56 protein-coding genes and 1 tRNA gene (1 of these 57 only partly in view) are annotated in these 54657 nt (G+C 68.5%); 20 read left to right on the forward strand and 37 right to left on the reverse strand.

Annotated elements, in window-relative coordinates:
• Positions 1-49 precede the first annotated feature (49 nt).
• Genes ACNJ7E_RS37050 through ACNJ7E_RS37075 form a run of 6 tightly spaced genes read right to left on the reverse strand, consistent with a single transcriptional unit; the run spans position 50 to position 5681 of the window.
• Entirely contained in the window at positions 50-862 is an 813-nt protein-coding gene (locus ACNJ7E_RS37050) for a MaoC/PaaZ C-terminal domain-containing protein (protein WP_418342182.1), read from the reverse strand.
• A 2-nt stretch (positions 863-864) separates the two neighbouring features.
• On the reverse strand, positions 865-2043 hold the full coding sequence (locus tag ACNJ7E_RS37055) for a lipid-transfer protein (RefSeq protein ID WP_418342183.1): 1179 nt from the start codon (positions 2041-2043) through the stop codon (positions 865-867).
• Positions 2040-2471 (reverse strand): MaoC family dehydratase, encoded by a 432-nt coding sequence (locus tag ACNJ7E_RS37060; protein WP_418342184.1) that lies wholly within the window; start codon positions 2469-2471, stop codon positions 2040-2042. The genes ACNJ7E_RS37055 and ACNJ7E_RS37060 overlap by 4 nt, the downstream gene beginning before the upstream one ends.
• Positions 2468-3580: an acyl-CoA dehydrogenase family protein gene (locus ACNJ7E_RS37065; RefSeq protein ID WP_418342185.1), complete on the reverse strand. Its 1113-nt coding sequence runs from the start codon at positions 3578-3580 to the stop codon at positions 2468-2470. Before ACNJ7E_RS37065 ends, ACNJ7E_RS37060 begins: the two co-directional genes overlap by 4 nt.
• Entirely contained in the window at positions 3580-4518 is a 939-nt protein-coding gene (locus ACNJ7E_RS37070) for a bifunctional MaoC family dehydratase N-terminal/OB-fold nucleic acid binding domain-containing protein (RefSeq protein ID WP_418342186.1), read from the reverse strand. The genes ACNJ7E_RS37065 and ACNJ7E_RS37070 overlap by 1 nt, the downstream gene beginning before the upstream one ends.
• Complete coding sequence (locus tag ACNJ7E_RS37075; RefSeq protein WP_418342187.1) at positions 4515-5681, reverse strand: acyl-CoA dehydrogenase family protein; 1167 nt, start codon at positions 5679-5681, stop codon at positions 4515-4517. Before ACNJ7E_RS37075 ends, ACNJ7E_RS37070 begins: the two co-directional genes overlap by 4 nt.
• A 139-nt stretch (positions 5682-5820) precedes the next feature.
• On the opposite strand from ACNJ7E_RS37075, the gene ACNJ7E_RS37080 reads away from it, so the two are divergent.
• Positions 5821-6261: a nuclear transport factor 2 family protein gene (locus ACNJ7E_RS37080; protein ID WP_280781509.1), complete on the forward strand. Its 441-nt coding sequence runs from the start codon at positions 5821-5823 to the stop codon at positions 6259-6261.
• On the opposite strand, the gene ACNJ7E_RS37085 is transcribed toward ACNJ7E_RS37080, so the two are convergent.
• The 3 genes from ACNJ7E_RS37085 to ACNJ7E_RS37095 are packed head-to-tail and all read right to left on the reverse strand — an operon-like array spanning position 6245 to position 10033.
• Positions 6245-7132: an LLM class F420-dependent oxidoreductase gene (locus ACNJ7E_RS37085; protein ID WP_280781508.1), complete on the reverse strand. Its 888-nt coding sequence runs from the start codon at positions 7130-7132 to the stop codon at positions 6245-6247. The two genes, ACNJ7E_RS37080 and ACNJ7E_RS37085, sit on opposite strands and share 17 nt — an antisense overlap.
• A 7-nt stretch (positions 7133-7139) precedes the next feature.
• A complete protein-coding gene (gene casI / locus ACNJ7E_RS37090; protein ID WP_418342254.1) occupies positions 7140-8813 on the reverse strand; it encodes a steroid-22-oyl-CoA synthetase in 1674 nt (557 codons plus the stop codon).
• Between the two features lie 26 nt (positions 8814-8839).
• A complete protein-coding gene (locus ACNJ7E_RS37095; RefSeq protein ID WP_418342188.1) occupies positions 8840-10033 on the reverse strand; it encodes an NADH:flavin oxidoreductase in 1194 nt (397 codons plus the stop codon).
• Between the two features lie 154 nt (positions 10034-10187).
• On the opposite strand from ACNJ7E_RS37095, the gene casG reads away from it, so the two are divergent.
• Positions 10188-11849 carry a steroid-24-oyl-CoA synthetase gene (gene casG / locus ACNJ7E_RS37100; protein ID WP_418342189.1) on the forward strand — a complete coding sequence of 554 codons (1662 nt, stop codon included), beginning with the start codon at positions 10188-10190 and terminating at the stop codon, positions 11847-11849.
• An 82-nt stretch (positions 11850-11931) separates the two neighbouring features.
• Here the strand turns inward: casG and ACNJ7E_RS37105 are convergent, their stop codons facing one another.
• From ACNJ7E_RS37105 to ACNJ7E_RS37130, 6 genes are all read right to left on the reverse strand, one after another.
• Positions 11932-12747: a mycofactocin-coupled SDR family oxidoreductase gene (locus ACNJ7E_RS37105; protein ID WP_418342190.1), complete on the reverse strand. Its 816-nt coding sequence runs from the start codon at positions 12745-12747 to the stop codon at positions 11932-11934.
• Positions 12748-12766: 19 nt separating this feature from the next.
• On the reverse strand, positions 12767-13417 hold the full coding sequence (locus tag ACNJ7E_RS37110; protein ID WP_283352465.1) for a PaaI family thioesterase: 651 nt from the start codon (positions 13415-13417) through the stop codon (positions 12767-12769).
• The gene (locus ACNJ7E_RS37115; RefSeq protein WP_418342191.1) at positions 13414-14286 is read right to left on the reverse strand and encodes a MaoC/PaaZ C-terminal domain-containing protein; all 873 of its coding nucleotides are present in this window, start codon (positions 14284-14286) and stop codon (positions 13414-13416) included. Before ACNJ7E_RS37115 ends, ACNJ7E_RS37110 begins: the two co-directional genes overlap by 4 nt.
• Positions 14287-14292: 6 nt before the next feature.
• A complete protein-coding gene (locus ACNJ7E_RS37120; protein WP_418342192.1) occupies positions 14293-16521 on the reverse strand; it encodes an acyl-CoA dehydrogenase family protein in 2229 nt (742 codons plus the stop codon).
• A 24-nt stretch (positions 16522-16545) separates the two neighbouring features.
• Complete coding sequence (locus ACNJ7E_RS37125; protein WP_283331383.1) at positions 16546-17709, reverse strand: steroid 3-ketoacyl-CoA thiolase; 1164 nt, start codon at positions 17707-17709, stop codon at positions 16546-16548.
• Positions 17710-17891: 182 nt separating this feature from the next.
• Positions 17892-18503: a TetR/AcrR family transcriptional regulator gene (locus ACNJ7E_RS37130; RefSeq protein WP_011597920.1), complete on the reverse strand. Its 612-nt coding sequence runs from the start codon at positions 18501-18503 to the stop codon at positions 17892-17894.
• Between the two features lie 184 nt (positions 18504-18687).
• Between ACNJ7E_RS37130 and ACNJ7E_RS37135 the strand changes: the two genes are divergently transcribed.
• Positions 18688-20226 carry an FAD-dependent oxidoreductase gene (locus ACNJ7E_RS37135; RefSeq protein ID WP_418342193.1) on the forward strand — a complete coding sequence of 513 codons (1539 nt, stop codon included), beginning with the start codon at positions 18688-18690 and terminating at the stop codon, positions 20224-20226.
• Here ACNJ7E_RS37135 and hsaA read toward each other — a convergent pair whose 3' ends face one another.
• Positions 20227-21393 carry a 3-hydroxy-9,10-secoandrosta-1,3,5(10)-triene-9,17-dione monooxygenase oxygenase subunit gene (gene hsaA, locus ACNJ7E_RS37140; protein WP_280781500.1) on the reverse strand — a complete coding sequence of 389 codons (1167 nt, stop codon included), beginning with the start codon at positions 21391-21393 and terminating at the stop codon, positions 20227-20229.
• A gap of 167 nt (positions 21394-21560) precedes the next feature.
• Here hsaA and ACNJ7E_RS37145 point away from each other — a divergent pair, with 167 nt between their 5' ends.
• Genes ACNJ7E_RS37145 through ACNJ7E_RS37155 form a run of 3 tightly spaced genes read left to right on the forward strand, consistent with a single transcriptional unit; the run spans position 21561 to position 23770 of the window.
• Complete coding sequence (locus ACNJ7E_RS37145) at positions 21561-22724, forward strand: 3-ketosteroid-9-alpha-monooxygenase, oxygenase component (RefSeq protein ID WP_418342194.1); 1164 nt, start codon at positions 21561-21563, stop codon at positions 22722-22724.
• Positions 22702-22956, forward strand: coding sequence for a hypothetical protein (locus ACNJ7E_RS37150; RefSeq protein WP_280781498.1), 255 nt, complete (start codon positions 22702-22704; stop codon positions 22954-22956). Before ACNJ7E_RS37145 ends, ACNJ7E_RS37150 begins: the two co-directional genes overlap by 23 nt.
• Before the next feature lie 22 nt (positions 22957-22978).
• Complete coding sequence (locus ACNJ7E_RS37155) at positions 22979-23770, forward strand: SDR family NAD(P)-dependent oxidoreductase (protein ID WP_280781497.1); 792 nt, start codon at positions 22979-22981, stop codon at positions 23768-23770.
• A 9-nt stretch (positions 23771-23779) separates the two neighbouring features.
• Here the strand turns inward: ACNJ7E_RS37155 and ACNJ7E_RS37160 are convergent, their stop codons facing one another.
• Positions 23780-24565 (reverse strand): SDR family NAD(P)-dependent oxidoreductase, encoded by a 786-nt coding sequence (locus tag ACNJ7E_RS37160; protein WP_280781496.1) that lies wholly within the window; start codon positions 24563-24565, stop codon positions 23780-23782.
• A gap of 230 nt (positions 24566-24795) precedes the next feature.
• Between ACNJ7E_RS37160 and ACNJ7E_RS37165 the strand changes: the two genes are divergently transcribed.
• Together ACNJ7E_RS37165 and ACNJ7E_RS37170 are read left to right on the forward strand one after the other, a co-directional pair.
• Positions 24796-25611, forward strand: coding sequence for an alpha/beta hydrolase (locus ACNJ7E_RS37165; RefSeq protein WP_280781495.1), 816 nt, complete (start codon positions 24796-24798; stop codon positions 25609-25611).
• 69 nt (positions 25612-25680) lie between these two features.
• Positions 25681-26916 carry a low temperature requirement protein A gene (locus tag ACNJ7E_RS37170; RefSeq protein ID WP_418342255.1) on the forward strand — a complete coding sequence of 412 codons (1236 nt, stop codon included), beginning with the start codon at positions 25681-25683 and terminating at the stop codon, positions 26914-26916.
• Here the strand turns inward: ACNJ7E_RS37170 and ACNJ7E_RS37175 are convergent.
• The 12 genes from ACNJ7E_RS37175 to ACNJ7E_RS37230 form a co-directional block, all read right to left on the reverse strand.
• Entirely contained in the window at positions 26913-27755 is an 843-nt protein-coding gene (locus ACNJ7E_RS37175) for a DUF427 domain-containing protein (RefSeq protein WP_418342195.1), read from the reverse strand. The genes ACNJ7E_RS37170 and ACNJ7E_RS37175 overlap by 4 nt on opposite strands.
• Positions 27756-27773: 18 nt before the next feature.
• Positions 27774-28373, reverse strand: coding sequence for a hypothetical protein (locus ACNJ7E_RS37180; RefSeq protein WP_418342196.1), 600 nt, complete (start codon positions 28371-28373; stop codon positions 27774-27776).
• Complete coding sequence (locus ACNJ7E_RS37185; RefSeq protein ID WP_418342197.1) at positions 28373-29461, reverse strand: PEP/pyruvate-binding domain-containing protein; 1089 nt, start codon at positions 29459-29461, stop codon at positions 28373-28375. The genes ACNJ7E_RS37180 and ACNJ7E_RS37185 overlap by 1 nt, the downstream gene beginning before the upstream one ends.
• Positions 29462-29463: 2 nt before the next feature.
• A complete protein-coding gene (locus ACNJ7E_RS37190; RefSeq protein WP_280781491.1) occupies positions 29464-29850 on the reverse strand; it encodes a hypothetical protein in 387 nt (128 codons plus the stop codon).
• Positions 29851-29928: 78 nt separating this feature from the next.
• Positions 29929-31083, reverse strand: a complete 1155-nt coding sequence (locus ACNJ7E_RS37195) for an alpha/beta hydrolase family protein (protein ID WP_280781490.1) — start codon at positions 31081-31083, stop codon at positions 29929-29931.
• A complete protein-coding gene (bphC, locus tag ACNJ7E_RS37200) occupies positions 31080-31991 on the reverse strand; it encodes a biphenyl-2,3-diol 1,2-dioxygenase (RefSeq protein WP_280781489.1) in 912 nt (303 codons plus the stop codon). Before bphC ends, ACNJ7E_RS37195 begins: the two co-directional genes overlap by 4 nt.
• A gap of 76 nt (positions 31992-32067) precedes the next feature.
• A complete protein-coding gene (locus ACNJ7E_RS37205; RefSeq protein WP_280781488.1) occupies positions 32068-33246 on the reverse strand; it encodes an acyl-CoA dehydrogenase family protein in 1179 nt (392 codons plus the stop codon).
• A gap of 40 nt (positions 33247-33286) precedes the next feature.
• Positions 33287-34345 carry a 4-hydroxy-2-oxovalerate aldolase gene (dmpG, locus tag ACNJ7E_RS37210; RefSeq protein ID WP_280781487.1) on the reverse strand — a complete coding sequence of 353 codons (1059 nt, stop codon included), beginning with the start codon at positions 34343-34345 and terminating at the stop codon, positions 33287-33289.
• Between the two features lie 35 nt (positions 34346-34380).
• On the reverse strand, positions 34381-35283 hold the full coding sequence (locus ACNJ7E_RS37215) for an acetaldehyde dehydrogenase (acetylating) (protein ID WP_283331397.1): 903 nt from the start codon (positions 35281-35283) through the stop codon (positions 34381-34383).
• Positions 35284-35294: 11 nt separating this feature from the next.
• Entirely contained in the window at positions 35295-36080 is a 786-nt protein-coding gene (locus ACNJ7E_RS37220) for a 2-keto-4-pentenoate hydratase (protein ID WP_283352481.1), read from the reverse strand.
• Positions 36080-37792 (reverse strand): FAD-binding protein, encoded by a 1713-nt coding sequence (locus tag ACNJ7E_RS37225; protein WP_418342198.1) that lies wholly within the window; start codon positions 37790-37792, stop codon positions 36080-36082. The genes ACNJ7E_RS37220 and ACNJ7E_RS37225 overlap by 1 nt, the downstream gene beginning before the upstream one ends.
• Positions 37789-38664 carry an alpha/beta fold hydrolase gene (locus tag ACNJ7E_RS37230; protein WP_105413209.1) on the reverse strand — a complete coding sequence of 292 codons (876 nt, stop codon included), beginning with the start codon at positions 38662-38664 and terminating at the stop codon, positions 37789-37791. The genes ACNJ7E_RS37225 and ACNJ7E_RS37230 overlap by 4 nt, the downstream gene beginning before the upstream one ends.
• A 197-nt stretch (positions 38665-38861) precedes the next feature.
• Between ACNJ7E_RS37230 and ACNJ7E_RS37235 the strand changes: the two genes are divergently transcribed.
• The gene (locus tag ACNJ7E_RS37235; protein WP_280781482.1) at positions 38862-39398 is read left to right on the forward strand and encodes a flavin reductase family protein; all 537 of its coding nucleotides are present in this window, start codon (positions 38862-38864) and stop codon (positions 39396-39398) included.
• Positions 39399-39431: 33 nt separating this feature from the next.
• Here ACNJ7E_RS37235 and ACNJ7E_RS37240 read toward each other — a convergent pair whose 3' ends face one another.
• Entirely contained in the window at positions 39432-40325 is an 894-nt protein-coding gene (locus ACNJ7E_RS37240; protein ID WP_280781481.1) for an IclR family transcriptional regulator, read from the reverse strand.
• Positions 40326-40527: 202 nt separating this feature from the next.
• On the opposite strand from ACNJ7E_RS37240, the gene ACNJ7E_RS37245 reads away from it, so the two are divergent.
• Positions 40528-41424 (forward strand): TIGR03619 family F420-dependent LLM class oxidoreductase, encoded by an 897-nt coding sequence (locus ACNJ7E_RS37245; RefSeq protein ID WP_009479039.1) that lies wholly within the window; start codon positions 40528-40530, stop codon positions 41422-41424.
• On the forward strand, positions 41421-41903 hold the full coding sequence (locus ACNJ7E_RS37250; RefSeq protein ID WP_128639302.1) for a nuclear transport factor 2 family protein: 483 nt from the start codon (positions 41421-41423) through the stop codon (positions 41901-41903). Before ACNJ7E_RS37245 ends, ACNJ7E_RS37250 begins: the two co-directional genes overlap by 4 nt.
• Positions 41904-41972: 69 nt before the next feature.
• Here ACNJ7E_RS37250 and ACNJ7E_RS37255 read toward each other — a convergent pair whose 3' ends face one another.
• Positions 41973-43436: an MFS transporter gene (locus ACNJ7E_RS37255; protein WP_280781480.1), complete on the reverse strand. Its 1464-nt coding sequence runs from the start codon at positions 43434-43436 to the stop codon at positions 41973-41975.
• 244 nt (positions 43437-43680) lie between these two features.
• Here ACNJ7E_RS37255 and ACNJ7E_RS37260 point away from each other — a divergent pair, with 244 nt between their 5' ends.
• The 5 genes from ACNJ7E_RS37260 to ACNJ7E_RS37280 all read left to right on the forward strand — a co-directional run bounded on the left by ACNJ7E_RS37260 (position 43681) and on the right by ACNJ7E_RS37280 (position 47867).
• Complete coding sequence (locus tag ACNJ7E_RS37260; protein ID WP_280781479.1) at positions 43681-44616, forward strand: 3-oxoacyl-ACP reductase; 936 nt, start codon at positions 43681-43683, stop codon at positions 44614-44616.
• Positions 44617-44641: 25 nt separating this feature from the next.
• On the forward strand, positions 44642-45385 hold the full coding sequence (locus ACNJ7E_RS37265; RefSeq protein WP_280781478.1) for an SDR family NAD(P)-dependent oxidoreductase: 744 nt from the start codon (positions 44642-44644) through the stop codon (positions 45383-45385).
• 23 nt (positions 45386-45408) lie between these two features.
• Complete coding sequence (locus ACNJ7E_RS37270) at positions 45409-46242, forward strand: mycofactocin-coupled SDR family oxidoreductase (protein WP_317568106.1); 834 nt, start codon at positions 45409-45411, stop codon at positions 46240-46242.
• 90 nt (positions 46243-46332) lie between these two features.
• The gene (locus ACNJ7E_RS37275; protein ID WP_280781476.1) at positions 46333-46872 is read left to right on the forward strand and encodes a MarR family winged helix-turn-helix transcriptional regulator; all 540 of its coding nucleotides are present in this window, start codon (positions 46333-46335) and stop codon (positions 46870-46872) included.
• 8 nt (positions 46873-46880) lie between these two features.
• Complete coding sequence (locus tag ACNJ7E_RS37280; RefSeq protein ID WP_418342199.1) at positions 46881-47867, forward strand: AraC-like ligand-binding domain-containing protein; 987 nt, start codon at positions 46881-46883, stop codon at positions 47865-47867.
• On the opposite strand, the gene ACNJ7E_RS37285 is transcribed toward ACNJ7E_RS37280, so the two are convergent.
• The gene (locus ACNJ7E_RS37285; RefSeq protein WP_317568108.1) at positions 47839-48441 is read right to left on the reverse strand and encodes a metallophosphoesterase; all 603 of its coding nucleotides are present in this window, start codon (positions 48439-48441) and stop codon (positions 47839-47841) included. The genes ACNJ7E_RS37280 and ACNJ7E_RS37285 overlap by 29 nt on opposite strands.
• On the reverse strand, positions 48438-48872 hold the full coding sequence (locus tag ACNJ7E_RS37290; protein WP_418342200.1) for a hypothetical protein: 435 nt from the start codon (positions 48870-48872) through the stop codon (positions 48438-48440). The genes ACNJ7E_RS37285 and ACNJ7E_RS37290 overlap by 4 nt, the downstream gene beginning before the upstream one ends.
• A gap of 167 nt (positions 48873-49039) precedes the next feature.
• On the opposite strand from ACNJ7E_RS37290, the gene ACNJ7E_RS37295 reads away from it, so the two are divergent.
• The 3 genes from ACNJ7E_RS37295 to ACNJ7E_RS37305 all read left to right on the forward strand — a co-directional run bounded on the left by ACNJ7E_RS37295 (position 49040) and on the right by ACNJ7E_RS37305 (position 50807).
• On the forward strand, positions 49040-49483 hold the full coding sequence (locus ACNJ7E_RS37295; protein ID WP_280781471.1) for a hypothetical protein: 444 nt from the start codon (positions 49040-49042) through the stop codon (positions 49481-49483).
• Between the two features lie 154 nt (positions 49484-49637).
• Positions 49638-50009, forward strand: a complete 372-nt coding sequence (locus ACNJ7E_RS37300) for a hypothetical protein (RefSeq protein ID WP_105413395.1) — start codon at positions 49638-49640, stop codon at positions 50007-50009.
• 21 nt (positions 50010-50030) lie between these two features.
• Complete coding sequence (locus tag ACNJ7E_RS37305; protein ID WP_418342201.1) at positions 50031-50807, forward strand: class I SAM-dependent methyltransferase; 777 nt, start codon at positions 50031-50033, stop codon at positions 50805-50807.
• A 34-nt stretch (positions 50808-50841) separates the two neighbouring features.
• Here ACNJ7E_RS37305 and ACNJ7E_RS37310 read toward each other — a convergent pair whose 3' ends face one another.
• On the reverse strand, positions 50842-51708 hold the full coding sequence (locus tag ACNJ7E_RS37310) for a pentapeptide repeat-containing protein (RefSeq protein WP_418342202.1): 867 nt from the start codon (positions 51706-51708) through the stop codon (positions 50842-50844).
• Positions 51709-52064: 356 nt separating this feature from the next.
• Here ACNJ7E_RS37310 and ACNJ7E_RS37315 point away from each other — a divergent pair, with 356 nt between their 5' ends.
• Positions 52065-53063 carry an HNH endonuclease gene (locus ACNJ7E_RS37315; RefSeq protein ID WP_418342203.1) on the forward strand — a complete coding sequence of 333 codons (999 nt, stop codon included), beginning with the start codon at positions 52065-52067 and terminating at the stop codon, positions 53061-53063.
• Positions 53064-53295: 232 nt separating this feature from the next.
• Here the strand turns inward: ACNJ7E_RS37315 and ACNJ7E_RS37320 are convergent.
• From ACNJ7E_RS37320 to ACNJ7E_RS37330, 3 genes are all read right to left on the reverse strand, one after another.
• A tRNA-Leu gene (locus tag ACNJ7E_RS37320) sits at positions 53296-53372 on the reverse strand.
• A gap of 50 nt (positions 53373-53422) precedes the next feature.
• Positions 53423-54367 (reverse strand): Ppx/GppA phosphatase family protein, encoded by a 945-nt coding sequence (locus ACNJ7E_RS37325; RefSeq protein WP_418342204.1) that lies wholly within the window; start codon positions 54365-54367, stop codon positions 53423-53425.
• Positions 54364-54657, reverse strand: the 3' portion of a protein-coding gene (locus ACNJ7E_RS37330; RefSeq protein ID WP_280781467.1) for a DUF501 domain-containing protein. The gene runs 261 nt beyond the window's last position; only the last 294 of its 555 coding nucleotides appear in the window; its start codon lies off the right edge, out of view — the gene reads right to left on this strand; its stop codon occupies positions 54364-54366. Before ACNJ7E_RS37330 ends, ACNJ7E_RS37325 begins: the two co-directional genes overlap by 4 nt.

A 54657-nucleotide genomic window follows, 5' to 3' on the forward strand; every position in this document is an offset into this window, starting at 1 on the left:
GTTGAACTGCGCCGATGTGACATTCGGCGACGAAGGGACGAACGTGCGGTCAGCCGAATGCGGCGCGAGCGCCGGCGATGAGCGGCCGGTCGTCCCGGACGAGTTCGAACGACGCATCACCCGCCTCACCCCACGCCCGCAACGACGGCGCGTCGCCCGGGTAGACCGGTGCGGCGAACCGTCCCTCCAGCCGGACGAGGTCGGCCGGGTGGACGTCCAGCGCCCGCGCGAGTTCCAGCGTGCTCGCGGCGAGGGTGCACAGCCCGTGCATGATCGGCCGGGGCTGCCCGATCCGCTCGGCCGCCGCCGGGTCGATGTGGATGTGGTGCCGGTCGCCGGTCAGCCGGTACAGCGCCGCCTGGTTCGCCGCGGTCTGCAGCACAGTCGTCGAGACCGGTTCCCCCTCGGGCCGAGCCGGTTTCGCGGGACCGCGATCGCCACCGAAACCGCCGGCACCGGGCGCGAACAGCGACCAGGTGGCGACGAAGAACTCGGACTCGACGCGCACCTCGAACACGGCCGCCGAACCCTTGTCCCACACCTCGCCGACCGACGCCGACAACGCGATCTCACCGCGACGCGGAAGCGGCGCGAGCACCGCCAGTTCCTGCGATCCGTGCAGCGCCGTCTTCGTGTCGAAGGCGCCCCGCGACCCCAGTTCGTCCGGCGCCCACTGTGCCAGGGTGAGAGCGAACGTCGGCAGCACCCGCAGACGCTCCTCGAAGACGAGGTCCAGTTCGGTGGCCCGCGCACCCACCGACAGTGCGTACAGGATGGCGTCGCGCTCGTCGTACCTCACGGTGCGGGTGCCGAGGTCGGTCCCTCGCCACGCTCCTGCCGTCGTGCGCTCGGTTGTCGTCATGATCAGTCCTCTCTGCCCAGGATCAGGCCGCTGGTGGGCACGGCGGTGCCCGCGGTCACCAGCACGTTGCCGATGCCGTCCGGTTGGGTGGTCGACGTTCCCCGGATCAGGCGAACCGCCTCGGCGATCCCGTTGACGCCGTGCAGATAGGCCTCGCCGATCTGGCCGCCGTGGGTGTTCGCCGGGAGTCGGCCGCCGACCTCGAGGTTGCCGTCCCGGATGAAGTCCTTCGCCTCGCCCGGGTCGCAGAACCCGAGTTCCTCGAGTTGCGGGAGGACGAGCGGAGTGAAGTGGTCGTAGAGGATCGCCGCGGAGACGTCGTCGGGCGTGAGACCGCTCTGCCGGTAGAGTTGCCTGCCCACGAGGCCCATTTCGGGTATTCCGGTGATGTCGGGCCGGTAGTAACTGGCCATCATGTGCTGGTCCTTGCCCGAGCCCTGCGCGGCGGCCTTGACGATCGCCGGGATGGTGCGGAGGTCCTTGGCGCGTTCGGCAGAGACGACGACGAGGGCCTGACCGCCGTCGGTTTCCTGGCAGCAGTCCAGTAGGTGCAGCGGTTCGGCGATCCACCGCGACTTCTGGTGGTCGTCGAGGGTGATGGGCCGCCCGCGGAACCAGGCGGCGGGGTTGTCGGCGGCGTGCTTGCGTGCGACGACCGCGACCCGGCCGAAGTCCTCACTCGTGGCGCCGTACCGATGCATGTACCGGCGGGCGAACATCGCCACCCACTGGGCGGGCGTCGACAGTCCCTGCGGGGTCAGCCAGGCGTACGCCGCCCGGTCCGCGGTGCTGTCCATCGGGCGGTCGTGCTGCCCGAGTCCGTAACGCACACCGGACCGTTCGTTGAACGCGCGGTAGCAGACGACGACGTCCGCGATGCCGGTGGCGACGGCCATCGCCGCCTGCTGAACGGTGGCGCACGCGGCGCCGCCGCCGTAACCGATGCGGGAGAAGAACTTCAGTTCACCGATGCCCGTGTTGCGGGCGACGAGCACCTCCCCGTTCGTCTCCGCGGTGTACGTGGACAGTCCGTCGACCTCGGACGGGTCGATACCCGCGTCGGCGAGTGCGGCGACGATCGCCTCGCACGCCAGTTGCAGTTCGCTTCGTCCCGAGTGCTTGGAGAATTCGGTGGCGCCGATGCCGACGATGGCGGCGGCGCCCGACAGGGGGCTGGTCACAGGTCTCCTCGTCCAGGCCAGGCGACGACGACGGTGCCGGTGGCGTGGTCACCGAGGCTGTTCGCGCCGCGGATCTTCACGGTCACGAGGCCGTCGTCCTTCGCGACCACCTCACCGGTCAGGGTCATCGCGTCGCCGGGGTAGTTGGGGGCACCGAGCTTCACCGCGATCCGGCGCAGCGACGCGTGCGCGCCCGCCCAGTCGGTGACGAACCGCCCCACCAGCCCGTTGGTGGTGAGGATGTTCATGAACACGTCCTTCGACCCCCGCTCCACCGCCAGCGCCGGGTCGTGGTGGACGTCCTGGAAGTCGCGGGTGGCGAGGGCGGTGGCGACGATCAGGGTGCGGGTCAGCGGAATCACCAGCTCCGGCAGCCGGTCGCCGATCGTGACGGCGTCGTAGGTCGTGGCGCCGACGGTCGCGGTCATGCGACCACCTCGACCCCGGCCGCCAGCTGCGCGCCCAGACGTGCCAGGTCAGAGCCGGCTCCGCCGAGGGTGGCGGCGAGCTGTTTGCCCCACAGCAGGTGCCGGTGCACCGGGTAGTCGGTGTCGACGCCGATTCCGCCGTGCAGGTGCTGGGTGCGGTGGACGACCCGCTGCCCGCCGTCGGTCGCCCACCATTTCGCAACCAGCACAGCGGTTCCCGGATCTTCCCCGCTCGCGAGGAGCCACACGGCCTGCCACAGCGTCACCCGCATGGCCTCGAGGTCGATGTAGCAGTCCGCGAGCTGATGGGTGACGGCCTGGAACGTCGCAAGCGGGCGGCCGAACTGGGTGCGCCCGTTGAGGTACGTGACGGCCTGACGCACCGCGCCCTCCCCGACGCCCAGTTGCAGGGCGGCGACCGCCAGTTCCGCCCGTTCGATCAGCCACCGCACCGCGCTACCGTCCGCGGGGCCGACCGGTTCCGCGGGCGCCGCGTCGAACGTGATGTTCGCGCAGATCTCGTGGGTGGTCGACTCCGCCTGCTGCGCCGTCACGCCCGCGGCCCCCGGGCGCACCAGGAACAGCGCCGGACCACTGTCGGTGGCCGCGGAGACGAGGAGGCGTTCGGCCAGGTGCGCCACGGGTACCGCGGCCTTGGCGCCATGCACCTGCCACCGGCCGTCCACCTCGCGTGCCGTCGTCGCCGGATCGCCCGCGACGTACGGTCCGAACTCCTCGAGCCCGACCGTGAGGATCAGGCCGCCGTCGGCCGCCGCGGGGACCAGCGCGGCGCGTTGGTCCGGCGTCCCGAACTCGGCGATCGCGAGCGCGCCCAGCGCGTGTGGCCACAACGGAACTGGCGCCACGGTCCGGCCCTGCTCCTCGAGCAGGACGTACAGTTCGGCGAGTCCCATGCCGCCGCCGCCGAGGTTCTCGGGCAGGGCGATGCCGAGCAGCCCGGTGGTGGCCAGTTCGCGCCACAGTTCCCGGTCGATCCGGTCGGCGCTCGATTCGACGTCCTTGATCCGCTCGGGTCGCGACGTGGCAGCGAACACGTCCGCGGCCAGTCCGCGCACCGCTTCCTGCTCCTCGCCGAATATGAAATCCATCAGTGGTCCTCCGATGCAGCGGGCCGGAACGCGGGAAGTGTGAGTTCCGGGTCGGCGTCGATCCAGTCCAGTTCCACGGGCATTCCGATGTGCACGTGACCGGGTTCGACGCCTGTCATGTTGGCGATCAGGCGGGTGCCTTCCTCGAGTTCGATCACCGCGACGATCAGTGGGTAGTCGAAGGCATCGATCTTCGGGTGGTGATTGACGACGAACGTGTAGACGGTGCCCCGCCCCGACGCGTCGACGGTGTCCCACTCGGTGGAGCGGCACTCCCCGCACATCGGCCCGGTCGGGTGCCGCAGCACACCGCAGCTCGTGCACCGCTGAATGACGAGGCGGTGCTCGCGTGCGGCCGCGAACCAGAAGGCGTTGTCGTCGTTGAGAGCGGGCCGCGGGCGAAGCGGGCGCGGGGCCGGACGTTCGGCAGGCCGGAATCGGAGTGTCCGCCACCGCTGGGTTCCGACGATCTCGCCGTCGCCGTTGCGGTACGTCTTGAGGGTGGTGACGAAATGTCCGGCGCCGAGACCGGTCTGCTTCTCCGCGGAGACGGACTCGACCACCTCGGTCGTGCTCACCCGGTCGCCGGGGCGCAGTTCGGCGAAGTATTCCTGGTCGGAATCGGTGGCGACGACGGACGTGAATCCCGCCTCGTCGAGTGTGGCGATCAGTTCCGTCCAGACCGGTGACGGGTCGGCGCCGGACATCTTGTCGGCGAATGTGCGCATCGTCCACACCTGCAGCATCTGGGCGGGTGCGACGGCGCCGCCGCGGCCGGTGGCGCGCGCGGCGTCGTCGTCGAGGTAGACCGGGCTCGTGTCGCCCATCGCCTCGGCCCAGTGCCGGATCATGGGCGTGTTCACCGGGTCGGGACCCCAGGTGGCCGGGACGATCGTCCGTCCCTCGAAGGCGCGGAGCCGGGTGAGGAGTTCGCTCATTTCACCCTCGTCTCGCGGGCGAGTCCGAGGCCGAGGGTGCCGACCATGTCGCGGAGCACCTCGTTGACGCCGCCGCCAAACGTGTTCACCACGCTTTGACGCGAGATCTGTTCGATCTGGCCGGCGAGGATCGCGCCCGGCGAACCCGGACGCAGCCGTCCGGCGGCACCGAGGATCCCGAGCAGCGTGCGATAGACGTCGACGTGGGTTTCGGTGCCGTAGGTCTTGGTGGCGCCGGCGTCGGCCCCCGACAACGCATCCCGCGCTACCGCGGCGGTCATCTTCCAGTTCAGTAGTCGCATCGCCTCGAGCTTCGCGTGCGTGCGCGCGAAGTCCATCTGCACCCACGGAATGTCGAGTGCCCCGTTCTGCCCGGCCCAGTCGAGGACCTGGTGCCACAGGCCGAGCGTGCGGCCGCCGAGCGCGGCGAGCCCGATGCGTTCGTGATTGAGCTGCGCGGTGATCAGCTGCCAGCCACCGTCGACGTCGCCCACGACGTCCTGATCGCCGACCCGGATCCCGCTGTAGTAGGTCGACGTGACCGTCAGCCCGCCCACGGTGTGGATCGGTGACCAGCTGAAGCCGGGATCGTCGGTGGGAACGATGAGGATCGAGATGCCCTTGTGCTTGGGGGCATTCGCATCGGTGCGGCACGCCAGCCACACGTAGTCGGCCGTGTTGGCGCCACTGGTGAAGATCTTGTTGCCGTCGACCACCCACGTGTCCCCGTCGCGCACGGCCCGGGTCTGCAGCGAGGCGAGGTCGGTGCCGGCCTCCGGTTCGGTGTACCCGATGGCGAAGACGATGTCGCCGGCCAGGATGCCGGGAAGGAACCGCGCCTTCTGCTCCTCGGTGCCGTACTTCATCAGGGTGGGGCCGACCGTGTTGACGGTGACGAACGGGAACGGCAGTCCGACGCGTTGCACCTCGTCGAAGAACACGAACTGGTCTTCGATCGACCGTCCCTGCCCGCCGTACTCCACCGGCCAGCCGACACCCAGCCAGCCGTCCTTGCCCAGCAGCCGCACGATGTCGCGGAAGTGTTCTCCGCCCACACCCTCCTCACCCGCGATCCGCCGCGTCTCCTCCGGCAGCAGCGCCGCGAAGTAGGCGCGCAACTCCCGCCGGAGTTCCCGTTGCCCGGGCGATTCCCTCACATCCATCGGCGTTCTCCTCAAACCTGTGCGTGGCTGTCGCCACGGGTGTTCTGGACGCTAACCAGCACTCCCACGCCTCGGTGCCGATGTCTCGGTCAGCGGGAGGCGGCTGTCGCCGATGCCGCACGTCCGCTGGAATGGTGGAATGGCCACCGGATTCGCTCTCACCGAACTCACCGCCCGCTATGCGCGGGCCGTCGACCGGCGCGAGGCGGCAACGCTCGCGGCGTTGTTCGACTCCGACGCGACGTTCGTCCTCCCGCCCGCGTTGACGGGCACCGGCGCGGCAACGGAACTCCGCGGCAGCGGCGTGCTCGCGTCCGCCGTCGTGGACGCGGTCTCGCATCTGCAGTCCACCCGGCACGTCGTGCACCAGCAGGTGATCGACGTGGACGGGTCGACGGCGTCGGGCGAGACGTACTGCACGGCGCACCACGTCTATGCCGGCCGAAACGGATTCCGCGACAACCGGATCGCGTTGCGCTACCACGATCGGTACGTGCTCGGCGACACCGGCTGGCAGTTCTCCCGGCGCGAACTGATCGTCGACTTCAGCGAGGACCTGCCGGTCACCGTGCCGGACTGAGGCCCAACCGGGCCGAGCAGGCGGCCATCTCGTCGATGACCTGGCCGAGGGACTGCGCGTGCCGGGACGCCGACAGCACGAGCCGATTCGCGCCCAGGTCCCGGGACCGGTCGAGTGTGGCCTCGTCGAGCCGCGGCAGCGTGGCACCCAGCACGAGGTCGACGTCGGCGGGATCGCGGCCGGCGTCCGCTGCCGCCGCCCGCATCCGGGAAATCGCGCGGTCCAGGTCGTCGCCGGCCAGGCCGAGCGGCTGGAACCCGTCGCCGAGCCGCCCTGCCCGCCGTGCGGCCGCCGGGCTGTGTCCGCCGATGAAGAGCGGCACTCCCGAATCCCGGTGGGGTTTGGGCCAGCTCTGGGCGCCGCGGAAGGAGAAGTGTTCACCCGCGAAGTCGACCGCGCCGGTACCCGACCACAGCGCCCGCATCACCGCGATCGCCTCGTCGGCGACCGCGCCGCGCCGGTCGAAGTCGCCGCCGCAGGCCTCGATCTCCTCGCGCATCCAGCCGAGACCGAGGCAGATGCGGAGACGCCCCGCGGACAGCCGGTCCAGGGTGGCGAGACGCTTCGCCAGCACCACCGGGTGGTGGTTGGGCAGCACCAGCACTCCCGTCGCGAGTCCCAGGGTCGTCGTGGCGCCGGCGACGAACGACAGCAGTTCCAGCGGGTCCGGCAGGCTGCAGTCGTCGGGCAGGTGCGACTTGCCGGTGGGCGAGTACGGATATTCGCTCGCCGTGTCCGCGATGACGACCGAATGCTCGACGGCGGAGATCTCGTCGAATCCGAGTGATTCGGCGGCCCTCGCGAATTCGAGTATCCATTCGGGCTCGCCCGCCCGTCCCAGCTCTACGGGAACCACCACACCCAGTTTCATGTCACCCTCACCGTCGCACGTGCAGGAATCGTTGCCGGCCGTGCGTGTGGAACTCCTGCTCCAGCGCGGCCTTCTCACTGTCGGTCATCTCGTGGTACTCGGGAACACCGCGTCCCACCCACCGGAAGACCGGATCGTCGCACCGCCAGCGCTGTTCCTGCAGCGTTCGTTTGAGCACCTTGTTCGATCCCGTCACCGGCAGGTCCGTCGACACCCGGACGAAGCGCGGTGCAGCCTTCGTACCGAGGTCGTCCTGGCTGGAAAGGAACGCGGCGAACTCCGCCGGATCGAAATCGGTCGGATCCGACACCTCGACGGCGGCCATCACCTGATCGCCCGACCGCGGGTCGGGGACGGCGAACACGCCGGTGGCGACCACTTTCGGGTGGCGGCGCAGAATCCGTTCCACCATCAACGCCGAGGTGTTCTCCCCGTCCACGCGGATCCAGTCGCCCTTGCGGCCGGCGAAGTAGATGAAGCCGGCCTCGTCGACGTACCCGAGGTCGCCCGTCCAGTACCAGCCGTGCCGGATGCGGTCCGCGATCGCGTCCTCGTTCTTGTAGTAGCCCTCGAATCGCGCCGCGCCGGCCTTGTCGACCATTTCGCCGATCGCCTCGTCCGGGTTGAGTACGCGACCGTGCTCGTCGAGCCGCGCCCGGGCCTTTTCCGCGCGGGTGTCGGGGTCGACGATGACGATGTTCTCGTTCGCGGGTCTGCCGAGCGCGCCCTCGGGGGCGTCGGGGTCGAGCGTCACCGAACCGGCGCCTTCGCTCGAGCCGTACCCTTCGTACAGTTCGGCGCCGAACCGGCGGACGAATTCGGTCTTGTCCTCCGGGGACGCCTCGGTCCCGAAACCGCGGACGAGCGTGTTGTCACGGTCGTCGGGTTGCTCGGGTGTGGCCATCAGGTACGCCAGCGCCTTGCCGACGTAGGTGAAGAACGTGGCGCCGAAGAACCGGACGTCGGGCAGGAATCCGGACGCGGAGAACTTGCGCGGCAGGCAGACGGTGGCGCCGTTGGCGAGTGCGGGCGCCCACAGCGCCATCAGCGCGTTGCCGTGGAACAGCGGCATGCAGCAGTAGTCGACGTCCTCGCGCACGTGCCCGTACTTGACGGTGTTGGCGTACGCCAGCCGGGCGAGCCGGCCCTGACTGCACCGCACCGCTTTCGACGTGCCGGTGGTGCCGGACGTGAACAGCAGAAGGAACAGCGTCGACGCGTCGATCCCGGGATCCCAGGCCGGACTCTCGACAGCGTGGGACGCGACGCGTTCGGTGTAGGCCGGATCGTCGACCAGCAGAAACCGGTCGTCGGACAGCCCGAGGTCGAGACCGGCGAGCTGCGCCTTCCCCGCGGTGTCCGTGACGATCAGCTGGCAGTCGACGTACCGGATCTCGGCCTCGAGTTCCGCGCCGCGGCGGGTCGGATTGATGCCGACGATCGTGGCGCCGGCGAGCGCGGCGCCGCCCAGCCAGAACAGGAACTCGGGGGTGTTCTCGAGCAGGACTCCGACGTGGAACGGTCCGTCGCGCCGCAACGAGGACGCGACGGCCCCGCGGGCCGCACTCTCGCGCACCACCTCGTCCCAGGTCCAATCCTGTTCCCTGGTTCGGACTCCCAGCCTGTCGTCACCCAGCCGGTCGAGCAGCATCTCGGCGATCGTGGTGCGTTCCAACTCCATCTCTCCTGTCGACACGGTATGCACGCTCACGGCACGCGGAGCACGCAGTGGGTGCCACCGTAGATCGCCGTCATGCACTTGTTGCAGTGAATGCACAGACCGGGGTTGTGGGTCTCGTCCGTGATCCGGTTGACGAGGTCGGGTTCCCGCAGGAGTGCCCGTGCGACGGCCACGAACTGGAATCCTTCCGCCATCGCGAGGTCCATGGTCGCCTTGCCGGTGATGCCGCCGAGCAGGACGAGCGGCATCGTCACGGCGGCTCTGATCTGGCGGGCGTCCTCGAGGAGGTAGGCGTCGCGGTAGGGGTATTCCTTCAGGAAGTGCCTGCCGACCAACCGGATTCCCAGTTTCGTCGGCTGCGGCATGACGGCGGCGAACTCACGGAGCGGCGCGTCGCCCTTGAACAGGTACATCGGATTCAGCAGCGAACTGCCCGCGGTGAGCTCGAGCGCGTCCAGCGAACCGTCCCGTTCGAGCCACCGCGCCACCTGGATGGCCTCGTCCACCCAGAAGCCCCCGGGCACACCGTCGTCCATGTTCAGCTTGGCGAGGATCGCGATCCTGTCCCCCACCGCGTCGCGTACGGCGCGGGCGGTCTCGAGCGCGAACCGGGCACGGTTCGCCAAGGATCCGCCGTACTCGTCCGTGCGCTTGTTGACCTTCGGGCTGAGAAACGAGCTGATCAGGTAGTTGTGGCCGAAATGGATCTCCACGGCGTCGAACCCCGCCTCCACCGCGCGGCGAGCCGCGTTGGCGTGTGCCTCGACGATCCGGGCGATATCCGCCGTGGAGGCCGGCTTGGAGAAGTTCTGGGTCGTCATCCGGAACGCGCGGGACGGGCCCAACGCCGGGGATCCGATGTACTTCGCGGCCGCGACCGGTCCCGCGTGGCCGATCTGCGCCGACACTGCGGCACCCTCCGCGTGGATGGCGTCGGTCAGCTTCCGCAGACCCGGCATCGTCTCGTCGGTCCATTGGATCTGGCCGGGCGACGTGCGACCGTCCGCGGCGACCGCGCAGTACGCGACGGTCGTCATGCCCACGCCTCCGGCGGCGGGCTGCCGATGGAATTCGATGAGCTCGTCGGTGACCAGACCCTTCGGGGTCAGGCCCTCGTACGTCGCTGCCTTGATCACACGATTGCGCAGGGTGATCGGCCCGAGTGTGGCCGGGGCGAGCGGATCGACCTTCACTGTGGGCGGGTCGAGATCTATCGTCATATGAGTTCCTCCAGCTGCGATTCGCTGTCGAACGTAACGGCGCCGGGATGTCACGGATCGCGGCAGTCTCGCTGAGTGGTAACCACGTCCGGGCGCCCGTCACGGCGTGCCATCTTGTGTCGGTACGAGTGCCCGAGGACGAAAGGTCGCCCCGATGACTGCCCCTACAGATCCACAGTTGCACCTGGATCAGGTGATGTCCCGTCTCACCGGACCCGGTGGCCGGTTCGAACTCGTCGAGGAGCCGGTGCTCGGCACCCGGATGCCGGTGATGAAGAACCGTGGGCGGTCGGTGGGCGAACTCCTCATCACGTCGCTCCGGTGGGGCGACCGCGACTACCTCGTGACCGCCGACCGCCGCATGTCCTACACCGAGCACGCCGCCGCGGTCGCGTCCCTGGCGACGGCGCTGCGCGAGGACTACGGCGTCCGGAAGGGTGACCGCGTCGCGATCCTGGCCGCGAACACCCCCGAGTGGGTGGTCGCGTTCTGGGCCACGCAGGTGCTCGGCGCCATCAGCGTCGGGTTGAACGGCTGGTGGGTTCCGCGGGAGGTCGAGTACGGACTGACGCACAGTCGCCCCACTGTGGTGGTCGCCGACGCGAAGCGCGCCGAGACGCTCGCCGCGGTCGGCACCGACCTCCCGGTCCTCACGATGGAGGAGGATCTGCCCGCGCTCTTCGCGCGGTACGCAGGGTCCCCGATGCCGCACACCGACGTCGACGAGGACGATCCCGCCGCCATCCTCTACACCAGCGGCACGAGCGGCAGACCCAAGGGAGCGTTGCACTCTCAGCGCAACATTCTGGCCGTCGTCGACTACCACCGGTTCAGCGATGCCGTGGTCGGCGAGTTCAGTGGACGCCCTGTCGATCCGGCGGTGCCGAGTCCGCTTCGCTACCTCCTGACCTCTCCCCTGTTCCATGTCGCGAGCCTGCACAATCTGGTGGTTCCGCGGCTCGCGACGGGCGGCGCGGTCGTCATGCACCAGGGTGGATTCGACGTGGACGCCGTGCTCCGACTCGTCGAGCGGGAACGGGTCACCAATTGGGGAGCGGTGCCCACGATGGCGTCCCGCCTGGTCGAGCACGACGACCTCGACAAGTACGACCTGTCGTCGCTCACGTCGTTCTCGCTGGCGTCCGCGCCGTCGTCGGTAGCGTTCAAGGAACGGCTGCGCCAGAAGGTGCCGTTCGCGCGCAACGCCCTCGTGGACAGTTACGGACTCACCGAGTGCAGTACCGCGATCGCCGTCGCCACCGCCCCCGAACTCGAACAGTTCCCGGGCACCCTGGGCCGTCCGATCATCACGGTGAGCATGGAGATCCGCGATCCGTACGGGGAGTGGCTGCCCGACGGCGTGGAGGGTGAAGTGTGTGTGCGCAGCCCGTTCGTGATGCTCGGCTACTGGGAGGACGAGGCCGCCACCGCTGCAGCGATCGCCCCGGGCCGATGGCTCCGGACCGGCGACTACGGACTCGTCGAGAACGGTCGCCTCCGGCTGACCGGACGTCGCTCGGATCTGATCCTGCGCGGCGGGGAGAACGTGTATCCCACCGAGATCGAGCAGTGCCTCGACGAACACCCCGATGTGCTCGAGTGCGCGGTGATCGGGACGCCCCACGAGGATCTGGGTCAGGAGGTGGCGGCCGTCGTGGTGTTGCGACCGGGTGCCGCGGCCACCGAGGCGGAACTGCGCGAGTACGCCGCGGATCGCCTGTCGTATTTCAAGGTCCCGACCCGCTGGCGGATCACCACGGACCTGTTGCCCCGCAACGCGACCGGCAAGATGGTCCGCCGGGACATCACCGTCTGACACCGGCAGCTGAGCGCCGAATGTCACAGTGGTGCAGTCGAACTGCACCACTGTGACATTCGGCGAACACAAACCGCGAACCTCAGCGAATGAGGTTGCCGAGGTCGACGGGAATCTGCGCCCCGGTGATGTATTTCGCCTCGTCGGAACACACCCACGCGACGACGGCAGCGACGTCCTCCGGCTGGGTGATGCGGTAGGGCAGCGAATTCTGGTAGATGGAGCCGAGCGTCGACGCGTACCGGGCGATGAGCGGGTGCAGGTCGCGCACCTTCATGCCGGTGTCCACGCCCGCCGGGTGCACCGTGTTGACGCGGATGCGGTGCTCCCCGAGTTCGTTCGCCATCGTCTTGGCGAGCCCGGTGATGCCGTGCTTGGTGGCAACGTAGTGGCCGGTGAACGGCGTGCCCTTCAACCCGGACACCGAACTGGTGAAGACGACGGCGCCGCCCTCCCCCTGTTCGATCAGATACGGAACCGCCGCCTTCGCGGTGTGGAACGTCCCCGTGAGGTTGACGTCGACCGTCTCCTGCCACTGCTCGGCGGTGATCTCCCACGACAACGCCCCCGAACAGATGCCCGCGTTCGCGATCACGACGTCGAGGCGGCCCAACTGCTCGATGCCGTCCGCGAGGGCCCGCGAGAGATCGTCGAAGTCGCGCACGTCCGCGGTGGCGGAGACGATCCGCCGCCCGGTGGACTCGACGAGCCGGACCGTCTCGGCCAGGTCGTCCTGGGTCGCGCCGGGATAGGCGGTGGACGCGAATTCGGTGCAGGCATCGATCGCGATGACGTCGGCGCCCTCGGACGCGAACCGGACGGCCTCGGCGCGGCCCTGCCCGCGCGCCGCGCCGGTGACGAAGACGACCTTGTTCTCGAAACGGCCGGGTGACGTCATTCTCTGCTCCTGATCGGGGTCATCGTGGGCGGGGCACGGTCTTGTCGACGAACAGTCCCTCGACCGAGACGCACACCTGGCCGTCCGCGGTCCGAATGTCACCGACGGTGGTGATCTTGCGGCCGTCGACCGACATCAGCTTCCCGGTCAGGGTGAGCGGTTCGAACAGCGGCGTCGGGCGGTGGTAGCGGGTGCTCAACTGCGCTGTCATGCCGGCTTTTCCACCCCAGGCGTTGGCGACGCCGAGGACGTGGTCGAGCAGGAGCGCGGACACGCCGCCGTGGACGTGCCCGGGCGGCCCCTGGTACGGGATGGTCAGTGTGACGGTGCCCCGGACCGATCCGTCGGACAGCCCCTCGAGGACCACGGGCGGTGCAAGCGCGTTCTCGGGTCCGGTGACGGGATCGTGCCGGGTGACGCCCTCCCCGTTCCACATGTCGATCAGCCGCTCGGCGACGGCGGGCGCGTGTTCCTCGAGGTGCCCGGCGATGCTGTTCAGCTCTTCCGCGACGCGGTCGAGGTTGGCGTTGCCGCGATCGGTCCGCAGCAGCGCGTCGACCACGCGCCGGGCGGCCTCGGTCGCCCGGTCGACGGCGGAACCGTCAGGCGGTGACGTCAGCACCGTCCCCGACGGGCTGTTCTCGAACGTGGGGTGCGTACCGACGCTCATCCGCTCACCTCCATCGTCGCCTGGGTCAGCACCGGTTGCCCGGCACGGTCGGGGCACGTCGCGCGCAGGGTCAGCCGGTCGCCGTCGTGCCAGACCGCGGTCTCGACGGTCTCGCCCGGGTACAGCGAGCCCGCAAACCGCACCGCGTAGTGGCGCAGTCGCGTGGGATCGCCGTCCAGCATTCCGTCGACGACGGCCTTGCACACCACACCGTACGACGCGAGCCCGTGCAGGATCGGCCTTTCGAACCCGGCCGCGGCCGCGAATTCGGGGTCCGCGTGCAGCGGGTTGAGGTCGCCGCTGAGCCGGTAGAGCAGGGCCTGCGCCGTCCCGGTGCGCGACACCAGCACCGTGTCGGGTTCGCGGTCCGGCACCGTGGCCACCGACTCGGGTCCCGGGGAGCCGCCGAACCCGCCCTCATCGCGGGCCCAGATCTGCATCCCCGTGGTCCACAGCGGGTTCCCGCCCGAGTCGGTGGCCGTCTGTTCGAGCACGATGACGGCAGCCTTGCCCTTGTCCCACACGTCGGTCACCCGCGAGGACACCCGGGCCTCACCCGACGGAGGAATCGGCGCGTGCACGGTGAGCGACTGTCCGCCGTGAAGGATCTTGCGCAGGTCGATGTCGATGCCGGGCAGGCTCAGCCCGGCAGCCGGTGCGTCGCCGGCCGAGATCCCCTGCCCCGCGACGAGCGCGAACGTCGGCAGCACCTGCAAGTCCTTTTCGTACACCCAGCACAGTTCCCCGGGGTCCTGTGCGTTCTCGCCGGCACCGAGGCCGAGGTGGTAGAGAATCACGTCGCGCTCGGTCCACGACACGTCGCGTACGGACGGTTCCACGGTCAGCGCGGCCTCCACGTCGATCGCCATGCCAGGTCACGCTCCCTTTCCGGGCTCGGGGTCGCGGGGCAGACCCAGCAGTCGTTCGCCGATGATGTTGAGCTGGACGTTGGTGGTGCCGCCCGCGATCGACATGCACTGCGAGTTCAGGAACATCTGCGTGCCGGACGTGCGGGGCTGGTCGCCGAGCAAGGCGCGCGGTCCGGCCCAGTCCATCGCCACCTCCCACACCTGCTGGATGTGTTCGACACCGAGCAGTTTCGCGACCGACGACTCGGCGCCCGGTTGCCCGCCCGCGATCGATCGCAAAGTGGTGCGCAGCCCCATCAGGCCGCCGGACTGTGCGTCGCAGAGGACCTTGCCGAGCACGGTCAGCTGTTCGTCGTCGATGCCGCCGGGCAGTTCGCCTGCCAGGGTCAGCAGAGCCTCGCCGCCGGAGCCCAGGGAGGAGTCGTGCGACAGCGACACCCGCTCGTTGGCGAGGGTCGTCCGGGCGAGCTTCCAGCCGTCGCCCGGTTCGCCCACCAGGAGTTCGTCCGGGACGAACACGTTGTCGAAGAACACCTCGTTGAACAGGGCCTCGCCGGTGATCTCGCGCAGCGGCCGGATGTCGAGACCGTTGCTGCCCGACATGTCGATCAGGAAGTACGACAGTCCCTTGTGTTTGGGCACCGAGCCGTCCGTGCGGGCGAGGCAGATGCCCCAGTCCGCGTCCCGGGCCATCGACGTCCACACCTTCTGCCCCTGCAGCATCCAGCCGCCGTCCACCTTGGTGGCCCTGGTGGTCAGGCCGGCGAGGTCCGATCCGGCGCCGGGTTCGGAGAACAGCTGGCACCAGACGAAGTCGCCGCGCAATGAGGGGGGCACGAAGCGCTGCAACAGTTCTTCGCTGCCGTGCGCGATGAGCGTGGGCACCACCCAGTTGCCGATGATCATGTCGTGGGGCTTCAGCGCGGCCGCGCGCAGTTCCTCCGCGATCACGAGTTGTTCCACGGCTCCTGCTCCCCTGCCCCACGGTGCGGGCAGGTGCGGTGCGGTGTAGCCCTTCTCGGCCAGGTACGTCCTGCGCTCCGCCTCACCCATCGCGGCCGCGGGCGCGAGTTCCGCGAGAACGTCGGCGCGGATGCTCTCGGCGTCCGGAGGTAGGTCGATGCCGAGCACCCGGCGGGCACCGCCCAGGGTCGCGCGGGCAACGCGCCGCCGCCACGATGTGGTGGACCCGAGCAGGATCCGCAGCGATTGCGCTCGGCGCAGGTACAGGTGGGCGTCGTGTTCCCAGGTGTAGCCGATGCCGCCGAGCACCTGGATGCAGTCCTTGGTGACGGAGAACGCAGCGTCGAGTGCGGTGGCCCCGGCGACCGCGGCCGCGAGTGATGCCTCCGCCGCACTGCAGCGCGGCTCAGCCGTCGCGGCCCTGGCACTGCTTCCGGGATTCATCGCACGGGCCGCGTCCCACGCGCACACGCGGGCCTGCTCCGCGACGCTGAGCATGCGGGCCACCCGGTGCTTCACCCCCTGGAACTGGCCGATCGGGCGGCCGAACTGCTGGCGCACCTTGGCGTAGTCGGCGGCGGTGGTAACCGCCCAGTCGGCGACACCCGACGCCTCGGCGGCGAACAAGGTGGCCGCGAGATCGAGGACGCGTTGCGAATCGATCTGCAGCACATCGGCTTCGGCGATCGACAGTCCGTTCGCCGCCGCGGTCGCGTTGCGGCGCGCCACGTCGTGGCTGGGCAGGTCGGTGACGTCGAGCCGGTCGCGGGCGACCACCACGAAGACGGTCTCGTCGCCATCGGTTGCCGCGAGCAGGAACAGGTCGCCCACCTGCCCGCCGAGGACGTACCCGGACTCACCGTCCAGCGTCACCACTCCGCCGTCCCGGACGAGACGCAGCGAGCCCGGCTGCAGGGCCACCGCGCCGAGGGTCGAACCGTCGGCCAGCCCGGAGAGCTCACCCGTACGCCCGGACTCGTTCAGGACGGCACCGAGCAGCACGGTCGGGAGGAAGGGACCGGGTAGCAGGACCCGGCCGAGTTCCTCGGTGACCACTGCCAGTTCCACCAGCCCGCACCCCGCCCCGCCCACATCCTCGGGCAGGTGGAGTCCCAGTACGCCCAGGTCCGCCAACGACTTCCAGAACAGCGGTCGTTGCTCGGTCTTGGCCTCGACGGCCTCCCGGAGCACGGCCGGGGTCACGGTCCGCGTGGCCCAGCCCCGCACCGAGTCGCGCAGGTCGCGCTCTTCTTCGGTCAATCCCATTGTCATGTCGGCCTCGTCGATCGTTCGGGGTCAGATGCGTTCGATGATGGTTGCGGTGGACAGCGCGCCACCGGCGCACATCGTGACCAGCGCGGTGGAGGTGTCGGAGCGCTCCAGTTCGTGCAGGGCGGTCGTGATCAGCCGGGCCCCGGTGGAGCCCACCGGATGTCCGAGTGCGATGGCGCCGCCGTTGACGTTCACCTTCGACATGTCGGCCCCGTGGACCTGCGCCCACGACAGCACGACGGACGCGAACGCCTCGTTGATCTCGACGAGATCGATGTCGCCCAAAGACATTCCAGCGCGTTCGAGGACCATGCGCGTCGACTCGATCGGCCCGTCGAGGTGGTAGTACGGGTCGGAGCCGACCATCCCGGACGCGACGATCCTCGCGCGCGGCCGCAATCCGAGTTCGCGGGCACGGCCGCCGTCCATGAGCAGGACAGCGGCGGCGCCGTCGCTGATCTGGGACGAGTTGCCCGCGGTGTGGACGTGGCCGTCGATCACGGGCTTCAGGGCCGACAGGGCCTCCGCCGTCGTCTCGCGCAGTCCCCCGTCCCGGGTGACCACCGCGAGTTCACCGGTGGGTGTGCCGGACTTGTCCACGACGGGAGCGGTGACGGGAACGATCTCGCGGTCGAACCGTCCGTCCGCCCAGGCCTGGGCGGCGCGTCGTTGCGACTCGAGGCCGAACGCGTCGACGTCGCCGCGCCCGAGTCCGCGCAGTTCGGCGATGCGCTGGGCGGACGTGAACTGGTCGCCCATGTCGATCGACCAGTCGTCCGGGTACGGGTTGCCGGTCTCCGGTGTGACGGCCTGGCCGAGGAACACCCGGCTCATCGCCTCGACACCGCATCCGATTCCGGCGGAGATCTGGCCGGACGCGATGAGACCCGCCACGACGTGCACGGCCTGCTGGGACGACCCGCAGGCGCAGTCGAGCGACGTGGCCGCCGTCGCGTACGGCAGTCCCGCGTGCAGCCATGCCTGCCGGGTCACGTTGTTGGACTGCTCACCGGCCTGGGTGACGCATCCGCCGACAATCTGCCCGATGTCCGCCGGGGCGACACCGGCACGTTCGAGGACACCCCGCTGTGCGGCGCCGAGCAGTGCGGCGGGGTGTAGTCCGGACAGTGCCCCGCGCCGGCGCCCGATCGGTGTCCGTGCCGCGTCGACGATGACGGCGTTGCCCATGTTCCGCTCCTTGGGTTCTTCTGGCTCACGGACGCGTCCGCGGCTCATTTCTGAAATGTATTCTATTTTTGAGGAGACATCAATGCCCTTTGCCGTGCGAAATAGTTCTCCGCGCAGCTCAGAGGCCAGGAATGAATTTCACCTCGATCTCGACGGTGAGGCCGCCCCACGCCGGCGGGCTGTCAGCGATGCGACAGATTGACCAGCAGCAGGTCACACGCCCTACGGATGTCGGACTCGGCATCGGGAATCGAGACCCGGCCGTTGAGGCAGGACTGGATGACGCCGAACCACAACTGCACCAGCAGGCGCAGCGCCGTGAGGTCTTCCTCCGTGGGATGTTCGATCCCGGCGGCGTCCAGCATGATCTGCCGGAATGCCCGGTCGACCTTCCCCGCGTCCGGCACGGACGCGACGTTGGCGGTGCTCGTGGACTGGATCATCGCGGTGGACAGTGCGGGCCGCCGCAGCAGGCCGCGGGTGGCGCGGACGAGCACGTTGTACACCGCATCCTGCGGCGATTCGCCGGGGGGCGCGCTCTTCTTGAACCCGACACCCATCCGGTCGATCTGGTCGACCATCACGGCGACGAACAGATGCGTCTTCGACGGAAAATACCGGTACAGCGTCCCGATCGCGACGCCGGCCCGTTTGGCCACCTCGTGCATCTGGACTCGAGCGAGTTCCTTCTCGGTGGCCAGTTCGATCGCGGCCTCGAGCATACGGACGTGGCGTGCCCGCTGTTCCTCCGAACTCGGTTCGGCAGCGTCCCGCACTTCGGCGATTCTCGGCACCCTCGATCCCCCTTCACTCCGCACACAGCCCCGGATCCGGTGTCGATTCTCGCATTGGATCGGGAAAGCATCGAATTCCGTCCGGTGAGTGGGACCGCGCGTGCCGCAGGTCGCCCGGATGCGATTGCGTGAACCCCACGACTGGACCGCCAGTCTCCACAGACCATCAACGGAGGAAACGACGATGCAGGACTGGACAACCGAGTGCGACGTGCTGGTGGTCGGTTCGGGGGGCGGCGCGCTGACCGGCGCCTACACGGCCGCTTCGCAGGGTTCGCGCACCCTCGTCCTCGAGAAGACCCCACTGTTCGGCGGCACGTCCGCGTACTCCGGCGCCGCGGTGTGGCTGCCGGGCACCGCCGTGCAGGAGCGCGCCGGCATCGGCGACTCCACGGACAAGGCGCGCACGTACCTGCGCGCAGTGGTGGGCGACGAGGAGATCGACCGTCAGGAGGCGTACGTCGCCACGGCGCCCGAGGTCGTCGACCTTCTCGAACGCGATCCCCACATCGAGTTCGAGTGGCGCGCGTTCCCCGACTACTACAAGGCCCCCGGCCGGATGGACTACGGTCGCGCGATCAACCCGCTCGACCTGCCGGGCGACGAGGTCGGGGACCTGCGTGAGGTCATCCGGCCCGAGGCCGACGTCGACCGGGCTGGGAAACCGCATCCCGAGGGAACGCTGAACGGTGGCCGCGCCCTGATCGGCCGCCTTCTCATGGCTCTGCACGGCACCGGGCACGCGGAACTGCGCACCGAAACCGCCGCGCGCTCGCTGATCGTCGAGGACGGACGGGTCGTCGGCGTCGAGGCGACGAACGCCGCCGGTGAGACCGTCCGGATCCGGGCGACGCGCGGCGTGCTGCTCGCGGCAGGCGGGATCGAGGGCAACGCGGCGCTGCGCACCGAGAACGGAACACCGGGCCGGGCGGACTGGAGCATGGGCCCGCGCGGCGCGAACACCGGCGACCTGCTCCGGGCGGCGGTGGACATCGGTGCCGACACCGCACTCCTCGACGAGGCGTGGTGGTGCCCCGGGGTCGAACTTCCGGACGGCTCCGGCGCTTTCATGGTGGGCGTGCGCGGCGGCATTCTCGTCGACACGTCCGGAGAGCGGTACCTCAACGAGTCGCTGCCGTACGACCAGTTCGGTCGAGCGATGATCGAGCACGGCAGCAGCAGTTCGTATCTCGTGTTCGACTCGAAGGAGGGCGGGCCCGTGTTGCCTGCCATCTCCATTCCGAACATCTCCGCCGAGAGGCATCACGCGGCGGGCACCTGGGTCTCGGCCGACACGATCGAGGAACTCGCGGAGAAGATCGGCGTCCCCGCAGACGCTCTGCGCCGCACCGTCGAACAGTTCAACGACTTCGCCAAGCACGGCGTCGACGAGGCCTTCCACCGGGGAGAGGACCCGTACGACAACTTCTTCTGCCCGCCGGGCACGGGTGCGGACGCGCCACCGAACCCGGCACTGAGCCCGGTGTCGCAGGGTCCGTTCCACGCGGCCCGCATCGTGCTCAGCGATCTCGGCACCAAGGGCGGGGTCCGGACCGACGCCGACGCCCGCGTCCTGCGCGCCGACGGCACGCCCATCGACGGACTGTATGCGGCGGGCAACACCAGCGCATCGCTCAGCGGCCGGTTCTACCCCGGTCCCGGAGTGCCGCTCGGCACCGCGATGGTCTTCTCCTACCGGGCAGTTCAGCACATGCGGAACTGACTACACGAGGTTGTCCTCCACCGGGAGCCCGAACGCGCCCCTGCCGAACAGGGCGAGGGCGCGTTCGGGCTCGTTGGCCACGTGCACGCTGCCCGCGTGGGCGTCGCGCCACGACCGTTCGATCGCGTTGCCGCGCGACAGCGAACTCCCGCCGGCGGTCTTGAACAGCAGGTCGATCGCGTCGAGGGCTCGCTCGGTCGCGCGAACCTGATCGCGGCGCACCCGCAGGCGCAGACCCATGGGGAGTTCCTCCCCGGCCTCGGCCAGTTCCCACAGTTCACGCACGTTGCGATCCATCTGCAGTATCGCGGCGTCGATCTCGGACGACGCCCGGGCCACCGCGACCTGGGCGAACTGGTCGTCGACGAATCTTCCGCCACCGAGGCTGAGCCGCACGCGTTCCCGCATGAACGTCAGATAGCGTTCGTAGCACCCGGCGACGATGCCGACCCCGGGCGCCGCGACGGCGGTCGTGAAGAGCGTGGCGAACGGCAGCCGGTACAGCGGTCCCCGGTTCACCTTCTGTCCGGGTCCGCGCAGTTGCGCCGTCTCGTAGTTCCTCTTGATCCGGTAGTCGGGAACGAACACGTCCTCGGCACTGATCTCGTTGCTGGCCGTGCCGCGCATCCCCACCACGTCCCACACGTCGTGGATGCGGTAGTCCGACCGCGGCACCAGCGCGGTCATGAAATCGACCGGGCGGCCAGCAGTCCCGACCACCATCGCGCCGAGCAGCGCCCACGACGCGTGCTCGCAGCCCGAGGAGAAATGCCAGTCCCCCGTCAGCCGGTAACCGCCCTCGACCGGAACGAGCCGCCCGACGGGTGCGTAGGCGGACGACACGAGCACCGAATCGTCGTGGCCCCACACGTCCCGCTGCGCCCGGTCGTCGAACAGCGCCAGGTGCCACGGGTGCACCCCAAGCACGGACGCCAGCCAGCCCGTCGAGCCGCACACACCGGACACGGCGCGCACCACTTCGTAGAAGTGCACCGGATCGCCTTCCGTGCCGCCGTACCGCCTGGGCTGCAGCATCTTGAACATTCCGGCGTCGCCGAGCTCACGGATCACCTGTTCGGATACCCGCCGCGACTCGTCGACCTTGTCCGCGCGTTCCGCGATCATCGGCAGCAGGCCGCGGACCGATCTCAGGACCTCGTTCGTCATCTGTCGGAGGGTAGGGCGATCACACCCGTGCGTGGATGTGCGTCTCGCTCAACGGGAAACACCTCCCCACAGCCCGGTCCCGTCCAGTGAGACCACGCGATGCGCGCCGTCCACGCTGACTTAGCGTGCAGGGCACCGCACAAGCCCAGGAGAGGACGGGACGCATCGTGACCACCCAACAGTCCGGGACAGTCGAGGTACGCGAAATCGACGCGGGCGCAGCGCCCACCCGATTCGCCCGTGGATGGCACTGCATCGGATTGTCCGAGGCATTCCGGGACGGCAAGCCCCATTCCATCGAAGCGTTCGGAACCAAGCTCGTCGTCTTCGCCGACGGTGCGGGCGATCTCGCCGTGCTCGACGGCTACTGCCGGCACATGGGCGGCGACCTCAGCCAGGGCACGGTTAAGGGCGACGAGGTGGCGTGCCCGTTCCACGACTGGCGGTGGGGAAGCAACGGCCGGTGCAAGAAGATTCCGTACGCGCGCCGGGTTCCGCCGCTCGCCCGGACCCGGTCGTGGCACGCACTCGACCAGGACGGGATGTTGTTCGTGTGGAACGATCCGGAGGGCAATCCGCCGCCCGCGGACGTCGCGATTCCCCGCATCGACGGCGCTCTCGACGACGGGTGGACGGACTGGGTCTGGTACCGGACCACGGTCGACACCAACTGCCGCGAGGTGGTCGACAACATCGTCGACATGGCGCACTTCTTCTACGTGCACTACTCGTTCCCCACCTACTTCAAGAACGTCTTCGAGGGCCACGTCGCCAGCCAGTTCATGCGCGGCCAGGCCCGCGACGACATGCGCCCGCACGCGTCGGGTCAGCCCCGCATGCTCGGAAGCCGCTCGGATGCGACGTATTTCGGTCCGTCGTTCATGGTCGACGACCTGACGTACCGCTACGAGACACACGACGTCGACTCCGTGCTGATCAACTGCCACTACCCCGTCAGTGCCGACAAGTTCGTGCTGCAGTACGGCATCATCGTCAAGAAGTCGAAGGAACTCGACGGCGACGCGGCCACCGAGATGGCGAAGAATTTCGGCACGTTCATCGCGAAGGGTTTCGAGCAGGACATCGAGATCTGGAAGAACAAGACCCGCATCGAGAATCCGCTGCTGTGCGAGGAGGACGGCCCGGTCTACCAGCTGCGACGGTGGTACGAGCAGTTCTACGTCGACGTCGACGCGGTCACCCCGCAGATGACCGACCGGTTCGAGTTCGAACTCGACACCACCCGCCCCGTGGAGTCGTGGAAGAGGGAAGTCGAAGAGAACCTCGCACGAAAGGCGCGCGAAGCCGATGCAACCGCTGCAGTGCACTGAGTGCGGCGCGAGCGTGCTGGTCCAGAAGAACAGCTGGGAACACACTTCCGTTCAGTGGGACGACGCAGCCCGCGCCCGGTGCCGCGAGATCGGCAGCGCCGGACCGGGGGGCCCCGGCGCTCCCCGGAAAGGATGTTCGGCGCTGACGGCGTCGATCACCCGAGCCGCGGAGGCGGGCGTCGTCCCGGTGCGCGATCCCGACCCCGTCCCGACCCCCACCGTCGCCCACTGAACGATTTTCGGAAGGACACAACATGATCGACACCGAGCACTACGGTCCGTGGGCCGTGATAGCGGGCGGCTCCGAGGGTGTGGGCGCGAGTTTCGCCGAGGAACTGGGCCGCGCGGGGATCAACCTCGTGCTGATCGCCCGCAAGCCCGGGCCGCTCGAGGAGACCGCGGCCACGGTCCGCGCCCACGGCGTCCTGGTGCGCACACTCGCGCTCGATCTCCTTGATCCGGACGCCCTCGACCGGATCCGCACGGCCACCGACGACGTCGAGGTCGGGTTGCTGATCTTCAACGCCGGAGCCAACAGTTACGGACACGAGTTCGTCAGCGGAGACCTCACCGGCTTCCAGCGCGTCATCGACCTGAACATCACCTCGCAGCTGCACCTTTCGCAGCATTTCGCCGCGAGGATGAAGGACCGCGGCCACGGTGGCATCGTGCTGGTCGGTTCGCTGGCCGGGTACCTGGGTTCGGAAGACCAGAGCATCTACGCCGCATCCAAGGCGTTCGGCCGGATCTTCGCGGAAAGCCTCTGGCTCGAACTCGCGCCGTTCAGCGTCCACGTGGTCGAACTGGTCCTCGGCGTCACCCGCACGCCGGCGATGGTCCGGGCGGGCCTGAACTTCGATCTTCCCGGAATGAACGTCGCCGAACCCGAAGACGTTGCCCGTGAGGGGCTCGCGCACATCGCCGACGGGCCGGTCTGGGTGGCGGGCGGCAACTACGACGCGGCGCGCAAACGCAGTGGTTTCCCCCGCGACGCACTCGTGCGCGGGGCAGCCGAGGGTATGCGGAACCTTCTGGGCCGCCGGTAGCCGCGGACGTCAGAGGGTGGTGACGAGTCCGCCGTCGATCACGAAATCGGAGCCCGTCACATTGCCCGCCCGGTCGCTCGCGAGGAAGACGACGAGATCCGCCACCTCGTCCGGGCGGGTGAACCGGCCCGTGACCGCCTGCTCCGCGACACGCTCCGCCACTGCCTCCGGGTCGCCACCTGCGGCCCGCGCCACCGTGGCGGCGACCCCGTCGTCGCCGAGCCAGAGGGCGGTCGACACCGGGCCGGGGCTGACGGTGTTCACCCGAATACCCAACGGTCCCACCTCTTTCGACAGGGCCTTCGAGAAGTTGGTGAGCGCGGCCTTGGACGCGCAGTAGTCGATGACGGTGGGGTCGGGCAGGAAACTGTTGACCGAACTCGTGGTCACAATGCTTCCCCTGCCCGCCGCGATCATCGTGGGCAGGGCGGCGCGGATCGTCCGCACCGCCGACATCAGGTTGAGATTCATCGTCGTGATCCAGTCTTCGTCGGTCACGTCGAGGAAACCGGTCAGTCTGGGGTGGGCGGCGCCGACGTTGTTGACGACGATGCCGAGACTGCCCCGAGCAGTGGCGGCGGCGACGAGTTCGCCCGGACCGGTGGGGGTCGACAGGTCGACGTGCACCGCGTCCACCGTTCCGCCGCGGACGAGTTCTTCCAGTTCGGGGCTGGGCGAACGCGCCCCCGCCACCACGAACGCGCCTTCCGCGGCGAGCGCGCGGGTGATGGCGAGCCCGATTCCCTTGCTGGCTCCGGTGACCACGGCGACGGTGCCACGTAAGGCGAGATCCACGGGGTTCCTCCTGACGACGGCGGAGCGTGCACAGACGAGCGGAACGTCCCCCTCCGATCACGCTAGCCGAAATGGTGCCGACCGCGCTGCGGGCGAGTAATCTCAGCGACGAAGGGCCAGGCCACGGCGTTGCTCTCGTACGGCGATGCCTGTCGTCACGCGACTACACCTGGCGCGCAGGCCCCTTCACCCCTAACCACTGTGTTCTTTCCTGACTCGGGAGACGAGTGATGCGACTTCTTCGACTTCGAACCGCCGTTGCCGCGTGCGCGATCGCGGCTGCCGGCACGCTGACCGTGGGGGCCGGACCGGCCCTCGCCCAGGATCTGCCGACGGTGGTGCTGGTCCACGGCGCGTTCGCCGACACGACCAGCTGGGATGCGGTGGCCGCGGAACTGCGCGGCCGAGGATACGAAGTCGTGGTCCCGGACAACCCGTTGCGCGGACCGGCCTACGACTCCGCCGCCATCGAAAAGGTGCTCGCGGACATCCCGGGACCGGTGGTGCTCGTCGGTCACTCGTACGGCGGCGCCGTCATCACCAATGTGCATTCGCCGAACGTCGAGGCCCTCGTCTACGTGGCGGCCTTCGCCCCGGCGCAGGGCGAGCCGGTCATGCTGAACCTCGACCCGATCCGGTTCCCCGGCAGCCAGCTGCTCCCGCCGGTGCTGCAGGTGAAGGTCGTCGAGAACGATCCCACCGGAATCGCCGGGAGAAACCTCGACGGGTACATCGATCCCGGCCGCTTCCACGAGGTGTTCGCCCAGGACGTCCCGGACGCCACCGTCGCCGGGATGATCGCGCACCAGAAGCCGGCTGCGCTCGTCGCGAACCTCGAGCCGACCGCCGATCCGTCGTGGGCGTCGACACCCAGCTGGGCCATGGTCGCTCAGAACGATCGCGTGATTCCGGCGGCCGCGGAGCGGTTCATGGCCACGCGCGCGGGAGCCCGGATCACGGAAGTTTCGGCGTCGCACGCCGTCCTGGTGTCCCAACCCGGCGCGGTCGCGGACCTCGTGGTGCAGGCAGACCAGGGAACTCCGTAGCGGGCCGCCGTGAACACGCCCGGACAACCGGCACCGAACAGCAGGAACCTCGCCCACCGTGTCCAGAAGATGGTCGGGCGTGATCCGCACGAGGAACACCGAGCGGCAACGCCGCTGGAGCTGCTGTTCGACCTGACGTTCGTCGTCGCGTTCGGCGTCGCGGGCGATCAGTTCGCGCACCTCGTTGCCGAAGGACACGTCGCCGCCGGGCTGGCGGGATTCGCGTTCGCGATGTTCTCGATCATCTGGGCGTGGATCAACTTCTCCTGGTTCGCGTCGGCCTACGACACCGACGACTGGATTTACCGGGTCACCACCATGATCCAGATGATCGGCGTCGTCATCCTGGCGCTGGGCATGCCTCCGATGTTCGCGTCCATCGACCGCGGAGTCGAACTCGACAATTCCGTGATGGTGTCCGGGTACATCGTCATGCGCATCGCCATGGTGTTCCAATGGCTGCGCGCCGCCAAACACGACCCCGAGCACCGTTCCGCGTCACTGACGTATGCCACGATGCTCGTCCTCGCGCAGATCGGCTGGGTCGCACTGGTGATCGCGCCCCTCACCGTCGAGTACGCGTTCGGCCTCGGCGCGATCCTCATCCTCGTCGAGCTGACCAGCCCCGTCATCGCCGAACGGTACAAGGGCGGAACGCCCTGGCACGCACACCACATCGTCGAGCGTCACGGCCTGCTCGTCATCATCACCCTCGGCGAGGGCGTGATCGGCACCGTGGCATCGCTGTCCGCCGTGGTCGAACACCAGGGCTGGACACTCGATGCGATACTCGTCGCGGTCGCCGGCATCGGGCTCACGTTCGGACTGTGGTGGGTGTACTACACCCTGCCGTCGGCCGAGGTGCTCGCGGTGTATCGCAGCCGGTCGTTCGTCTGGGGCTACAGCCACATCGCGCTCTTCGCGTCGCTGGCCGCGGTGGGGGCCGGACTACACGTGGCGGCGTATTACATCGAACACGCCTCCCATGTCGGCGCGACGGCGACGGTGCTCTCCGTCGCCGCACCCGTCGCGATCTTCCTCGCGGGTGTCTACGCGCTGTACACGTATCTGCTGCGGGTGCCCGACCCGTTCCACATCCTGCTCCTCGTCCTGACCGCGGCCACGATCGCGCTCGCACTGGTGCTGGCGGCGCAAGGCGTGTCGATGGCGTGGTGCCTGATCGTGGTGATGCTGGCACCGGTCGTCACGGTCGTCGGATACGAATTGCTCGGACACGCGCACGAGGCCCGTGCCCTCGAGATCGTCCTCGGGCGCGCAGGCACCGGCACCCGCGAGGAGTACTAGGTCCAGGGGGTCACCGGCCGAGGCCGGGCCACACCGTCGACGACCAGATCGAGCCGCTCGTCGAAGAACGCCACGAGTCCCCGAACTTCCGACGCGTCGACGAGGGGCTCGTCGTATCGCCACGCGATGTCGTGAAGCACTCCGCCTGCGGTCACCGCGGACCGGTAGGAAGCCTCGCCCTTGTAGGCGCAGTACGACGTCGTCGCACTCGGTTGCAGCTCCGCGACGACGTTGCCGGGCGGCAGGTAGTAGCGGACCGGAAGCAGTGTTTCGAACAGCATTTTCGCGCGCCGAGTGTCGGCGAGGAGGGTGTCGCCCAACATCACCCGGATATGACGGGACGTGCGGCGAACGTCGATGCGCTGGAACGGGTCGTGCGGATGACCGACAATCTCGTCGTCCTCCTCGAGCCAGCGGTCGAAGCCGTCGAAATCGAGAACCACGTACCCGGTCAGATCCTCGTCGCCGGGCCGGAACCCCAGGGCATACCCTGTGCCGGCGGTGCGGAGCGCGACGGGTTCGCCCTCCGTGCTGTGCACCGAGAACGGCACCCGCGGATCGAGTACCGGCAGCGTCGTCACGTCCGGCAGGGCGAACCCGACGTCACCGGCTCCCTCCGCCGGCACCGAATCCGTTGGCTCCGCCGACAACTCCGCATCGATGTCCTCCGCTGGCACCGCGTACGTGGGAACGACTCGCCGCGGTTCCCAGACCAGGACCGCACGGTCACTGTCGACCACCGTGGTCCCGTTCAGCACCGCACGGATCCGCTTCGCCGTCGGCTCGTAGCGAAGCTCGCGCAACTGACGTCCGATGCTGTCTCGCAGTCGCAGGCCCATAGTTCGAGATTAGGCCTGTCATCGGGCCAGGCCGAGGGAAGCGATGAGGTCCTCGTGGAACTCGAACCAGACGCGGTGGCAGGAGTCGCGGTCGGTTGCCGTGATCCAGGCCGGATCGGTGCCCGCTCGCTCGAGGGCGCCGGCGAACCGCCGGTGATAGCCGGCGAACCGGTCCATGCCCGCGACCAGGCGCGCCTCGAATTCGGCCAGGGCGTCGGCCGCGGTCGCCAGGCGGGTGATCGTCTCGTCGATGGTCACGGTCGCCTCGCCGAGGCCCATCTCGGCCAGCTGCCAGGCGGTGCACGCGTCCGCCACGGCGACGTTGTGCGGCAGGAAGTCCTGGTGCACCTGCACCACCACGGCGCGGGTGCCGCACCGGTCGAGCTCGGCGGCGAGCAGTCGCTCGCCGTGCACCTTCCCGGTTTCGGTCAGGGACCAGCCGCTGTCCCCGGCAAAGTCGGTGTGGGTGACCCACCCACGGGCCTCGGCATCGAGCAGGTGCTCGGCTGCCAGTCCTGCAGGCAGCGCGAACCGGGCAGCGATGCGCGCGGTCTCCGCGTAGCCCAGGATCCGCACGGCGTGCAGCACCAGGATGTCCGACGCGGTGCGGTGCGACATCAACTCCTCCCCGCGTTGCCGGTGGCGGTGCCGACGTGCCCGTGAGTGCCGTCGACGCGGACCCGTCGGCCCTCGGTCAGGGTGGTCATGGCCCCCGCCGCTGCCAGGACTGCCGGGATGCCGAATTCGCGGGCCACGATCGCGGCGTGCGCCAGCATCCCGCCCGTCTCTGTGACCACCGCGCACGCGCGGGCCAGCAGCGGCGTCCACGCCGGCGAGGTCGTTCGGCAAACCAGCACGTCGCCCGGACGAAAGCGGGCGAAGTCGTCCAGGCTGCCGATGATCCGCGCAGGCCCGGCAGCGGTGCCCGGGCTGGCTGCGACGCCTGTCAGCAGCATCTCCCCCGGCATTGCTCGCACCGGCAGCGCGGCGGAGGGCGCGGTCGTGATCGGGCGGGCCTGCAGGACCCAGATGTCGTCGCCGGCGATCGCCCACTCGATGTCCTGCGGGCACCCGAACAGGCTCTCGACGTCGCGTCCCAGCGCCGCGACGGCCAGAGCCTGGGCGGTGGTCAGCAGTTGCCCGCCCCAGTGCCGGGCGACCTGCACGTGCACACCGTCGACCAGGTACGCCTCCGGAGTGACGGTCCCGGCCACGACTGCCTCGCCGAGGCCCCGCGCAGCCTCGATCACCACGTGCTCGGCCCCGGTGACCGGGTGCCGGGTGAACATGACTCCGGCCGTCTCGGGTTGCACCATCACCTGCACGATCACCCCGGCCGACGCCGGGGCTTCCCGATCGGTGCGAGCCGCGTAGGCGACGGCTTCGGGCGAGGAGCACGACGCGGCGCTGCGATGCACCGCTTCGATCACCTCGGCGCTGGTGGTGACCCCGAGCGTCGTGGCCAGTTGTCCGGCGAACGAAGACTCGACGCCGTCCTCCGCGAGGGCGGACGAGCGCACCGCGAACGGACCCGGACCGAGACGGCGCAGTCCGACGTCGATGTCGCGGTCCCGACCGGGGTCGCCGAGCGGGTCGGGTATCACGAATCCCGCGGGCACCCGGAATCCGGCACGCAGCAGCAGGCCGAGGTTGCGGGCCTTGGCACCGCAACGCTCGGACGCGTCCAGCAGGGGCACGATCGGCACGTTCAGGCCTCCGCGTCGCGGTCGCCGGCCCGGGCAAGGACCCGGTTCAGGCGCTGCTGGGCAGCCTGCGCCGAACCCAGGCCGAGCGCCTGCGCGATCTGCGGCCAGGTCATCCCACCGGCCCGGGCGGCGAACAGCAGGCCGGCCTCGATCTGATCGAGCTCCACCCGAGCCGACGACAGCAGCCGCAGCCCGGCCGCGAGCACCGCCGGGTCCGTGCCCTGCGCGTCCAGGCCGACCCACGCCGCGAACCTGACGAGATCGGTGTCCGAACGTGGCTGCCCGGGATGCTCCCAGGGGCGCCGCTCGAGCCGCGCGGCACCGGCCTCGTTCAGCGTCGTGCGTGCCTGATCGAGTTCGGCCGCGTGTGTCTGGTCGTCGGTGGTCACCCGACCACCACACGCTATCAACAGCCTGTTGTCAACAGACTGTTGATGGGCGCGTCGTCGGACGAGGTCCCGGCATCCTCAGCCGGCGAGGATCCCGGCGACGAAATCCTGCGCGTCCTTCTGCGACGCGCCGATCGTCCCGCGATGGTCCGCACCCTCGTACGTCCGATACGTCAGTTCGTTCCCGTTGTCCTGCAACGTCTTCACCATCAGATCCGTCGACGGCTTGCTCACCACCAGGTCGCCGGAGCTCTGCGCGACCAGCGTCGGGACCTGCACGTGGACCCTCGACGGCTCCTGGCGGGCCAGGTATTCGGTGAGCGGTCCCAGGTCGGCGTCGGGACGGAAGACCTGACCGGCGGGCACGGGCGGGACCTTCCGGATGTCGTCGATGCACCCGGTCCGCGCCACCGTCAACAGCGGTTGCGCCCGCTCCGTCAGCAACGCCGACGGGACGATGGCCGGATCCGCGGCCTGGGCCCCGAGGAGGATCAGCGGGAGGAACGCCTCGGCCGCTTCGATACCCGGAACACCCGAACGGAAGTACTGCGGCGTCTGGTCGAGCCCGTTGCCCGGCGCGATCGCCACGGCGCCACCGAGGTGCAGTTCCGGGGCGCGCTCCCCGCCCTGCGCGGCGGTGAACAACGCCGCCTGCCCACCCTGACTGTGACCGATCACGAACCACGTCGAGCCGACCGCCGGATCCATCGCACGGGCGGCGCGCACGATGTCCACGACAGCGTTCGTCTCCGTGTCACCGTTGACGTACGGGTGGATGCCCGGCGTGCCCAGACCCTGGTAGTCCGTGCTCACCACCGCATATCCCTTGGCGACCCAGTCGTCGAGCGACGCGTTCACCCCGGAGAGATAGCCGTGGGCGGGGCCGCCGGCGAAATCCGCGGACGGGGCGCAGGCGTCCGCGACGCCGGTCGTGCCGTGCGCCCAGCTGATCACCGGATATCCACCCTCGGGTGCCGGCGTGCGAGGAATCGACACGGCGCCCGACACCACGACGGGGTCGCCGTTGCCGTCCTGCGACGCGTAGGTGATCACCTCGTTCCGTCCGGCGCTCGGCAGGGCCGGACCGTCCGCGACGGCGCGGGACGACAGCAGCTGTCCCGGCCGGAGCGCAGCCGGATCCGTCGCCGTCTCGGAAGTCGCAGTGGAACAGGCGGTTCCACCGAGGAGGACGAGTGCGGCCACCGCGCCGATCCGGGCGCGCGACAACGTCATGAGAACGCCGCCAGCGGCTCGGAACCCGACCAGTCGTGACCCCAATAGCTGTCCGCCGTGATCTCCTCCGCGGTGTAGTGCGTCTCGTCGACGAGCGTGCCCTCCGTGCCGAACTCGAGGTCCCAGCCGCCGGGGGCACGCACGTAGAACGACACCATGCGGTCGTTGGTGTGGCGGCCGAGGGTCGACGAGATGGAGAAGCCCAGCTTGCCGAGCCGGTCGAGTGCCTGCCCGACGGCGTCGAGCGTGTCGACCTCCGTCATCAGATGCACCATCCCGGGTTCGCCGCTGTGCGGCGCAGGGCACAACGCGAGGCTGTGATGGCGCTGATTGACACCCATGAACCGCACCCGGCGGGCCGGTCCCGGGGCGTCGGCCGGTCCGAGCCGGATCGCGCCGCGCGGCAGGAAGCCCAGCACCTCGGTGTAGAACGTGTAGGCCTCCTCGAACGCCGGCGTCGGGAGGACCACGTGCCCCAGACCCTGTGCGCCGGTGACGAACCGGCCGCCGTGCGGAGTGACGACCGGGCTGTGGTCGAGCACGGGCCCGAAGAAGACCTCCACCCGCGTGCCGGACGGATCGTCCAACGCGATCACCTGCTCTGCGTCGCGGTAGCGCGACTCTTCCTCGGACAGGACGTCGACCGTGACACCCGACTTCTCCACCTGCTCACGCACCCGTTGGAGAGCGAACTGGTCGCGCACCTCCCACCCCACCGCGAGTGCCTTGTCCGTGTCACCCGGAAGGACGATCAGCCGCGACCGCCGCTCGTCGACGCGCAGGTACAGGCCGTCGGGCTCGGGGCCGGCACCCTCGGCCATGCCCAGCCCGTCCACCACCAGCTCACGCCAGCGTGGCACGTCCTTCGTCTGGATCCTGAGGTAGCCGAGCCCGCGAATGTCGGTCATGTGAAAGTCCTTTCATGGAGGCGGCTCCGCGCCCGTGCGCCNGGGACTACCAGAAAGGCGCACGGGCGCGGAGCGCCTAGATCATGGAGCGGTGGATGCCCTGGGGTTCCCCGCCGAGCTGGGTCAGAGCCGAGGAGTGGAAGATCGACCCCGGCACGTGGATGGCGTGGGAGAGGCCGGCGTGGGCGTCCCGCCAGAAGCGCTGCAAGGGTGTCTTCAGTTGGAGCGCACCGCCACCGGAGCGTGCGAAGATCTCGTCCACGGCACGCACCGCCCGCCACGCGGCGGCCGTCTGCGTGCGCCGGCCGATGGAGCGGAGTTCGAACGAGACGTCCCGGCCCTTCTCGGTCATGTCCCAGAACCGGTCGACCGTCTCGAGGATCGCCGCGCGCGACGCCGCGATCTCCGCCGCCGCCTCGCCGATCGCGAACAGCACGTACGGGTCGTCCTTGATCGCGGTACCCGACACGGTGACACGTTCACGCTGCGCATTCAGGTGGCAGGCCAGCGCGCCCTCGGCGATGCCGATCAGCGACGACGTGATGCCGAGCGGGAAGATGCACGAGAACGGGAAGTTGTAGAGCGTCTGGGTGCGGCCGAACTCCTTCGGCGCGGACCCGTCGAAGACCTTGTCGGCCTGCAGGGTCCGGTGCTGCGGGATGAACGCGTCCTTGACGATCAGGTCCTTGGACCCGGTGCCGCGCAGTCCGACGACGTTCCAGCTGTCCTGGTCGATGTCGTAGTCCGAGCGTGGCAGCAGCACGTGCAGGATCTGCGGCGGCATCACCCGGTTGCCGTCCCGGTCGCCGACCGCGGCGCCGATCATGATCCACCCGCAGTGGTCGGTGCCCGAGGAGAACGACCACCGGCCGTTGAGGACGTAGCCGCCGTCGGTGGGCACGGCCACACCCATCGGCGCATACGGCGAGGCCATCCACATGTCGGAGTCCTCGCCCCACACCTCGTCCTGGGCCGTGCGGTCGAAGAACGCGAGTTCCCACGGGTGGACGCCGACGATGCCGCTGACCCAGCCCGCGGCCCCGTCGATGGCGCCGATGCCCATCGCGGTCTCTGCGAACTCGCGCGGATGCGATTCGTAGCCGCCGTACTCCTTGGGCTGCAGCATCCGCATCACTCCGGAGTCGCGCAACCGTTTCGCGGAGGTGTCGGACAGGCGCATCAGCTTGTCGCCCTCGGCGCCTTCCGCTCGGATCTCGTCCGCGTACTGTTCGATCCTGTCAAGAACCTGGCCCATGATGATCTCGGCTTTCTGGTGTCGGTACCCGGCGAAACGCCTAGGCGGACTTCTTCTCGGCGACTGCGGAACCCGCGGACTCCCGGTCTGCGAGACCGAGGGCGATCTCGATCAGCTGGTCCTCCTGACCGCCGACCAGCTTGCGTCGGCCGGCCTCGATGAGGATCTCCGCACCGGACACGCCGTACCGGCGGGCGTGGGAGTCGGCGTGCTTGAGGAAGCTGGAGTAGACACCCGCGTAGCCCATCGTCAGCGACAGCCGGTCGAGCAGGCAGTCGCCGTCCATGATCGGCCGGACGACGTCCTCGGCCGCGTCGATGATCTTCAGGGTGTCGATGCCGGTGCGGATTCCGAGCTTCTCGGTGACGGCGGCGAACGCCTCGACCGGGGTGTTGCCCGCGCCCGCACCGAAGCGCCGGGTGGAGCCGTCGATCTGGAGGGCGCCGGACTCGACGGCGAGCACCGAGTTGGCGACACCGAGCCCGAGGTTCTCGTGCCCGTGGAAGCCGACCTGCGCGTCGTCGCCGAGTTCGGCCACCAGGGCGGACACCCGGTCGCTGACGGCGTTCAGGATCAGCGCCCCGGCCGAGTCCACCACGTACACGCACTGGCAGCCGGCGTCGGCCATGATCCGGGCCTGCTTCGCGAGAACCTCCGGCGGCTGGCTGTGCGACATCATCAGGAAGCCGACGGTCTCCAGCCCGAGTTCGCGGGCGAGACCGAAATGCTGCACGGAGATGTCGGCTTCGGTGCAGTGCGTGGCGATGCGGCAGATGCTTGCGCCGTTGTCCGCAGCCTCCCGGATGTCGGACTGGACGCCCAGTCCGGGGAGCATGAGGAACGCGATCCTGGCCCGCTCCGCCGTCTCCACCGCGGCCTTGATCAGTTCCTGCTCCGGGGTGTGGCTGAAGCCGTAGTTGAACGAGGAACCGCCGAGTCCGTCGCCGTGGGTGACCTCGATGACCGGGACCCCGGCGGCGTCGAGCGCCCCGACGATCGAGCGGACGTGGTCGACGGTGAACTGGTGTCGCTTGGCGTGGGATCCGTCGCGCAGGGACGAGTCCGTCACCCGGATGTCGAGATCGGCACTGTAAGGCATCGGTATTCCTTCGAAGAGTGAATGGGGCGGACGCGTCAGACGCTCGCGCCGAGGATCTGCGTCGCGAAGCTCTCGCCGACCTTGGTGGCGGCGGCGGTCATGATGTCGAGGTTGCCGGAATAGGGCGGCAGGAAGTCGCCCGCTCCCTCTACCTCGAGGAAGATGCCGACCCGGGCGAGGCCACCGCTGATCGGCGTCGGGTCGTCGAATTGCGGTTCGGCGCGCAGTCGGTAGCCGGGGACGTACGCCTGCACGGACGCTGCGACGTCGTGGATGGACGCGGTGATCGCGTCCCGGTCGGCGTCGGCGGGAATGGAGCAGAACACGGTGTCCTTCATGAACATCGGCGGTTCGGCCGGGTTCAGGATGATGATCGCCTTGCCCTTCTTCGCCCCGCCGATCGTCTCGATGCCCCGGCTCGTGGTGATCGTGAATTCGTCGATGTTCGCGCGGGTGCCCGGGCCTGCGGACGGCGACGCCACGCTGGCGACGATCTCGGCGTACGCCACCTCGGCGATCCGGGAGACGGCGTACACCATCGGGATGGTTGCCTGGCCGCCACACGTGATGAGGTTGACGTTCGGCGCCGTCCGGTGCTCGCCCATGTTCACGGCGGGCACGACGGCGGGTCCGAGCGCGGCGGGGGTGAGGTCGACGGCCTGGATGCCGAGTTCCCGGTAGCGGGGGGCGTTCGCCCGGTGCACGTAGGCGGACGTGGCCTCGAAGACGATGTCGGGACGCTCGTCCTGGGCGAGCAGCCAGTCGACACCCTCGGCGCTGGCGATCACACCCCGGTCCGTGGCGCGCTTCAGTCCCTCACTGTCCGGGTCGACGCCGATCATCCAGCGGGGCTCGATGATCTCCGAGCGGAGGAGCTTGTACAGGAGGTCGGTGCCGATGTTGCCGGATCCGACGATCGCGGCGAGAGCCTTGGTCACAGTTGTCGCCTTTACTTGAATTCTACTGATACGGAACCGATGTCACTGAAATCGGCGCGGAACACGTCACCGGGCCGGGCGTCGATCGCGCGGGTGCACGAGCCGGGCAGGATGACGTGCCCGGCCTCGAGTCGCACTCCGAAGCTCGCGACCTTCCGGGCCAGCCACGCCACGGCCTTCGTGGGATTGCCGAGCACCGCCGACGCCTCGCCCCGCGCGATCTCCTCCTCGCCCTGGAACAGCACGGCGGAGATCCCGCCGATGTCGACGTTCGCCGGTTCCACCCGTCCGGCGCCGAGGATCATGCCCGCCGAGGACGCGTTGTCGGCGATCGTGTCGGCGAGCCCGATCTTCCAGTCGGTGATGCGGGAGTCGATCAGTTCGATGCTGGGAACGATGTATTCGGTAGCCGCCAGCACGTCCTCTTCGGTGCATCCCTCCCCCGGCAGGGTCTCGCCGAGGACGTACCCGATCTCCACCTCGATGCGCGGGTAGCAGAATCGAGCAGTGTCGATCGGCGTCCCCTCGGCGTACACCATGCTCGACAGCAGATGTCCGTAGTCGGGTTCGTCGACGCCCATCATCTTCTGCATGACCTCGGACGACAGCCCGACCTTGTGGCCGTACACCGTCTCCCCCGCCTCCAGCCGCGCGCGGATGTTGATCAGCGCGATCTCGTAGGCGTCGACCACGTCGATGCCCGGGAACACGGTGGTCAACGGGTCGATCGGCGCACGGTCCTGTTCGGCGTTCCGCAGCAGGTGGGCGGCGGACAGTCGCTGCGCATCGCTCAGCATCACGCCACCTCTCCCGCACGTGAGTGCTGTCGCGTGGTCCGGGACGCCTCGCCACTCACGTCGGCGACGTGCAGCGCGGCGATGTAGCCGAACACCATGGCGGGACCGATGGTCGCGCCCGCGCCGGCGTATTCGTTGCCCATCACCGACGCCGACGTGTTGCCGGTGGCGTACAGGCCGTCGATGACGGAGCCGTCCTCGCGGAGCACCCGCGCGTCGGCGTCGGTGACGAGGCCGCCCTTGGTGCCCAGGTCGCCGGCCTCGCACCGGATCGCGTAGAACGGTCCCTGGACGATCTCGTCGAGGCACGGGTTCTTCATCGTCGGGTCGCCGTAGTACCGGTCGTACGCGCTGTCGCCGCGGCCGAAGTCCTCGTCCTTGCCGGTGCGGGCGAAGCCGTTGAACCGGTCGATGGTCGCGACCAGGGTGTCGGCCTTGACGCCGATCGCGTCGGCGAGGTCGCGCAGCGTGTCCGCCTTGTGCACGACCCCGGAGTCGTAGAACCCCTGTGGGAACGGCACACCCGGCAGCACCTGCGCGAACGGGTACCGCGACTTCGCCTTGCCGTCCATCACGAACCACGCCGGGACGTGACCGCCGTCGAGTTGGTCGTGGACGAAGTTCACGTACGGCGACGACTCGTTGGTGAAGCGTTCGCCGCGGCCGTTGACGATCACCGACGGCGGAATGCACCGTTCCGAGACGAGCGGGATCACGGCGCCCATCGGGTGGAGCACCGACGGCATCCACCAGGCGTCGTCCATGAGGTCGACTGCAGCGCCGAGCTTCTGGCCGGCGACGATGCCGTCGCCGGTGTTCTCCGGGGCACCGGCGCTGACGTCCGGGACGCCGGGCTTGGGCAGGTACTTCGCACGCATGTCCTGGTTGTGGTCGAACCCGCCGGTCGCGAGCAGCACGCCGCGGCGGGCGCCGATCCGGACCGTTCGTCCGTCACGTTCGGCGAGAACACCGACGACGGCTCCGGTGCCGTCGACGATCAGTTCCGTCATCGACGCCTTCAGCCACAGCGGCACCCCGGCGTCCTCGAGGACCATCCGCATCCGCGCCACGAGTGCGCGGCCGCCGGTGGCCATGTGGCGTCGGCGGATTACGTTGGATGCCACCCGCCACGCCGCGACGAGGGATGCCTTGCGGCCCTTCCAGGTGCGCTTGACCATGGCGAGGTCGTGGTAGTCCTTGGACGTGACCCACAGTCCGAGCGGACCCTTCATGCTGTTCGGCCGCTGGTACTGCTCGTTCTCCTTCAGCGCCCGGGTGTCGAACGGCATGCATTCGATGGTGCGCCCGAGCGGTCGGCCGCCGTCGTACTCCGGGTGGTAGTCGGAGTAGCCCTTCACCCAGTAGAGCTTCATGTGCGGGCTGCGGTCGAGCAGTTCCATCAGCTCGGGGCCCTTGTCGACGAACGCGTCGAGACGGTCGGCGGGAACCGTGCCCTCGGTGATGATGTCGAGGTAGCGTCGGATCGACTCCCGTGAGTCGATCACGCCCTTCTCCCGCAGTGTCGGGGCGTTGGGAATCCAGATGCCGCCCCCCGAGATGGCGGTGGAGCCGCCGAACGTGGCGCCCTTGTCGATGACGAGAGTGTCGATTCCCCGGTCGGCGGCGGTGATCGCCGCGGCCATACCGCCGCCACCGCTGCCGACGACGAGGAAATCGACTGTGGTGTCGAAGGTTTCTTCGGTGCCGGTCATCGTCCGCTGCCGTCCTTGCGGAGCAGGAAGGCGAGGACGGCACTCTCGAACGCCGTCTTCTGTTCGATCATCGCCCAGTGCCCGCAGTTCGGGAACACGTGCAGTTCCGCCCGGGGAATCGACCGCATCGGGATGATCGCCATGTCCAGCGGGCTGACTCGGTCGTCGCGGCCCCACGTGAGCAGTGTCGGTGCCTTCACCTTGTGCAGCTGAGCCCAGTACGGGGCCGCGTCGGATTCGAGTGCGGCCCGGGCGCCGGCCTCGAACGCCGCCCTGCTGTACATCTTGCGGGCGCTGGCGAGGGTCTCGGGGTCGGTGGCCTGCGTCCAGCGTTCCTCGATCAGTTCCTCGGTGACCATCGCGGGGTCGAACACCATCGAGTGCAGCCACGCGATCAGTCGTTCCCGGGTGGGGTCGTCCGTGAACTCCATCAGGAGGTTGATGCCCTCACCGGGGCCGGGGCTGAAGAGGTTCCTGCCGATGCCGCCGATGGTGATCAGCTTGCCGACCCGGTCGGGGTGCGCGATGGCGAACTGGGTGGCGACGATGCCGCCCATCGAGTTTCCGAGCATTGCCACCTCGTCCAGCCCGAGTCCGTCGAGGAAGCGGAGCACCGCGTCGCCTGCGGTGAGCATCGGATGACCGCCGAAGTCGTCGCTGACCCCGAATCCCGGGAACTCCAGGACGAAGGTGCGGAAGTGCTCGGCGAAGACGCCGAGGTTGCCGCGGAAGTTGCGCCACCCCGTCACGCCGGGGCCGGAGCCGTGCAGCAGCAGAAGAGGCGGACCGTCGCCGGCCTCGTGGTAGCGAAGCACGCCGAGGTCGGTCTTCAGCTCCTTCAGGGTGCCCTCGTAACTCGAGTCAGTCGTCATGGTCGGTCACGTTGCCAGCGCGCTCCAGGCTCGGACAGAAGCGATCCCGGTCAGCGAGACATCGCCCTGTGCGCGCAGGCATCGGCCGGGGATTTCCACTGACCGAGACGGCATCTCGTGACGGTTCTGGGCCGTCCCTAGCCTCGGGGACGATCGTCGAACGGGTCGGCGACGGAAGAGCAATCGGAGGCGGTCTGATGGCAATCGAACCGGCCGGCACCCAGCCCGGGACCCGCTCGGACGCACCGTCACCGGACGAGATGCGCCGTGCCCTCGGCCAATTCGCCAGCGGAGTGACGGTGGTGACCGGCCTCGACACGGAGGGTCCGGTGGGTTTCACGTGTCAGTCGTTCGCGTCGGTGTCCCTGGAGCCGCCGCTGATCCTGTTCTGCGCCGATCACCGCGGGCGAGCATGGCCGCGCATCCGGCGGTCGGGGCGTTTCACGATCAACGTGCTGCGCGAGGACCAGACGGACCTCTGTTTCCGGTTCGGCTCGAGCCGGGGCACCAAGTTCGACGGGCTCGCCTGGGAGCCGTCGCGGTGGTCGACGCCGTCGCTGCCGGGGGTCCTCGTCCGCGTGCACGCGGACGTGCAGTCGGTGCACACCGCCGGCGACCACGACGTCGTGATCGGACGCGTCCTGGAACTCGACTCGGTGTGCGAGGAGCGTCCGATGGTGTTCTTCCGGGGCGGTTTCGGCATCGACGCCGCTCCGCGGCCCGTGCGCGCGTAACGAGTCCAGAGACTCGTCACACGCGCACGGGCGCTACAGCCATTGGCCGGACTGCACCGCGAGGAGCTGGTCCAGCGTCTCGGTCGACCACGAGCTGTCCGGGATCTCCGGGGTCCGGCGGCCGCGACGGGGTGTTCCCAGTTCGGGGTGGAGCGTCCGGGTGACTTCCCGGGCGGCGTCGACGACGAGCGGGGCGACGCGCTCGAGTTGGACGGTGCGCGTGTCGCCGCACAGCGAGATGCCGGCCACCGGCCCGTCGGCACTGCGGACCGCGACACCGACGCAGCCGATTCCGCGCACCGCCTCGCCCCGCTCGAACGCGAGGCCGCGGCGCTGCCGGATCCGGTTGAGCTCCTGGTGCAGTGTGGACAGTTCGGTGATCGTGCGGTCCGTGCTCCGGTTGAGCCGCGGCCCGTACATGCTGTCGACCTGCTCCGGGTCCACCCACGCCAGCATCGCCTTGCCGCCCGCCGTCGTGTAGGCGGGCACGCGCCCACCCACCCGCGACGGCAGGCTCGCGGCCATCCGTCCGCCCACCTTGTCCAGGTACACGCTCTCCGCACCGTCCAACACGGCCAGGTGCACCACCATTCCGGTCTGCATGTGCAGGTCGTGCAGCAGCGGGGCCGCCGCGGCCCGGACCTGGCTGTGCCCGTTGTCGCCGCCGCCGAGCCCCATCGCGCGCCGTCCGAGGCAGTAGCCGAAGCTGGCGTGGTCGACCCAGTCGAGGCGAACCAGCTGATCGAGGATGCGGTGCACCGTGGACCGCGGCAGCCGGGTGCGGCACGCGACCTCCTCGAGGGTCAGGCGCGACGTGCGGCCGTCGAAGGCGTCGAGGATCAGCGTCATCCGCTCGACCATCGACGGTGGCAGATCCTTCTTCGCAGCGGGTACCGACAGTGCATCATCCGAATCGACGACAGTCATCGACGCCTCCAAATATCCTGGTCACACGCATACGCCCGACAAAAATTGAAATGAATTCTTAAAATGTACCAGCCGTGCCCGCCGCGGGGAAGAATTCGGACAATCGCCGCGCCCGGTCAGCGGGAACGCCCGCGCGACCCCCGGGGCACCTCCACTACAACGGTGACGACAGACCGACCCCCGACAGCGGAGTAACCACCTGATGCACATAGGAATCGCGCCACCCATCGTCATCGCGCACCCCGCCGTCCGCGCGGACTGGGAACTCGGCGCCGGCATCGCGGAGTTGACCGCGATCGCCCGCACCGCCGACCGCCTCGGCTACCACCACCTCACCTGCAGCGAGCACGTCGCCGTCCCCACCGACGTCGCGGTCGAGCGCGGCGGCACCTACTGGGACCCGCTCGCGACCCTCGGGTTCCTGGCCGCCCAGACCACCGGCATCCGCCTCGCCACCCAGGTCCTGGTACTCGGCTATCACCACCCCCTCGAGATCGCGAAGCGTTACGGCACGCTCGACGTCGTCAGCGGCGGCCGACTCGTCCTCGGGCTGGGCGTGGGCAGCCTGCGCGAGGAATTCGACCTGCTCGGCGCCCATTTCGACGACCGGGGCGCCCGCGCCGACGACGCCCTCGCGGCGCTCCGTGCGTCGCTGTCACAACCTCGGCCCGAGTACCACGGCACGTTCTACGACTTCGACGGCGTCGTCGTCGAACCGCACGCCGTCCAGCCGCGGGTTCCGCTGTGGATCGGGGGACGGACTCTGCGATCCCTGCGCCGCGCGGTGACGCTCGGCGACGGGTGGGTGCCGTTCGGCCTGTCGCTCGACGAGTTGTGCACGCTGCTCGCCAGAGTCGACCTCCCCGAGGGTTTCGAGATGGTCCTCAGCGCCGGCGCGCCCCTCGATCCGATCGGCTCCCGCGACACCGTGACCCGCGCCCTCGAACGACGACGCGACGCCGGCACCACCGTCGTCAGCGCCACCCTCGCGTCCACGAGCGCAGCCCACTACTGCGAGCAACTGGAGGCCCTCCGGCAGCTGGGCGACGAACTCGGCCTCTCCTTCCGCACCGCAACCGAAGACAGGATCCGTCCATGACCGGCACCGAAGAACTCGTCCGCGCACTCGCCGAACGCGTCACCGCGCTCGAAGACAAGCTCGCCATCCTCGAGCTGATGACCGCCTACGGTCCCGCCATCGACAGCGGTTCGGCCGACGCGGTCGCACGCCTGTGGACCGAGGACGGTGTGTACGACGTCGACACCGGGGTGATGCGCGGGCATGCGGCCATCACGGCGATGGTGCAGTCGCAGGCGCATCAGGGATGGATCGGCGGCGGCTGCGCGCACATGCTCGAGCCCGGACACGTGCGCGTCGACGGTGACACCGCGGTGGCCACGTGCAAGTCGCAGTTGATCATTCACGACGACGACGGATTCCGCGTCCACCGGATCACCGCCAACCGGTGGGAGCTCGCCAAGATCGACGGCGAGTGGAAGGTGACCCGGCGCGTCAATCGGCTGCTCGACGGTCGCGAGGAGGCGCGCACCCTGCTGGCGGCTGGGGTGCGCGCCTGAACACTTGGACTGCCACACCGACACGAGGCCCGCAGATGCTGCGGGCCTCGTGGTCGGGCAAGGAAACTGTCAGGCGACCATCTCCGACTTCGGCGACGCCACGTCGACCGGACGCTCGATCTTGTTGCGGATGAGGAGAAGTCCCATCACCGAGGCCAGCAGTCCGGCGACGGCGAGTGTGAAGAAGGCGTAGACGAAGCCCCTCTCCGAGTACTGCGCGGCGCGGCCCACCAGCACGACACCGGGGATCGCGACGATGGCGATCATCACCTGACTGCCGATCGCACTACCCAGCGAGCCGGAGAGGTTCAGCATCCCGCCTGCAATTCCCTGCGTCTGCGCGGGCACGGTGCGCATGATGAGGTTCGGCAGCGTCGCCGATGCGGAACCGAGCCCGAGGCCGATCACCAACTGCCCGAACATCATCTGGACCGTCGAGTCGTGCAGGGTGGCGAGCAGGAACGATCCGAGCGCGAGGGACGCGCCGCCGAACACCAGAACCGGTGCCGGGCCGATGCGGCGGGTGAAGTATCCGCCGACCGGGCCCGCGATCATCGACACGACGCCCGTAGGGACGGTGTAAATGGCGACGGCGAGTGCGGTGACTCCGAATCCGTAACCGAGACCGAGGTCGGGATCGGTCATCACGAACATCGGGATGAGCATCGAATGGCTGACCAGGACGAACTGGACGAAACCGCTGGCGGCCAATGTTTTCGCGACGGGTCCGTGCTTCAGCATCTGCAGGTCGATGAGCGGTTCCTTCGGCGTGCGTTCGTAGAGCAGCCAGCCGGCGAGGATGGCGAGCCCGCCGCCAACGCACAGCAATGTCTGCGGGGCCGTGTACCCCCACGCGGTGGCCTTGCCGATACCGAACAGCAGCACGAATGCGCCGAGGCCGAGGATGGCCGCGCCGAGCACGTCCAGCTTCGATCGCGTCCGCAGCGTGGTCTCGGGAACGAAGATCGCGACCGCGATTCCGACGACCGCCACGTGGAGGAGTTGCGCCCAGAACACGCCGGTGTAGCCGAAGTGGTCGATGAGGTAACCGCCGATGATCGGGCCGAGGATGGTGCTGGCGCCCATTCCGGTGGCGACGAATCCCACGGCCACGGGAATGATCGATGGGGGCAGAATGTCTCGGATCAACCCGTAGGCGAGCACGAGGATCGCCATGCCCGCACCCTGCAAGCCGCGGCCCACGAGGAAGAGTTCGAAGTTGGGGGCCAGCGCGCCGAGTAGTGAACCGGCGCCGAACACCGCGGCGGACACGAGCATCATCCGCTTCTTGCCGTAGATGTCGCCGAGTTTGCCGACGAGCGGAGTCGAGGCGGCAAGCATCAGGGTGACGATCGTGATCACCCAGCCGACGTTCGCGGTGCCGAAGTGTTTCGCGATCTCCGGCAGCGCCGGGGTGACGAAGTTGTAGGCGAGCGGGATGACTTCGACCAGAAGGATGATCAAGGCCAGCAGGGCGAACGCCTTCCCGCGTGAGAGCGGTGCGCGCTCCGCCTCACCTGGGGACAGGGGCATGTTATGCATATGTGGCTCCGGGGGATTCGAGAGGATCAGCACGCCCAACCTGGCATGCCGCCCAGTGACGTCGACCACAGTTCCCACTCACCGAGACCTGCCCGCAGCCGGTGTCGTCGATGCCGAATCGGCAGGGAAAGTAGAAAACATTCCCCCATTGAATCGTGCCTATGCAGTGACTGATCAGTAGTTCGTGCGATACAACTAGAATGAAATCTAATTCTTCTCGCAATCAGGAGTTCCCATGACGGAATCACTCAGCCTCGCCGGACGCACCGCCGTCGTCACCGGCGCGGGCGCAGGCCTCGGCCGGGCCGAAGCCCTCGCACTCGCCGCCGCAGGCGCGGCAGTCGTCGTCAACGACATGGGCGACGGGGCACACGCGGTGGCCGCGGAGATCGCGGCAGCCGGCGGCCGCGCCACCGCCGTGACCGGCGACGTCTCCGACTGGTCGCTGGGCGAACGCCTCGTGCACGAGGCCGTCCGCACATTCGGATCGATGGACATCCTCGTCAACAACGCCGGAATCCTGCGCGACAAGATGATTTTCAACCTCTCCGAATCCGACTGGGACGACGTCATCCGCGTCCATCTCAAGGGGCACGCCGCCACGTCGCGGGCCGCGGCCGCGCACTGGCGCGAGTCGAGCAAGACCGCCGGAGGCCCCGTGTACGGGCGGGTCGTCAACACGTCGTCCGAGGCGTTCCTGTTCGGATCGGCGGGCCAGCCCAACTACTCGGCCGCGAAGGCCGGGATCACCGCGCTCACACTGTCGACGGCACAGGGCCTCTCGCGTTACGGGGTGCGCGCCAACGCGATCTGCCCGCGCGCCAGGACGGCCATGACCGCCGACGCGTTCGGCGAGAACACGGCCGACGCGGGACCCGACCCCCTGTCCCCCGACCGGGTCGCCACCCTCGTCCACTACCTGTCCTCCCCCGCCTCCGACGAGGTCAACGGGCAGGTGTTCGTCGTGTACGGCAAGATGGTCGCGCTGATGGCAGCGCCGAAGGTCGAGAACCGCTTCGACGCAGCAGGTTCCGCCTTCTCACCCGAGGAGCTCGAGGAGCTTCTCACACCCTATTTCGCCGGCCGCGGACCGCACGAGAACTATGCCGCGTTCAGCGTCGCCGAACTGGAGAAGGTCGCGCTGGCGACCGGCGACACCGCCGGTGTCTGAGCCACACCCGCAGAAGGAGCACACGATGAGGCTGCACGGAAAGACGGCGATCGTGACGGGCGGCGCCGGAGGCATCGGCCGCGCCGTGACGACGGTGTTCGTCCGCGAGGGCGCCAACGTCCTGTTCGTCGACATCGACGACGAACGCGGCAAGGATCTCGAGCAGGAACTGGGATCGTCCGCTCGCTTTCTGAACGCCGACATCTCCCGGCGCGAGTCCGCCGAGCAGATCCGGGACGCCGCCGTCGCCGCGTTCGGATCCGTGGACGTGCTGGTCAACAACGCCCACGCCTCCCGGCAGGCACTGCTGATCGACCACACCCAGGAGATGTTCGATCTCTCGTTCCGGACCGGGTTCTATCCGGTCGTGCACCTCATGCAGGCCTGCTACGAGCAGTTGAAGGCGGCGAAGGGTTCGGTGATCAACTTCGCGTCCGGGTCCGGGCTCGACGGCATGCCCACCCAGACGTCGTACGCCGCGGCGAAGGAAGCGATCCGCGGCGTCAGCCGGGTGGCGGCCAACGAGTGGGCGGCCGATCAGATCCGGGTCAACGTGATCTGCCCGTTCGCCGCGACCGAGGGCGTCCTCGCCTGGCAGGAACGATTCCCCGACCGCGCCGCCGCGTCCGTGGCGAAGGTTCCGCTCCAGCGGATCGGCGATCCCGAGACCGACATCGCGCCCGTCGCGGTGTTCCTCGCGTCCGAAGATTCGCGGTACATGACCGGACAGACACTGATGGCGGACGGCGGCAGCATCAAGCTGCGCTGATCCGCCCGGACAGGAGAACGACGATGGAAGACTTCAAGGGCCGGGTCGCCCTGATCACCGGCGGTGCCCGCGGCCAGGGCCGCAGCCACGCGGTCGCACTGGCCGAACGCGGAGCAGACATAGTGCTAGGCGACCGCTGCGAGGACAGTCCGGCCGTGAACTATCCCCTGGCCACCGCCGCCGACCTCGACGAAACCGCGGAACTGGTGCGCGCCACCGGTCGACGGTGCATCACCGCCGAGGCGGACACCGCGGACCGGGCGGCGATGGACGCACTGGTCGCAGAGGCGGAGTCCGAGTTCGGGAGAATCGACGTCGCGGTCGCGAATGCCGGCGTCTCGGTGGCCGCCCCGGTACAGTCGCTCACGCAGGAACAGTGGTCGGAGGCGATCGGTTCCAACCTCACCGGCGTCTTCAACACCGTGGGAGCGGTGGCACCCGGCATGATCCGGCGGGGATACGGCCGGATCGTCACCATCTCGTCGATGCTCGGCCGGGCCGGCAACACCAACATGGCCGCGTACGCGGCGTCGAAGTGGGGCGTCATCGGGCTCACCAAGAGCGCGGCGCTCGACCTCGCCCCGCACGGCATCACGGTGAATGCGATTGCGCCGGGCAACATCTCGACACCGATGATTCACAACGACGCCCTCTACCGGATGATGCGTCCCGACCTCGACGCGCCCGCAGCGGAGGACGTGGAACCGGTGTTCCGCAGCCTGCACGCCCAGCCCGTGGCGTGGCTGGACGCCACCGAGATCACCCGGGTCGTGCTGTTCCTCGCCGCCGAGGGCAGCGCACACATCAGCGGCATCGTCCTGCCCGTCGACGCGGGCAATGCCGCGCGCGGCCTGTGAGTACTTATTAACCGCCCGACGTTGATTAGTACTCACGGGCGCTAATGGTCAAGGCTTTGATTACACCCGTTCGGCCGCTAACCTGTGCTCATGCCCGAGGAGACGACCGACCAGAGCAACCTGGACTTCCTGTCCTTCGTGGACTTCGCGGTGGGCAAGACCGTCGACGAACTGCCAGAGGTCGATCCGGTGTCCATGCGGCTGGTTCTCGCGCTGCACCGCGTGACCAGTGCCCTCGTCTACGACCTCGAGTCGACGGTCCACCGGCCCAGCGGGTGGAGCTGGCCTGGGTTCCGGGTGCTGTTCGTGTTGTGGCTCGCCGGACCGTGCGAGGCCAAGCGGGTGGCCTCACTGTCGGGGATGAGCAGGTCTGCCGTGTCGGCGCTGGTGAACACGCTCGAGCGCGACGGTCTCGTGACACGGCGACCGTCCGCAGGCGACCGCCGGGCGGTCGACCTCGAGCTGACCGACGCCGGGCACGACGCCATCGTCAGCACGTACTCGGCGCACAACAAGCGCGAGCAGACGTGGACCGAGACGCTGACACCGTCGGAACGGCTCGTCCTGATCGGGTTGCTGGAGAAGCTGGCGTCGGGCACCGCCGCCCGCGAAGCCGTCAAACGCAGTTGAGGTAGATGATGGCCGTGAGCAGTCTCATCCGTCCGGGGGAACAACGCCTCGTCTCGTTCGACGAGTTCCGCGAGTCGGTGAGCGACGCGTTCGTCCCCCTCGAGATGACGTCGGCAGACCACGACGACTTCCGTGGCGTCGTGCGCGGCGCGACGGTCGGTGCGATCCGGATCAGCGAGGTCACGGCCGCCCCGCACGTCATTCGGCGAACGCCCCGGACCATCCGCGCCGCCAACCCCGATTACTTCAAACTCGGACTGCAGGTGCGCGGGAACAGCGTCCTGAGCCAGGACGGCCGCGAAACCGCGCTCACCCCCGGCGACTTCGCGATCTACGACACGACCCGGCCGTATCAGCTGTCGTTCGACGACCGCTTCCGGATGCTGGTCGTGATGTTCCCCCGGCACCTCCTCCGCGTTCCGCCCGACGGCATCGCCCAGCTCACCGCACGCCGTGTGCCCGGCAGGCAGGGGCTCGGTGCCGTAGTTGCCCCACTGTTGCGCGGGCTCGGCGAGCAGATCGCCGACGCCTCCCCCACCGTCGCGGTGCACCTCGGCGATGCCGTCCTCGATCTGGTCGCGGCCGCGTTCGCGGAGCAACTTCACCTCGCCGGCGGGGTGCTCCTGCAGTCGCGCGGGGACGCACTGCGCGCCAGGGTGACCGCCTTCCTCGACGAGCGGCTCGCCGACCGGGAACTGGATCTGCACTCGATCGCCGCCGCGCATCACATCTCGGTGCGGCACCTGCAGAAGATGTTCGAAGCCGACGGCGACACGGTCAGCGGATGGATTCGACGCCGTCGCCTCGAGCAGTGCCGACGCGATCTCGCCGATCCCCGTTACCGCGACCTACCCGTCTCGGCCATCGGTGCCCGCTGGGGTTTCGCCGACGCAGCCCACTTCTCCCGGCTGTTCAAGAACGCGCACGGATCGACACCCGGCCGATACCGCGCCGACGCCACACCGGTCACCGAGTCGACGCGTCCGACCCGATGATCTCCGCGATCTCGTCGACGTGCACGGGCCTGCGCCAACTGTCCCAGCCCACGTGGATCTGCCGCGGGTGCACGGACGGGTCGAGCACGCAGTCCTGGTGAGTGTGCCCGTGCAGCAACCAATCTCCCTCGTCCTGCAGCCGATACTTCACGCCCCGGTCCTCCGCGGTGTGGTCGCCGACGTACGGGAAATGGGAGAGCAGCACGGTCTCAGTCGCGATCTTCCGCCGCGCGAACAACTGCACCGACGCGAACGTCTCCAGGAACACCCGTTGCCGGATGTGACTGTTGCGGTTCGCCATCGGATGGCACGAGTCGTGATTGCCGGGGATCAGATGCAGTTCGACGTTCCGCGTCCGCGCGAACTCGCCCAGTGCGCGCAGCGCCCAGTCCTCGGCGGCCTTACCACCGACGGTGATGTCGCCGAGTATCCAGAGTTGATCGCCGCTCCCGACGGCGGTGCCGAGCGCGTCGAGGATGGATTCGTCGTGCGCGTCGATCTCCGCCTCGAAGCCCCGGATCTCCACCAGCCGTGCGTGACGAAGGTGCAGGTCGGACGTGAACCACACACTCATGCCAGGAACCGCGACCGCAGTTCCGCGAAGAACGCCGCCGACAACCGCTCGAAGTCCTCGGCGCTCACACGGATCCGGTCGCCGATCTCGAGCTTCAGAACGGACTGGCCGGAGACATACTTCAGGACGCTGATGCCGCGCAGGACGCCGTCGTTGTTCATCAACGAGTCGGCAATGATCTCGACTTCGTTGAGCGGGTTCCCGTCCTTGCCCGTCACCGCCCGGATCCGATGGACGAAGTAGCGGTCCAGCACCAGGACCATGTTGTCGAAGAACAGTGGCTCGAAGTCCTCGAGTGCGGCGAAGACCTTCTTGCCCGTGACCTCGCCCGCAATCGCCCCCGTCAGCGACGTGTACGCGGCGATCTGCTCCGCGACGGACGCCTCGGCGTGATCGATTTCTTCCTTCGTGTAGTTCTTCCGTCCGAGCACTTCGCCGTCTCCTTCGATGCACCGGGTGTCGGATCGACACGCCGAACTCCCAGACCAGCAGTGTTCCACCTTCCACATCCCAGCAGATGAGGGTTCGAGGTGCGATACTCCCGGGTGGCTCCTGCCTCGTATCAACCGGCAACAAAGAAGTCCGGAAGGATGCACCGATGAAGGTCACGATTGCACGAACCGTAGGTATCGCCGCCGCTGTCGCCGGCGCGGGTCTCCTCGCCGCCCCCACCGCGTCCGCGGCACCCGAAGACGTCACGGTCGACATCGGCGTCGACGGGAATGCGGTCATCATGGACGTCCGGTACGACGTGTCCGGGGCAGTGGTGTGCGTGATGAACATCGTCCCCGTCGACGGAACCGTGCCTGCCGCCACCGTGGGCCCGACCGTCGTGATGGGCGGAGACGACGGCGAACTGCGGGCCACCGTCGACCCCGGCGAGTACGCGGTGCAATGGTCCTGCTCGAGCGTGCCGTCTTTCGAGCAGTGGGGAAGCGTCCCGCCGCTGAACAACGGCACCGTCGAACCCACCGTCGTCACCGTGACCGAGACGTCGGGGCCGGGCGGCGGAGGCTCGTCCGGCAGTCCGTTCGGCAGCTGACGGACCGCGCGTACGTGAGCGGCAAAGCGTGTTCGAGCACTCTTTCGCACTCACGTACGCGGGAATGGCGAACTTCTTGGACCGGCGCGTAACGAAACCGCTGCGATTGGGGATTGACAGTACGGAATCCCGCAACGGACAGGAACCCTCCGCCATGGCTACCGTCACGCACATCGATATCGCTCGCGCCCGCCGCTCCCGTCGGGTTCTCTTCATCGGCAACCCCACGCGGTACAAAGAGGTGTCCCACTGGGCGATGGTCAAGCAGTGGATGGTTGTCCACGGACTCGAGCCCGTCCGGAAGATCGACGGCCCCGCGCTCTGCGCGATCGTCACCGAGGACGTCCTCGACGGAATCGGCTCACCCCAGGACGCACTGACCGTTCAGCACGCCCGTGAGCAGGGCATACCGGTCATCAGCGTGCACGACAGCACCCAGATCTGGCAGGCCACGGCCCGCGTCCGCGCGTCCATCGCGCGGGCCGGGGGCGGCGCACACTCAAGCCCGCATCACCAGGGCGCCTGAGGTAGGCCGGGCCCGGCCGTCATGGTCGATTGGGACGGCGAAGGCTACGCCGATGTCGGCGCCCTCCAGCGCGCCGTCGCGGAGAAGTCGATCGCGGAACTCGTCCTCGCGGGCAGTGAACGGGTGCTCGACGTGGGATGTGGCGACGGATTCGTCACGCTCCGGATCGCGGAACGTCTTCCCGGCGGCTCGGTGGTCGGAGTGGACGCGTCGCCGCGGATGATCGCGAAGGCCCAATCGAGAGCATTGCCGGACGGCACCCGCGCCGAGTTCCGTATCGCCGATGCACGCGACCTCCCGTTCGATGGCGAGTTCGACGTCGCGGTGTCGTTCAACGCCCTGCATTGGGTCCCCGACCTGCAGGTGGCATTGGCCGGAATCGCCCGCAGCGTCGTGGACGGCGGGCGTGTGATCATCCAGATGGTGTGCGCGAGCCTGCGGACCAGTGTCGAAGACGTTTTGATGGCCGTGGCGGCACGCCCGCGATGGGCCGAGTTCTTCACCGACTTCACGGCGCCGTTCATCCACATCGAACCGCAGAAGTTCCGCGACGTCGCGGAGGCAGCAGGACTCGGCACCACCGACCTCGTCGTGCGCGACGTCGAATGGGATTTCGGCTCCCGGGAAAAATTCGCGCGGTGGTGCACCGTCGGATCCACCGACTGGACCACGCACCTCGACGACGCAGCCGTGCCGGAGTTCATGGACGACGTCGTGCGCGAGTACGAACAGATCGCCGGCCGCCCCGGGCTGTTCCTGTTCACCCAGATGCGGGCGGAACTCGTCCGGCAGTCCTGACAGCGGCGCGTCGGCGGTGGCTCGGGCTTGGCGCTTACTTCCTCGCCCAGCGCACGGGCTCACGCGCTGACTTGAACTTGTCGCGCCATCTCCGCCCGTAACCAGTGCTCATGCCGCCCCGGAGGCCCTCCAGACACCTTCCGGTGAGTTGGGTACCAGTCAAATCGGCGTCAGTCAGATCTGCACCGCTAAGATTCGCTTCGGTCAGATTCGCATAACGCAGATCTGCGCCACGAAAGTAAGCATTTTCGAAATCCGCCCCGCGCGCGTAGATTCCCGTGCACTTCGCATTTGCGAGAATCGCTCGATCCAGAATCCCATTCTCAAGATCTGCTCTCGACAGGACTGCGCCGGACAAATTCGCTCCCGACAAGGTGATGCCGGCAAGGTGCGCCCGGTAGAGATCGATCGAAACCAAGCAACTGTCGGAGAGATCCGTATCGAGATGGCGCCAAACGTGCTTGGCCCCAGCGCCCACCGACCGCAACCACCAATCGGCACGGCGCGCAATCGCCTCGACTACCGCTTTTCGTAATTCACGTTCGCGAGCATTGAGTCCGACGGATCCATCATCTACACCCATACGCAGATAGGCTCGCAGCAGGTCGACCGAAGTCTGTGCGTCCGCACCCTGATCGGCACGAACCCACTCGTCTGCGAGCGCCGCTAAACCGTAAGCTCCTGCCAGGCGAACCGCAGATGATTCGTGGCCGAGCTGTGCAGAATGCGTGGTGTAACGATCGCGTCGGTCGCACTTAGGTTCTGCATTCTCATTCGCTTCGAACTGCTGCCGCTGGACGTCGCGCACCGACCGGAACTGCTCGCGGTCGAGCTTCCTTCTCAGCCACCCGGTCAGAAACGCGATCAGTGCGACTGCCGAACCGGCCAGGAACGTGGCCATCGGCTGTGTCAGCCCATCAAACTACATACCCCTCTGCCAGTACTGACGGCTCAGCGCCAACACCTGGATTCATCGACAATGTCGGACAGAGGTTTCCACGTACATACGACACGACTGGAGGTCAGAACGTCCGCGCTCGGGTTGGACCAGACGCGGCCTACTGCACACACGCGGCCATCGGGCCCAGTGGTGTGAGTACGGCGGCGCACGTTGCTCTTCTGGGCAGACCTCGTGTTCGCCGCCGAGTCGTCGCGACTAGCCGTTTTACTGCGCACCCGATTTCTGTCGGTCGTGCCGGGCATACTTCAGCGGCACGGGGGTGGGTTCGCGCTTCCCGTTGAACCGGAGGTGAGAACATGTGGCAAGTGATCGGGGTTCTACTCCTCGTCGGCGTTGTGGTTGCAGCGATCCAGACTCTTTGGCCGGTCGCCCTCGTCGCAGGAATTGGCTATCTCCTGTACCGGCTCATCCGGCACATCCTGAAGGAGCGCTACTTCGCCGGCGAGGAGTTCCTGGCACATAAGGCCGAGATCGCTTCGGTGGTCGCAGAGCACAATGAGATCGCTGGCTACGTCGCCGAGATCCGCAGCCGAGGAACCTTCGTACTCGGCGGGTCATCGACCGGTGCTCAGGCAAACCTGGCGACGTTCGACAACACCAGCCGCCACAAGTACCGGCGTGACCGCAACCTGGCCACTTATCAGTCTCCGCACGTTCACAACTGCTCGCTGCAGGTCGTTCGCAACGCCAGCGTCGACCCGATCAAGTACCTCATGAAGTACTTCGACATCAGGGCCAACGAGGAAGACCTCGCCGAGGTGGAGAGCCTCGGGGACGGCATCACCCGTCTGGAGGATGCGGTCGCGAACCTTCAGCAGCGGGAGGTCGGCATTACACAAATGGTCAACCCGCCGAAATTCATCCTTGAGCACTACTCCGACGAGCTCATGAAGCACATCGGAGTCGAGTTGTCGCCGATCAGCGTGCCGTACCCGGTCTATACCTTCGAGTACGTCAGTGCCGGTGGAAACAGCGGCCAGCGATCATCTGTCACTCTCAACCGGCAGACGATCGACGTGCTGATCGAAACTATGTCGCAGAAGATCAAGTGGCGGAAGAGCGCGGCCGGCCAGCGCGCGCTCATGACCACGACGCTGCGTAACATGATCAAGACCCGTGACAACCACACATGCCGGTACTGCTCGATTTCTCTGTCGGCGGAACCGCATCTGTTGCTGGAGGTGGATCACGTCATGCCTGTGTCCACGGGCGGTCTGACAGCGCCGGAGAATCTCCAAACCTTGTGCTGGCGGTGCAACCGGACCAAGTCGAACAAGATCATCGCAGCGGGGTAGGACGTGCCTGCGGAGCGTCATATCGCCTGCCCCGTGCTCTCGCACTCCGCCAGCTCGCACACCTCAAACGACCAGTTCGCCATCCGAAGCATGTGCCGCCGACCCTTCGACCTCGGATCGGACAGACGTCTCGGTCCTTATCGTGCTCGTGCCGCTCCATCCGATCCAGCCACGCCGCGACCTGGTCAACGGCACCTTCGTAGCGCGAGAAATGCCCCTAACTGCGGCTCAATGGTGCCCCCAGTCGGACTCGAACCGACACTGGGCGGATTTTAAGTCCGCTGCCTCTGCCAATTGGGCTATAGGGGCTACCGGTCGCCGAGGGTGTCGCTCGGCGACCGTGCGCAGATCACCCTAGCTCAGGCGATCGACAATGCGATTCCGTCGAGGATGTCGTGTTCGCTGACGACGAGTTGGTCGATGTCGGCCTTCTTCTCGAATGCGTCGGCCAGGGCGAGGGTCACGATCGCGCCGCCGCCGATGACGTCGACCCGCCCCGGGTGCATCGGGCCGAGGGCGGCCCGTTCGGTGTGGGTCATGGCGATCAGCGAGTTGCAGACCTCCCGCAGCCGGGGCATCGGGATGCGGGAGAGATGCACCTGCTCGGCGTCGTATTCGGGCAGTTCTTTGGCGAGCGCGGCGATGGTGGTCATCGTTCCGGCGACGCCGACCCAGGTGTGGGCCTGTTCGACGGGGACACGCGCGAACGCCTCGTCCAGGCGGTCCTGCGCGAACGCGCGGGCCTCCTCGACCTGTGCGGGTGTCGGCGGATCGTCATGGAGGCAGCGCTCCGTGATGCGCACGCACCCGATGTCGGTGGAGAAGGCGGCGTGGACGCCGGATTCGTCGCCCAGCACCACTTCGGTGGAACCGCCGCCGAGGTCCACGACCACGAACGGTCCCTGCGACGGATCGAGTTCCCCGACGGCCCCGTTGAACGACAGCCGTGCTTCCTCGTCGCCGGTGATGACCTCGGCCCCGGCGCCGGGGATGACGGTGCCCAGCACCTCGCGGGTCATCGAGAAGAAGTCTTCCCGGTTGGATGCGTCGCGGGTGGCGGATGTGGCCACCATGCGGACGGCGGTGGCGCCGGCGTCCGCGATCATTCCGGCGTACTCGCTCAACGCGACTCGGGTGCGTTCGATGGCCTCGGGCGCCAGGCGCCCGGTGGCGTCCACGCCCTGTCCCAGCCGGACGACGCGCATCTCGCGACACACGTCGTGCAGTGCGCCCTGCTCGTCGACGTCGGCGACGAGCAGACGGATGGAGTTCGTGCCGCAGTCGACGGCGGCGACGCGCGTCACTGCTCGGGACTTTCGACGTCGTCGATGCCGGGCCAGTCCGCGGGAATCGCGGTGCCCCTCAGCTTTCCGCCTGCCGCGGACGCGGCGAGTGCCACCGACTCGTCGCCCAGCGGGTTGACGCCCGGCCCCTTCGCCAGCGAGTGGGCCATCAGCACGTGCAGGCATTTGACGCGCTCGGGCATTCCGCCGCCGGTGAAGTCAGTTCCGAGGGGCTCGATGGCGTCGCGCTCGGCGAGATACGACTGGTGGGCGCGCAGGTACGCGGCCGCAAGCTCCGGATCCTGTCCGAG

The sequence above is a fragment of the Rhodococcus mengyinensis genome, from assembly GCF_048381435.1.
GTDB lineage: Bacteria > Actinomycetota > Actinomycetes > Mycobacteriales > Mycobacteriaceae > Rhodococcus_F > Rhodococcus_F opacus_D.

What these genes read in the sequence shown, in the direction of transcription:
- ACNJ7E_RS37050 (WP_418342182.1), bottom strand. Translation starts at nt 862, where the DNA reads ATGACGACAACCGAGCGCACGACGGCAGGAGCGTGGCGAGGGACCGAC.
- ACNJ7E_RS37060 (WP_418342184.1), bottom strand. Translation starts at nt 2,471, where the DNA reads ATGACCGCGACCGTCGGCGCCACGACCTACGACGCCGTCACGATCGGC.
- ACNJ7E_RS37065 (WP_418342185.1), bottom strand. Translation starts at nt 3,580, where the DNA reads ATGGATTTCATATTCGGCGAGGAGCAGGAAGCGGTGCGCGGACTGGCC.
- ACNJ7E_RS37070 (WP_418342186.1), bottom strand. Translation starts at nt 4,518, where the DNA reads ATGAGCGAACTCCTCACCCGGCTCCGCGCCTTCGAGGGACGGACGATC.
- ACNJ7E_RS37075 (WP_418342187.1), bottom strand. Translation starts at nt 5,681, where the DNA reads ATGGATGTGAGGGAATCGCCCGGGCAACGGGAACTCCGGCGGGAGTTG.
- ACNJ7E_RS37080 (WP_280781509.1), top strand. Translation starts at nt 5,821, where the DNA reads ATGGCCACCGGATTCGCTCTCACCGAACTCACCGCCCGCTATGCGCGG.
- ACNJ7E_RS37085 (WP_280781508.1), bottom strand. Translation starts at nt 7,132, where the DNA reads ATGAAACTGGGTGTGGTGGTTCCCGTAGAGCTGGGACGGGCGGGCGAG.
- casI (WP_418342254.1), bottom strand. Translation starts at nt 8,813, where the DNA reads ATGGAGTTGGAACGCACCACGATCGCCGAGATGCTGCTCGACCGGCTG.
- ACNJ7E_RS37095 (WP_418342188.1), bottom strand. Translation starts at nt 10,033, where the DNA reads ATGACGATAGATCTCGACCCGCCCACAGTGAAGGTCGATCCGCTCGCC.
- casG (WP_418342189.1), top strand. Translation starts at nt 10,188, where the DNA reads ATGACTGCCCCTACAGATCCACAGTTGCACCTGGATCAGGTGATGTCC.
- ACNJ7E_RS37105 (WP_418342190.1), bottom strand. Translation starts at nt 12,747, where the DNA reads ATGACGTCACCCGGCCGTTTCGAGAACAAGGTCGTCTTCGTCACCGGC.
- ACNJ7E_RS37110 (WP_283352465.1), bottom strand. Translation starts at nt 13,417, where the DNA reads ATGAGCGTCGGTACGCACCCCACGTTCGAGAACAGCCCGTCGGGGACG.
- ACNJ7E_RS37115 (WP_418342191.1), bottom strand. Translation starts at nt 14,286, where the DNA reads ATGGCGATCGACGTGGAGGCCGCGCTGACCGTGGAACCGTCCGTACGC.
- ACNJ7E_RS37120 (WP_418342192.1), bottom strand. Translation starts at nt 16,521, where the DNA reads ATGACAATGGGATTGACCGAAGAAGAGCGCGACCTGCGCGACTCGGTG.
- ACNJ7E_RS37125 (WP_283331383.1), bottom strand. Translation starts at nt 17,709, where the DNA reads ATGGGCAACGCCGTCATCGTCGACGCGGCACGGACACCGATCGGGCGC.
- ACNJ7E_RS37135 (WP_418342193.1), top strand. Translation starts at nt 18,688, where the DNA reads ATGCAGGACTGGACAACCGAGTGCGACGTGCTGGTGGTCGGTTCGGGG.
- hsaA (WP_280781500.1), bottom strand. Translation starts at nt 21,393, where the DNA reads ATGACGAACGAGGTCCTGAGATCGGTCCGCGGCCTGCTGCCGATGATC.
- ACNJ7E_RS37150 (WP_280781498.1), top strand. Translation starts at nt 22,702, where the DNA reads ATGCAACCGCTGCAGTGCACTGAGTGCGGCGCGAGCGTGCTGGTCCAG.
- ACNJ7E_RS37155 (WP_280781497.1), top strand. Translation starts at nt 22,979, where the DNA reads ATGATCGACACCGAGCACTACGGTCCGTGGGCCGTGATAGCGGGCGGC.
- ACNJ7E_RS37165 (WP_280781495.1), top strand. Translation starts at nt 24,796, where the DNA reads ATGCGACTTCTTCGACTTCGAACCGCCGTTGCCGCGTGCGCGATCGCG.
- ACNJ7E_RS37170 (WP_418342255.1), top strand. Translation starts at nt 25,681, where the DNA reads ATGGTCGGGCGTGATCCGCACGAGGAACACCGAGCGGCAACGCCGCTG.
- ACNJ7E_RS37175 (WP_418342195.1), bottom strand. Translation starts at nt 27,755, where the DNA reads ATGGGCCTGCGACTGCGAGACAGCATCGGACGTCAGTTGCGCGAGCTT.
- ACNJ7E_RS37180 (WP_418342196.1), bottom strand. Translation starts at nt 28,373, where the DNA reads ATGTCGCACCGCACCGCGTCGGACATCCTGGTGCTGCACGCCGTGCGG.
- ACNJ7E_RS37195 (WP_280781490.1), bottom strand. Translation starts at nt 31,083, where the DNA reads ATGACGTTGTCGCGCGCCCGGATCGGCGCGGTGGCCGCACTCGTCCTC.
- bphC (WP_280781489.1), bottom strand. Translation starts at nt 31,991, where the DNA reads ATGACCGACATTCGCGGGCTCGGCTACCTCAGGATCCAGACGAAGGAC.
- ACNJ7E_RS37205 (WP_280781488.1), bottom strand. Translation starts at nt 33,246, where the DNA reads ATGGGCCAGGTTCTTGACAGGATCGAACAGTACGCGGACGAGATCCGA.
- dmpG (WP_280781487.1), bottom strand. Translation starts at nt 34,345, where the DNA reads ATGCCTTACAGTGCCGATCTCGACATCCGGGTGACGGACTCGTCCCTG.
- ACNJ7E_RS37220 (WP_283352481.1), bottom strand. Translation starts at nt 36,080, where the DNA reads ATGCTGAGCGATGCGCAGCGACTGTCCGCCGCCCACCTGCTGCGGAAC.
- ACNJ7E_RS37225 (WP_418342198.1), bottom strand. Translation starts at nt 37,792, where the DNA reads ATGACCGGCACCGAAGAAACCTTCGACACCACAGTCGATTTCCTCGTC.
- ACNJ7E_RS37230 (WP_105413209.1), bottom strand. Translation starts at nt 38,664, where the DNA reads ATGACGACTGACTCGAGTTACGAGGGCACCCTGAAGGAGCTGAAGACC.
- ACNJ7E_RS37235 (WP_280781482.1), top strand. Translation starts at nt 38,862, where the DNA reads ATGGCAATCGAACCGGCCGGCACCCAGCCCGGGACCCGCTCGGACGCA.
- ACNJ7E_RS37240 (WP_280781481.1), bottom strand. Translation starts at nt 40,325, where the DNA reads ATGACTGTCGTCGATTCGGATGATGCACTGTCGGTACCCGCTGCGAAG.
- ACNJ7E_RS37245 (WP_009479039.1), top strand. Translation starts at nt 40,528, where the DNA reads ATGCACATAGGAATCGCGCCACCCATCGTCATCGCGCACCCCGCCGTC.
- ACNJ7E_RS37250 (WP_128639302.1), top strand. Translation starts at nt 41,421, where the DNA reads ATGACCGGCACCGAAGAACTCGTCCGCGCACTCGCCGAACGCGTCACC.
- ACNJ7E_RS37255 (WP_280781480.1), bottom strand. Translation starts at nt 43,436, where the DNA reads ATGCCCCTGTCCCCAGGTGAGGCGGAGCGCGCACCGCTCTCACGCGGG.
- ACNJ7E_RS37260 (WP_280781479.1), top strand. Translation starts at nt 43,681, where the DNA reads ATGACGGAATCACTCAGCCTCGCCGGACGCACCGCCGTCGTCACCGGC.
- ACNJ7E_RS37265 (WP_280781478.1), top strand. Translation starts at nt 44,642, where the DNA reads ATGAGGCTGCACGGAAAGACGGCGATCGTGACGGGCGGCGCCGGAGGC.
- ACNJ7E_RS37270 (WP_317568106.1), top strand. Translation starts at nt 45,409, where the DNA reads ATGGAAGACTTCAAGGGCCGGGTCGCCCTGATCACCGGCGGTGCCCGC.
- ACNJ7E_RS37275 (WP_280781476.1), top strand. Translation starts at nt 46,333, where the DNA reads ATGCCCGAGGAGACGACCGACCAGAGCAACCTGGACTTCCTGTCCTTC.
- ACNJ7E_RS37280 (WP_418342199.1), top strand. Translation starts at nt 46,881, where the DNA reads ATGGCCGTGAGCAGTCTCATCCGTCCGGGGGAACAACGCCTCGTCTCG.
- ACNJ7E_RS37285 (WP_317568108.1), bottom strand. Translation starts at nt 48,441, where the DNA reads ATGAGTGTGTGGTTCACGTCCGACCTGCACCTTCGTCACGCACGGCTG.
- ACNJ7E_RS37295 (WP_280781471.1), top strand. Translation starts at nt 49,040, where the DNA reads ATGAAGGTCACGATTGCACGAACCGTAGGTATCGCCGCCGCTGTCGCC.
- ACNJ7E_RS37300 (WP_105413395.1), top strand. Translation starts at nt 49,638, where the DNA reads ATGGCTACCGTCACGCACATCGATATCGCTCGCGCCCGCCGCTCCCGT.
- ACNJ7E_RS37305 (WP_418342201.1), top strand. Translation starts at nt 50,031, where the DNA reads ATGGTCGATTGGGACGGCGAAGGCTACGCCGATGTCGGCGCCCTCCAG.
- ACNJ7E_RS37310 (WP_418342202.1), bottom strand. Translation starts at nt 51,708, where the DNA reads ATGGCCACGTTCCTGGCCGGTTCGGCAGTCGCACTGATCGCGTTTCTG.
- ACNJ7E_RS37315 (WP_418342203.1), top strand. Translation starts at nt 52,065, where the DNA reads ATGTGGCAAGTGATCGGGGTTCTACTCCTCGTCGGCGTTGTGGTTGCA.